Raw genomic sequence first — 42,730 nt, forward strand, 5'->3', positions numbered from 1 at the left:
CAAGGAATTCGAGCTGATCATGCCCGACCACCGCCTGCGCAATGCCATGCTGATTTATTCGCGCAACGTCGCCTTCGTCTCGCTGCTGATCTCGCTGTTCACCGCCATGCTGGTCTATGCCGCGATAGACCTGATCATGATCGGCCCGATCAGGACGATGACACGCTCGATGCTGTCCTTTTCCGAGGCTCCCGACGATCCCGGCCGCATCATTCACCCCGCCGCCCGGGCCGACGAGATCGGCGTCGCCGAACGCGAACTGTCGCAGATGCAGGAGCGGCTGCAGAAGATGCTGACCGAGCAGAAGCACCTGGCAGATCTCGGCCTGGCCGTGTCGAAGATCAACCACGACATGCGCAACATCCTCGCCTCGGCGCAGCTGATGTCGGACCGCCTGCGCCAGGTCAAGGACCCGACCGTGCAGGCCTTCGCGCCAAAACTGCTGCGCGCGCTCGACCGTGCGGTGTCCTATTCGGAGGGCGTGCTGGCCTATGGCCGCACCCAGGAGCCGCCGCCGTCGCGCCGCAGGCTGCGGCTGCGCCAGCTGGTCGAAGATGTCCAGGGTCTGCTCGACATCGAATGCGGCATCGAATTCGTCAACGCCGTCGACCCGGTGCTCGAGGTCGATGCCGATTCCGACCAGCTGTTCCGCGTGCTCACCAATCTCAGCCGCAACGCCGTGCAGGCGATGGCGGCGGACACCGAGAGCGCCGTGGTGCGCCGCCTGACCATATCGGCCGAGCGCATCGGCAGCGTCAGCCGCATCGTCGTCACCGACACCGGCCCCGGCCTGCCGCCAAAGGCGCGAGAAAACCTGTTCGCGGCATTTCGCGGCTCGGCCCGCAGCGGCGGCACCGGCCTTGGCCTGGCGATCGCCCATGAATTGATCCGCGCCCATGGCGGCACGGTGGAGCTGGTCGAATCGATCGGCGGGCGCACCACATTCGCGGTCACCATTCCCGACCAGCCGGTCCGGCTCGACCAGGCCCGCAACGGGCTGCGCCGCCCGGCGTAACGAACCGTTTCGTTACGGATCGTTTCAATTCGCAAAGGGTTGGTCCGAGACTACCAGCCATGGGCTCGGCCGCCGTGCAACGGCTCGTTTCGTTACGGACCGTTCCGATTGGCAAATGACCGATCCAAGACTCGGACCTGTCGGCTCGGCCGCCGCGTGACGCGGCCTTGCCTTCGCCGGCCGGCGCATGACGGCAGAGCATGACTGCAAAACTTTTGGCTAGGATCGGCTTGCTTTTCGCAAATTCAGTCGCTAGGGAACAGCTCACATCGCGGCCGGTCGCCAGGATCGGATCGCGGGGCTATGCCAAGCATGGCCTGTTGCGCGCCCGTAGCTCAGCTGGATAGAGCACCAGACTACGAATCTGGGGGTCAGGAGTTCGAATCTCTTCGGGCGCGCCACTCGTAATTCACTGATTTGACATGGGAGGTCTTCCAGGCCCAGAACAAAACCGGGTACATCAGTTCGCTGTTGCCCAGTCCGGCTATTCTCGCCTCGGCTTTCAAGGTCGCCAACGGGTGGAGAGCGGAAGTAGCAGGAATCTTATCTGTGCCGGGATTGAGGACAAAAACTGACATTCCATGATGCGCGTGGGCAGGATCCAAATTTCTGGAATCTTGCGGTTCTTCGCCGGGGCGCCGCCTCAGCTCGTACCAAACATTCGCGTCTCCCCGCGAAACGTCGCCTCAGTCATTCGTGCTCAGGATGATGCGAGCGTCGCCTCTGTTTGCGTACAATATACGAAAGAAATAAAAGCAGGCGGATGCGGCGGAAGGAATTCGTTCTGATGTTTCCATGCGAGACAGAGGGCGTATGTATCGAAGGGTTTCTGTTCTCGGCGTTCTTCGATACGGCCATTTGCAAATGTAAGCGAAATAACATGCGCGGTTGCATTCACAATAAGGGAGTCCGCTTTTGCAGCCGTTTGCGCTGTCAAAAGGAGAGCGAGAGCGATGATGAACCTGGTCCGTTTCATGTCAGCCTCCTGTCCAATCCAGCACCGCCAGGATCGCTTGGATGCGGCGGCCGAATGGGCTAGGCTAGGGAGCGCGCCATGAGGGTGAAATGTCCCGAAAGGCTCCTGAAATTGACCCGAAATCTGCCGAAACGATCACGTTTGGCGGTTTTGTTTTCCTGACCAAAAGCAACGAACTTCGAACGGTTGAAGGCAAAGCGGTCGATCTCCGCAGCCAGTCCGCCGAAGTGCTCTATGCGCTCGCGGCGCGACCGGGCGAGATTGTGTCCAAAGATGTGCTGATGCAGGCGGTTTGGCCCGATACCTTCGTAACCGACGACAGCCTTACCCAATGCATTGCCGATATTCGCCGCGCATTCGGGGACGACGGGCATGTGATCGTGGAAACCTTCCCCAAGCGAGGCTACCGGCTGAATGCCGATGCATCGGACGCGGCGGACCCAAACGCCGCAGCCGGCACGGAACGCGCCAGGACACGATTTTCGCAACGCGGCTTCATTCTTGCTGCACTCGTCCTCGTTGCGGCAGCGATCGGCGCGTATTTCGGCGCGGAAATATGGCGTGCCGCCCCGGTTCGTTCGAGGGACATGCCCAGGATTGCAATCCTTCCCTTCGACGACATGAGTACCGGCGCGGACGTGGGATATCTCAGCGATGCCGTCGCCGAGGGGATCATCACCGAGCTTGCGCGGAGCAAGACTTATGCCGTCATCGCCCGGAACTCGAGTTTCAGGTACCGCGACCAGCCGGTCGACGCCAGGCAGATTGGAGATGAACTCGGCGTCGACTACCTGCTCGAAGGCAGCCAGCAGAAGATCGGAGACCGGCTGAAAGTGACCGCACAATTGCTGAATGCGCATGACGGATCGCATCTCTGGGCCAACACCTACAACCGGGAGATTGGCGATCTTTTCGTCGTCCAGGAGGAGATCATCCGCACGCTTGCGGATCGGGTCGGACAGAGGATCCAGAGACCCTTGCCAAAGAGCGATGCCGCGCAGGTCAGCGCGCTCCGCTATTACCTGATGGGGAAGGTCGAGGTCAAAAAGGACTTCTCTGCTGCGGGGAACGCGTTGCTACGGCAGTTGAGCCTCAAAGCGCTCGAAGCGGATCCGAACGCCCAGTTCGGCTATATCGGGCTGGCCTGGTCCTATCGCAATGCCGCGGTGTTCGGGTGGCACGAGCAGGAGTATAACCGGGATGAGGTGTTGAAACGCGCCGCCGTGTACGCCGACAAGGCCATCCTGCTTGCTCCGGACGACGCCGAGACGCATAATGTCCGCTCCAGCATCCACACCGAAGCTGGCGAGATCGGGCAGGCCCTTGCCCGGTACGATCAGGCGATCGCCCTGAATCCCAGTGATTCGAATATCCTCGTCCACAGTACGGACGTGCTGCTCTATGTTGGCCGCACGGACGAAGCGATCGATCGGATCGAGCGGGCCAAGGGCATCGATCCTTTCCACCCTGACTGGTTCCACTGGCAGATGGGCTGGGCGCTCTGGGAAAAGAACGATTGCCGGGCAGCGCTGACGGCGATGCGGAAAATGTCCAGAATCCCGAGCGGCGCACACCGAATGCTTGCGGGGATCCACGCTTGTCTGGGAAACAAGCGGGAGGCAAAGGAAGCGCTAGGGGTTTTCCTCCAGAACTCGCCCGGCGAGTCCATCAGCAAACAACGCAGGGAGTGGGAGAAGATATGGACCGCGCCCGGAAGCCTCGACCGCTGGATCGAACACATGCGGTTCGCCGGGTTGCCGGAGTGAACGGCTGTCCGTGCGCGACCCCGCAGAAGACCGACTGGGCCGCTACGTTGAAGCCTTTGTGTCATGGGCGATGGTTGCCCTCAAAGTAGGATCATCCTTCGCAAGGAATATCGGGGGCGGAAGGTCGGCAATGCGGCCGCCTTGCGCCATAGTGCGCTCGCACCCGAACTTCTGGAACGAGTCGAAAACTGACAATCCGTCAAGGTAGGCTCCTGGCGCAAGGCGGACGCTGCTTCGGAAATTATATAGGCACTACAATAACATAGAGGTTCCCAGTTTCATCCTGTCCGGCGCGCCATCAATCCAATGCACGGCCCGCCTCAGGGGACCTCTCGGGCGCGGTGAGCTCACAGCCGTCCGACAATAACCGGCGCCGGTCGTCGGAAGGTCGCGAGACGTGAGCGCTACCATGCCAAAAAGGGGATCGTCAGCTAATGCTGCTCAGTCGGCCTGCTTGATCTCCAGGCCCGGTTCAGTCGGCGGAGCTGGCGTGCAATCCTGGCCAGTGCATTCCTGCACGGGATCTTTCGCCGGCGGGAGACAATTTTGGCCTTCACAATGAACGGGCGGCTGCGCTGCGGCTTTATTGTTCGGCGGCACAGGCCGATCCTCAGCGCGAACGGCCGGCATTCCAAGGTCGATCATGGCCGTGCACAAGAGCGCAATCCGAAGCAAATTCATTTTCGCCTCCACAACTGACGGCGAGACGCAGACTATACATTCGAACTGCGGCCAACATCCTGTCACCCGCGAACGGCGTTAACAGCGCGTTTCATTGCCGGTCGGAAGGGCGCATCAAGTGAGATCGAGCGTCGTCCTCTTCCTGCTAAAACAGCGCCAGAAACGGGGGCTTTCGGCCTGAGATGACTGAAGCCAACCTTCCGATTTTCGTGTACACCTGTTCGAAGGGTTCGAGTTGCGTTAGGGCTTTTGCATATTCGAGGTTTTTCAGTTCTTTCACGAGGGAACGTACATGACGGCATTCAACAGCGTCCGCTTCCGGATCAAGCCTGGTCATGAAGACGAGTTCGTCGAACTGTTCAGCAGCGCTCCGCGCAATTTCGAGGGATTACGAAAGATGGCTCTCGTCAAATCGGAAGATGGCGCCTTCTTCTCGATTGGAGAATGGGACACTTTCCAGCACATGGTCGATGCCCGGCCCAAAATGCTGGGCAATCTTGATCGGTTCCGGCATATGTTGCAGCAAATTGAGGGCGGACATACGGATGCTGTTTCCGGCGAGGCCGTCTTCGAAACGGGCGGCAGTTCGGTATAGGGTTCGCACTTCGAAAAGCTTATGCTGTGCGTCCCGGCTCCCTCACCTAAACCGCACATTTTCCCTGGAAAGCTCTGCCACCGACCTGCATCCCATCAGCCGCATGCCGCGTTCGATCTCGGTTCGCATCAAGCCGAGCGCCCGTTCGACGCCGGCCTGTCCGGCGGCTGCCAACGGGAACAGATAATACCGCCCGACGCCGACGGCCTTGGCGCCCAGCGACAGGGCTTTCAGCACATGCGTGCCGCGCTGGACGCCGCTGTCGATGATCACGTCTATCTTGTCGCCCACCGCGTCGACGATCTCGGACAGCTGGTCGAAGGGGCTGCGCGAGCCGTCCAGCTGCCTGCCGCCATGATTTGACAGAACGATGCCGCTGCAGCCGATGTCGACCGCCTTTCTGGCATCGGCGACGCTCATGATCCCCTTCAGGCAGAACTGTCCGTTCCAGAAGCGGACCATGTCTTCGACGTCCTTCCAATCCAGCGACGGGTCGAGGATCTCCGTGAAATAGCGGCTGATGGAAAGCGCTCCGCCGCCGAGATCGATATGGCCGTCCAACTGCGGCAGGCTGAACTTTTCGTGGGTCAAATAGTCGATGGCCCATCTCGGCTTGATCGCGAACTGCATCATGCCGCCGAGCGTAAGCCGAAAGGGGATGGAAAAGCCGGTCCGCAGGTCACGCTCGCGGTTGCCGCCGGTGACGCTGTCGACCGTCAGCATCATCACCTCGACGCCGGACGCCTTGGCGCGCTCCATCATGGCGTGGTTCAGGCCGCGATCCCTGTGGAAATAGAACTGATAGACCTGTGGCGTCCTGTGCTGGCGCACTTCCTCCAGGCTGACCGTGCCGAGCGACGAGACGCCGAACATCGTGCCGAACTTCTCCGCCGCCGCGGCGACGGCGCGCTCGCCGCTATGGTGAAACAGCCGCTGGAGAGCCGTCGGCGAACAATAGACCGGCATCGCCAGCTTCTGGCCCATGACGGTGACCGACATGTCGACCTGTCCAACGCCGGCAAGGACGTTGGGGACGAGATCGCAGTCCTCGAAAGCCGCCGTGTTGCGCCGCAGCGTCGTCTCGTCGTCCGCGCCGCCATCGATATAGTTGAAGATCGGGCCTGGCAGGCGCTGTTTTGCCAGCCGGCGGAAGTCCTGAAAATTGTAGCAGTTTTGCAATCGCATGAAATCAATCGGGTATATGCCGGGCCTGATGTCAAGCCTGTGCCATTGTCGATCGCCGGCGCTCAGCCCGCCACAGCGCCAACCGACTCCCGCTCCACCAGCGGGCATTCGAGCTTGGTTACGGGATAGCGGCTCCGGCCGCGACCGGGAGCAGCGGGGACTTCCAACTGCTCGATCGCCCATTGTCCCATCGCCATATGCGGCAGGATCGACGTCGTCAGCGGCGGGAACAGATGCCGCGCGATCTCCTCGTCGTCATAGCCGACCACCGAAATATCTCCGGGGATGTGCAGGCCGGCCTCCTTCAGCGCCTCGTAGCAGCCGATCGCGGTCCGGTCGTTCTGGCAGAAGATGGCGGTCGGCCGGTCCTTCAGCGCCAAGAGCTTGACGGTCGCGGCATAGCCGGCGCTCGCTGACCAATCGCCTTCGACGACCAGCGCCGGGTCGAACGGGATGTCGGCCGTCGCCAGCGCCCGGCGGTAACCTTTCAGCCGGTCCTGTGCCGCCTGCATCCAGGGCTCGCCGGTGATGGTGGCGATACGGCGATGGCCATAGCTGATCAGGTGCCGGGTCGAGCTCTGGCCGCCGGCGATCTCGCTCGGCACCACGGCGGGGAAGGCATAGTCGGCGGTGTAGCAGTTGAGCAGGATGACCGGAATGTCGAGGCCGTAGAGATAGTCCGGCGCGACGATCTCGCGGGTGAAGATGGTCATGTAGATCAGCGCCGAAATGCCCCGCTTGGTCAGTGCCGCAATGGCCCGGGGCTCCATCACCTCGTCGCCCATGGTCTGCGCCACCAACACTACATTGCCGGCGTTCCACGACGCTTGCCGCGCCCCTTCAATGGCGACGACCGCCTCCGGGCTGGTCGCCAACTGGTCGACGGCGAAGCCGATCACGCCATCCAGCCCGTCGAATGCGGCAACCGGGGCTCGCAAGGCAGAAAACACCGGCGGCGAATAGCCCAGCGTTCGCGCCGTCTCGATCACCCGCTCTCGGGTTTGCTGCGACAGCCTGATGCCCGGCGTGTTGTTGAGGACGAACGAGACCGTCGCCTGCGAACAGCCGGCGACCCTGGCGATGTCGGTCATGGTGACGCGGCCCTTGGGGTTTTTCCCGGACGGCTTGCGCCGCCTGGTACCCTCAAGGACGGGATCACGCAGTGGTTCGTTCATGTCGTTGGTACCTCGAATCTCGCGTTTATAGGGCGAAGCGCTACTAATAGATATAATCGACCCTTCTTGGGCGATGTAGTCCCCGGTTCAAAACGGTTGCGACTGGGGAGGCCTCTCTCCTTTGTGGCGAGAATCTCGACCAAACTAATACTCTTTACTAATATCCGGCATCCCTATAACGTCAATCCATCATGCCCGGACGACGTCGGACCGCGCATGTTCGGAACGCAGCCAGCCTGGTATCGGACGGTTCCCGTCAGCCGAAGCTTGCCTGCCGCTCCGGGAAATGTCAGACAAATCGGACTATTTACGAACGGCGAATGAGTCTCTAAAGTCGACGATCGCGGCTGGAATGGCGTCGTTCTTCGCTGCCGGAAACCCTTGAGGAGGAGGGCGTCCAAGCCGCGCCGGCACGTTCATCATCAGCGAAAATTACTGAGTCAACATGGGAGGTTGAATATGAAATCTGTGATACGAAATGCGTCCGTCGCCGCTGCGGCCCTGCTGCTCGGCCTGTCCGCCGGCGCAATTGCGCGGGCCGACGACAAGCCGACACTGGCCTTCGTCGTCAACGGCGCTTCCGATTTCTGGAAGGCGGCGGAAGCCGGCGTAAAGAAGGCTCAAGGCGAACTGCCCAACTACAAACTGGAACTCAAATATCCGGAGCAGTCCTCGGTCGCCATCCAGCAGCGCCTGATGGACGATCTGGTGACGGCCGGCGTGAAGGCGATCATGGTCTCGGCCGTCGATCCCAAGACGTCGACCGACGGGCTGAACAAGATCGCCTCGGAAACGGCGTTGTTCACCACCGACAGCGACGCGCCGCAGACCAAGCGTGTCGCCTATATCGGCTCGTCCAATGTCGATGCCGGCAAGCAGGCGGCGGAGATCGCCAAGAAGGCAATGCCTGACGGCGGCAAGTGCCTCGGCTTCGTCGGCCTGCTCGGCGCCGACAACGCCAAGGAGCGCATCCAGGGCATGAAGGAAGGTCTCGCCGGCACCAAGATCGAATTGGTCGACGTGCGTGGCGACGACATCGATCAGGCTCGCGCCAAGAAGAACGTCGAGGACGCGCTGGTCGCCAGCCCCGACGTCACCTGCATGGTCGGCTTCTATTCCTACAACACGCCGCGCATCTATGAAGCGCTGCGCGATGCCGGCAAGCTCGGCCAGATCACCGTCGTCGGCTTCGACGACGATCCGATCACACTGGGCGGCGTCAAGGAAGGCACCGTCGCCGCCACCGTCGTGCAGCAGCCCTTCGAATGGGCCTATCAGGGCATGAAGCTGATGGCTGCCTATCTCGAGGGCGACAAGTCGGGCATTCCCGCCGATGGCCTGATCATCATCCCGACCAAGATCATCGGCAAGGACGATGTCGACGCCTACGCCGCCAGCCTCAAGGCGATGTCTGGAAACTGAGCGAATTAGGTTGCGCCGGCTCAAGGTTCGCCTTGAGCCGGCGTTCTATTGACGGGCCTCGCGCGGCTCGTCAGTCTGAGGCCAAATGGCTCACCGGCTGCTGTCAGGCGTGATGAATTATTCCGACCCATCCATCGTTGCATCTGCGGACGCTCCGTTCCTGAGCCTCAACGGTGTGCGCAAGACCTATCCCGGCGTCGTTGCGCTGGACGGATTCTCGATGGAGGTCAGGCCCGGCGAGGTCATTGGCCTGGTCGGCGAAAACGGCGCCGGCAAATCGACGCTGATGAAGATCCTCGGTGGCGTGACCAGGCCGGACACCGGCACCATCACCGTCGATGGCGTCGCCCATGACGGGCTGACTGTCGAGGCCAGCATCGGCTCGGGCATCGCTTTCGTCCACCAGGAACTCAACCTGTTCGAAAACCTCGACGTGGCCGCCAATATCTTCTTCGGCCGCGAACCGCTGCGCGCCGGGCCGCTCAAGCTCGTCGACCGCGCCAGGCTGCGAGCGCAGGCGGCGCCGCTGCTCAAACGCGTGGGCGCCAATTTCTCGGCCGATACGCCGGTGTCGGCGCTGTCGCTGGCGCAGCAGCAAATGGTCGAGATCGCCAAGGCGCTGTCGATCAAGGCACGGTTGGTTATCCTCGACGAACCGACGTCCAGCCTGCCGATCGCCGAAACCGACAAGCTGCTCGGTGTCATCAAGGCGCTGAAGGCAGACGGCATCGGTGTCATTTTCATCTCGCACCGCCTTCACGAGGTCGAGCGCGTCGCCGATCGCGTCGTCGTGCTCAGGGACGGAATGCTCGCCGGAACCTTGCCGAAGAGCGCCATCAATCATGACCAGATGGTCAAGCTGATGATCGGCCGCATGCTGAAGGAGCGCGAGAAGGCCGCAGAATCGGCGCGCCCGCCGGGCTCCGTCGCGCTGTCGGTCAAGGCCATTCGCACCGCCGCCTATCCTGACCGGCCCGTCGACCTCGATGTGAGGCATGGCGAGATCCTCGGCCTGGCCGGCCTCGTCGGCTCCGGCCGGACGGAACTGGCGCGCGTGCTGTTCGGCATCGACAGGAGCTTTGGCGGCTCGTTCCAGCTTGACGGAAAAGACCTGGTTCTTGGTTCGGCCGCCGACGCAGTGGCCAACGGGATTTTCCTCGTCCCGGAAGACCGCAAGCTGACCGGCATCCTGCTCGACCTGTCGATTGCCCAGAACATCTCGCTGCCCAATCTGCCGGCGCATTCGCGGCGCTCGCTGGTCTCGGCCAGCGCCGAGACCGCCACCGCCGAGAAACAGAAGACCGATCTCGGCATCAGGGCGCCCTCCGTGCAGACGCGCACCGGCACGCTGTCGGGCGGCAACCAGCAAAAGGTCGTGCTGGCCAAATGGCTGGCGATGAAGCCGAAGGTGATGATCCTCGATGAGCCGACACGCGGTATCGATATAGGCGCCAAGGCCGAGATCTACGGGCTGATGCGGGCGCTGGCCGATGCCGGGGTCGCCGTGCTGATGATCTCCAGCGACATGGAGGAGGTGATCGGCGTTTCCGACCGCATTGCCGTCATGCATGAGGGCCAGATCTCCGGCATTCTCGACAAGGACCGGTTCAGCCAGGAAAACGTGCTGCTGCTGGCGGTCGGCAAGCAGCCGAAGTAATTCGCAGGCGTTGGGAGAAGACGATGAGCAAGAAAGATCTCGGCCTGCTGATCCTGATCCTGGTGGTCGGCGCGGTGGTGGCGATCATCAACCCGCGCTTCCTGCTGCCGATCAATCTCGCCAACACCTCGAACCTGATCGGGCTGTTCGGCATCCTGTCGATCGGCCAAGCCTTCGTCATCATCACCGGCGGCATCGAATTGTCGGTCGGCTCGGTGGTTGCGCTACTCGGTACGCTGTTCATCGATTTCATCGCCGTGCGGGAGATGGAGTGGCCTCTCGCCTTCGTGCTGATCATCGCGCTCGGCGCCACCATCGGCCTGATGCATGGCTGGCTGATCACCCGGCTGAAGTTGCAGCCGTTTGTCGTCACTCTCTGCGGCCTGCTGATCTATCGCGGCGTGGCGCGCTTCTACACTGCCGACGGCACCGCCGGCTTTGCCTTTGGGCAGAACTTCCCGGAACTCGAATTCCTGACGGCGGGGCGGTCCTGGGGCGTGCCGAACAGTTTCATCGCGCTGATCGTCATCGCCGTCGTCATGTGGGTGGTGCTGCACCGTTCGGTATTCGGGCGCTATCTCTACGCCATCGGCAAGAACGAGGAAGCGGCAAAATATTCCGGCATCCGCACCGGCCGCATCGTCATAGCCGCCTATGTCATCTGCGGCGTGCTGACGGCGCTGTCGGCTATCTATTTCGCCATGTACACACGCTCGATCTCGCCGGCGAGCCACGGCCAGTTCTACGAACTCTACGCCATCGCGGCAGCGGTGCTCGGCGGCTTCTCGCTGCGCGGCGGCGAAGGCTCGCTGATCGGCGTCCTGCTCGGCACGGTGCTGCTGCAGGAGCTGCAGAACCTCGTCAACCTGCTCGGCATCCCGTCCTCGCTCAACTTCGCCGTCATGGGCGGGGTGATCCTCATCGGCGTGCTGGTCGACCAGCAATGGGGCGTGTTCAGGGCGCGGCGGCGGATGCTGGAAGCTACCCGTAAGGGCGTGGCGGGTGCTGTCGCGGAATGACGCAAAAATAGCTGGATGAAATGCGCCGACTGCCATTGGCAGGCATCAAAAAGTTGGCCTGAGCTTCGCGACAGCAGTTCAGATTAATCTCCATTTGGAACGAAACCCGTATCGAAGCGTTTATTTAAGCTTTGCTATGCGGAGGCGTCCCATGCCCACGAATCCAGTAAGTACCGCAAAGGTCGGAACTCACCCTCTCCACCCGATGTTGATACCTTTTCCTGTCGCGTTTCTTGTCGGTGCCTTTGTCACCGACCTGGTTTTCTGGGGAACTGCCGATGCTTTCTGGGCACGGGCATCGATGTGGCTGATCGGGGCAGCCATCGTAATGGCCCTTCTCGCCGCGACAGCCGGTTTTATCGACTTCCTCAACGAGCCGCGCATTCGCGCCTTGTCGGACGCCTGGTATCACATGCTGGGCAACCTGACGGCGGTCGTTGTGGTACTGATCAATTTTTATCTTCGCTATGCCCAAGGCGCCGAAGCCGCGGTCCGACCATGGGGTGCGCTCTTGTCGTTCATAGTGGTCTGCATACTGCTGTTCACCGGCTGGAAGGGCTGGGAAATGGTGTATCGCCATCACGTTGCAGTTCTGGATACACCAGCGGATGCGCCAGTGAAGCCTTCGACAACCACTGCCACCGATACTCGTCACGCTGGTCGGGACCGGCACGCCGCATGAGGCCATAATCCCGAAAAGGGGGTACCGGCTTCCAAAGATATTGGTTAGACAAGTAGCGCCCATACCGAATGCATCGGATGGGCGCTACTTTAGATAAGGCCCGACATGTCGGAGAAGGCCATGGCCTTGCGCAGCACCTCGGCGAAGCGCTCGCCGGCGGCTTCACGAGGGCCGCTATTGTCGATCGAGGTGACACCCGGTCCGGACAGCGCCACATTGGCACTGCGCGCCAGCCGTGCCAGCACTTCGCCGCGCGACTCGCGACCGCGCAATGCCAGCCGCTCGGCCAGGATATCCGGTGTAGCCGTGATCTCGACGACAGCCAGATTGGCGTAGCGCTCCCGCAGCGCCGGGATGATCGCGCGCGAGACGTTGGCGATCGCGACACGGCCGTTGGAGACCGACCAGTCGACTTCGGCCGGGATGCCGTAGTGCAGGCCATGCGCCTCCCAGGAAATGGCGAAGGCGCCATCCGCTTCGGCCTCGACAAAGGCAGCATCGGCGAGCGTATCGTGATCCTCGGTGGCCGCATCGCTCGGCCGGGTGATCACCCGGCGCACGAACTCCAGCCGGCTCTCGCCGGCAAACACCGCGCGCGCATAGCCGATCACCGTGTCCTTGCCGGCACCGCTCGGCCCGACGACGGCGACGAAGACACCGTCGCGGATCGGAAATCCCGCGGCGGACAATTCACGCTCGACCGATGCCGACACCATCATGCGACCCGGCGTCCCTGCCGCCAGACCGTGCGGACGACCGGGACATGGTCGTCGACGCGCACGCGAACCAGATCGGCGCGCCGGCCGGGCTCGATGACACCGCGATCGGTGAGGCCGACCGCCTCGGCCGGGTTCTTCGAAACCATGGCCACAGCCTGCGGCAGCGAGATACCTTCGACCACGTCGCCGAGGAAGAAGGCCGACTGGATCAGGCTGAACGGAATGTAGTCCGATGACAGTATATCGAGCAGGCCGTCGCCGGCCAGCGTGCGGGCCGAGACATTGCCCGAATGCGAAGCGCCGCGCATGACGTTCGGCGCGCCCATCAATACGCCGAGCCCTGCCTTTTTCGAAGCCCTTGCTGCCTCCTCGGTGGTCGGGAACTCGGCGACGCGCACACCTTGCTCGATCGCTTCGTCGACATGGCCGACGGTCGCGTCGTCATGGCTGGCGAGCACGATGCCGCGCTCATGACAAGCCGCGGCGATGAAGCTGCGGTTCGGGCTCGAGTTCCTCGCCGATTCAGCCATCCGCTTTTCGCAGAATTTCTGGAAATCGCGATCCGTAAGCTTCAGCTTGCGCTGATAGTAGTAGGCGTAGGTCTCGAGATCGACGAATTGCCGCTGTCCCGGCGCATGGTCCATCAGCGACGCCAGCCTGACCCGCTCGTCACCGTCGAAATTGGCGAAGGCTGGAAGGCAGTCCGGCGCCGAAACCTCGCAGCGCAGATGGATGAAATGGTCGGCCCTGAGCCGGTCCTGCTGGACACTGTCCTCGATCGCGTCGGCCAGCTTGCGTATGTCGGCAGCCGTCAGGTCCGCATCCTCGTCCATGCCGACGCGCAAGGCGTCGAGCACGGTGGTGATGCCGGCGGTCGCCACCTGCGCGTCATGGGCGAGCACCGCGGCGATCGGGTTCCAGCGCACTTTCGGCCGTGGCGCGTAATGGCCTTCGAGATGATCGGTGTGGAGTTCGACCAGGCCAGGGATGATGAAGTCGCCGCCCATGTCCTCGCCGGTTCGGCCAGCGCCGGGAGCAATGTCGGCTATCACGCCGTCGCGCAGCACGATCGACCCTTGGACGATCTGGTCGGCTAGCACGATCCGGGCGTTGTCAAGAACAGTCTCGGCGGTCATTTCAAGCAGTCCTTGCAGGATTTTGCAGCCAACTGGACCAATTGGCGTCGCACAAACGCGGTTAGAGCAAATAGTCATTAGGCAGTTCTTCTGGCCGGGCGGCGCCCGAGCGCGTGATGGGACAGCACCATGAACGGCGCGCCAGGTTCAGTTTCCACAAACAGCGTCAGCGCGTCCACCGGCACCGGCCTTTGCAGCACGCCCGCAAACAGGCTGTCGATTGCTAAGCGAAGACGAGGGCTTTCCTGTGACGAGACCCGGCCGGACAGCGTCATGTGGAAGCGAAACGTCTCGAACACATAGGGATAACCCCATTGGCAGAGATTGCGGAACTCGTCGGGCTTCAGCGAATCGGGGCTGCGCCGTTCGATCTCGGCTTCCGTCAACGGCGCGCGAAAGCGGTCGAAGTCGCGCACCACATCATCGGCGAAGCGGTTGAGCGACGGCAGCGGTGCTTCCGGCACCAGCGCGAAGAAGCCGTCGATCTGGCTGACGACGAGGCGCGGGATCGTAACCACCGGCGTCGCCTCGGCAAAATCGTCGAGTGCCGCGCGAAGCGAGGTTTCCGTCTCATTGGAGGCCAGTCGAAAGGGCGCCTTCAGCGTCGCATGAAAGCCATAGCGGCGCGCCGAAGCGGTATGGAAGGCAACTTCTGCCGCCGACAACTCGCCTACTGCCTCGACCGGCTTTGTGGCGGCACCGAATGGGTCGCGGCCGAGCCAGTTGGCGGCGATCCGTGCCAGCGGTTCGTCCTGTCGGGGGGTGAAATAGATCGCGTAGCGCATCGAAAGTCCTTGTCAGCCCCGCTGCCATAGGTGATTTCCATGACGAATTGACGAAGCTTTGCGGCGTTTTCGGTAACAAAACCACACAGCCGGGTCGTTAGCCGACGATTTTTCGCTTGGACCAGCGGTTGGGGCGAAGGGAAGTGGTCAGGCCTTCATCAGCCATTCGTGCTCGGGCGCGTTGTGGAATTTCCACGTCCGCTTCGGTCCGGCCATGACGTTGAGATAATAGAGATCATAGCCGTGGCAGGCTGCGCAGGGGTGATAACCCCTGGGTACCAGCACGACGTCGCCGTCCTCGATAGCCATCGCCTCGTCGAGCGAACGAGCACCGCTCTGGTCGGCGTCGGTGTAGACGCGCTGGAAAGCAAAGCCCTGTGGCGGGTTGAGACGGTGGTAATAGGTCTCCTCCAGATAGGATTCAGCCGGCAGATTGTCCTGGTCGTGCTTGTGCGGCGGATAGCTCGATGTGTGGCCGCCGGGTGTGACGACCTCGACCACCAGCAAGGAATCGGCCGGCTTGCCTTCCGGCAGGATGTTGGTGACATAGCGCGTGTTGGTGCCTTTGCCGCGAACCTCCTGGCCGAGATCGTCGGGCCCGATGACACGGACCGGCAGACCGCCGCCCAGTCCTGGCGCCGAGCAGACGGCAAGTTCGAGATCGGTATCGGCGCTCACCGACCATTCCGACCCCTGCGGCACATAGACCGACCAAGGCTTGCCTTCGAACGGCGACATGCGTTCGCCCAGCAGGCCGAGATCCTTGCCGCCGGCTTTGGCCTTGCCCTTGCCGGTGACGAACACCAGGCAGACCTCACGATCCGCGGTTTGCCCGGAAGCGCTCTCGCCGGGCCTCAGCCGATGCAGATCGAAGCCGACATAGGTCCAGCCGGCGTTTTGCGGCGTCACATGAGCGACGCGGCCGTGGCCCTTATTGGCTTTGATGAGCAGCTTAGGCATGGTCATTCCTTCGGTTTGGCGTCCGCCGATGGCTTGTCCTCGTCAGCCGGCTTGTAGAGATAGAAGAATTGCCAGACAGCATAGCCGGCGAAGCCGAGCGCGATCACGCCCCAGAACGGCGTGCCGGTGGCGAATTCGATCACCGACCAGACCAGGCAGACCGCGACAACGGCAACGCGCCGCCACAGCGGCCGGAAAAACGGGTGCTCGGAGTCTTTCATCGGATCACCCCCGGCATCGGATCAGCCCTTCCTCGCGAGCCTCAAGCATTGGGAAAGCCTTGTGTCTCCACCGTATAGCCGGCCGCTGTCATCACCCGCATCAATTCCTTGTAGCCGACCTGCGCCATCTTGAGCGGCGGGTTCTTCTTCGGATCCTGCTCGGCCTCGACCACGAACCAGCCTTCATAGCCATGGTCGGCGAGCCTCTGGACGATGGCGCCAAAGTCCAGCGAGCCATCTCCCGGCACGGTGAAGGCACCAAGCGCCACCGCATCGAGAAAGGATTGCCTGCTACGATCCAGCTTGTTGATCACCTCCATGCGCACGTCTTTCACATGCACGTGGTTGATGCGCCGGTGGTGGTTATCAATAGCGCGCAGCACATCGCCCCCGGCAAAGGCCAGGTGACCCGCGTCGAGCAGCAATGGAATGCCTTCTCCCGAATAGCGCATGAAGGCGTCGAGCTCTGGCTCGGTCTCGACCACCGCTGCCATGTGATGGTGATAGGAGAGCGGCATGCCTTGCTCGGCACACCATTCGCCGAACTGCGTGAGCTGCTTCGCGTAGGCTTTCATCTCATCGTCCGAAAGCCTGGGCTTGCTGGCGAGGGGTTTCGAACGGTCGCCCTGGATGGAGCGGCCGACTTCGCCATAGACGATGCAGGGCGCATTCACCGCCTTGAACAGATCGATCATCGGCTGGATACGATCCTTGTTTTTCGCCATGTCTTCATTGACCAGCGTCCCCGAGAACCAGCCGCCGCAAAGGGTCACGTCGGCCTCTTTCAGGATCGGCAGCATGATTTGCGGATCGTTGGGAAAGCGGCGGCCCATTTCCATGCCGGTAAAGCCAGCCGAGCGCGACTGGCGCAGACACTCCTCCAGCGACACATCATCGCTGAGTTCGGCAAGATCGTCGTTCCACCATGCAATGGGGGACATGCCCAGTTTGGTTTTCAAGTCGTCACTCCAATTTCGGACATTTCGAGGCGCGTTCGCGGATGGCTCAAAGAACCCGCCCGCTCAGCGCTTCCTCGTATTTCTTGCGCGCCGCATTCACTTGCGGCCGTGCCGAGACTTCCGGCACTGCGACATCCCACCAGCTTCCACCCGCCTCGGTCGAAACCAGCGGGTCGGTGTCGATGACCAGCACAGTCGTTCGCGTGTTCTGCTTCGCTTGCGCCAGCGCCGTTTCCAGCCCGGCGATCGATGGCACTTTTTCGGCAATCGCACCCATGCTCGCAGCATGCGCGGCGAAGTCGATCTCGGGCAAGGTTTCGTGACGGGCGTCCTTCAGCAGATTGTTGAAGTTGGCGCCGCCGGTCGCCATCTGCAGCCGGTTGATGCAGCCATAGCCGCGGTTGTCGAGCAGCACGATGGTCAGCTTGAGGCCGAGCATCACAGAGGTCGCGATCTCGGAATTGAGCATCAGGTAGGAACCGTCGCCGATCATCACGACTACCTCTTCGTCCGGCTTGGCCATCTTGACGCCGAGTCCGCCGGCGATTTCATAGCCCATTGTCGAGAACCCGTATTCTGCGTGGTAGGAGCCGGGCGCGCCCGCCTGCCAGAGCTTGTGCAACTCGCCGGGCAAGCCGCCGGCGGCATGGAGCAGTACCACGCCGGAGCCCATGGCGCGCTGTACGGCGCCGATCACCTGCGCGTCGGACGGATAGGCGGCATTGGTCGACGCAGTCACCTTGCCCGCCTCCGCCTGCCACTCCTTTTTGCCCTTGATCGCATTGTCGGTCCAGGCGGCAGGCGCCTTCCAGCCCTTCAGCGCCTCGCCGAGTTCGGCGAGCCCTTCCGCCGCATCGGCGACCAGCGTCAGCGCCTGGTGCTTTCCGGCGTCGAAGGGCTGGACGTTGAGTCCGATAATGGTCCTGCCGGCATTCTTGAACAGTGCCCAGGAGCCGGTGGTGAAGTCCTGCAACCTGGTGCCGACGGCAAGCACGACGTCGGCCTCTTCGGCCAGCCTGTTGGCCGCCGAAGTGCCGGTGACGCCGACCGCCGCCATGTTCAGCGCATGATCGTCGCGCAGCGAGGATTTGCCGCCTTGCGTCTCGCAGACCGGAACGCCGGCGTCCTGCACCAGTCTGGCCAGTTCACCCGAGGCCTGCGAATAGAGTACGCCGCCGCCGGCAATCACCAATGGCTTCTTCGCCGCTTTAAGAGCCGCCACCGCGGCGGCCAGCTCCTGGCGATCCGGACGCGGTCGCCGCTGATGCCAGATTCGTTCGGCAAAGAAGCTCTCGGGGTAGTCATACGCTTCTGCCTGCACGTCCTGGCACAGCGCCAGCGTCACCGGGCCGCATTCGGCGGGATCGGTCAGCACCTGCATGGCGCGGTTGAGCGCCGGCATGATCTGCTCCGGCCGGGTGATGCGGTCGAAATAGCGCGACACCGGCCGGAGGCAGTCATTGACGGTCGCCGTGCCGTCGGAGAAATCCTCGGCCTGCTGCAGGACAGGGTCGGGAATGCGATTGGCAAAGACGTCGCCGGGCAGAAACAGGACAGGCAACCTGTTTACATGCGCAAGCGCCGCAGCGGTCACCATGTTGAGCGCGCCGGGGCCGATCGAACTGGTCGCAGCCATGAAGCGGCGGCGGAAATTGGCTTTGGCATAGGCGATCGCCGCATGCGCCATTGCCTGCTCGTTATGGGCACGGAAGGTCGGCAGCTCGTCGCGAACCTGGTACAGCGCCTCGCCGACGCCGGCGACATTGCCGTGGCCGAAGATCGCCCAGACGCCGCCGAAGATCGGCACCTTCTTCCCGTCCATCTCGGTCATCTGTCGAGCAAGAAAGCGGGTCAGAGCCTGCGCCATCGTCAGGCGGATTGTCTTGGTCATGTCGGTTCCTCCGCAGTCCTTATGCCGCGCCTTCTTATGCTGCTTTGCGGCCGCGCGCGGCAAGCCACGCCTCGGTCAGTCTCTCGAAGCGAGATGCCATGTCGGCAACCGCTTCATCGTCCGACATCTTGCCGGCAAGCCATTGTTCGGCCGCGTTGATGAAGATGGTGCGGCCGACGGCAAAGCCCTTGACGATGGGCGCCTTGGCGGTGGCGGCAAAGGCCGCTTCCAGCTCGTCCTGCGGCGCTTCCAAACCGAGCAGCACAATCCCGCGGCACCACGGATCGTTTTTCAGGATCACCGCCTCGATCTTTGCCCATGCGCCGTGCGATGCCTGCGGTTCGAGCTTCCACCAATCGGGCTTGATGCCGAGTGCGTAGAGTTCCTCGAGCGCGCGCGGGATGGTCATGTCGTCGAGCTTGCCATGCTTGCCGGCGATGATCTCCACCAGAAGTTCTCTGCCCACTTTCCGCGCGGCCTCGAACAAAGCGCGCAGTTTCTGCTGCTGTTCGGTCTTCAGCTCCGCCGGATCATCGGGATGATAGAAGCACAGGCACTTGATGCAGTGGTCGACCGGCCATTCGGTCAGTTGCGAACCAATGTCTTGCGAGAACTCGAAGCGAAGCGGCCGCGAACCCGGCAACTCGACCGGCCGGCCGAGCCAGGTGAAGGAATGGTGGGCGAATTCGAACATCGCCTCGCGTCCGTATTTTTCGTCGAGCAGCATGCCATAGCCGGCGCGGCCGGCCGCGACTTTGGCCGCAGCCTTGACAGTCAGCACCTTGAAAGCCGGGATCCGCGACGGATCGGCGCCGGCTTTTGCCGCGACGTCCTCCAACTGGACGCGGTGGTCGCAGGCGAACGCCATCAGCGAGGGGATGTCGCGCCGGCGCGTGGTCGCCCAATGGATGTGGTTGATCGCCTCGTCCTTGCGCAGCGCCAGGTGCTTGCTGCCGTTTTTCAGGAAGAACTGCAATTCCTCGAAGGTCGGGTATTCAGGTGCGCAGAGGAGCCGCGACACGGCAAATGCCCCGCAGGCATTGGCCCAGGTCGCCGCCGTCGCCAGGCTTTCCTCGCCGAGCCAGCCGCGCAGGAAGCCCGACATGAAGGCGTCGCCGGCGCCAAGCACATTGTAGACCTCGATAGGAAACCCCTTGCCGACGATACCGTCCTCGAGATCGTCACTGATCGGCCCGTCATAGACGATGCAGCCCATGGCGCCGCGCTTCAGCACGATGGTTGCCGCCGACAGCGAGCGGATGGTTTTCAGCGCGCTCAGGCAATCGTCTGCGCCCGACGCGATCATGATTTCCTCTTCGGTGCCGACGATGAGATCGCAGTCGGGCAGCACCGTCTTCAGCCGCGCCGACACGCGGTCGGATTTCACATAGCGCTCAAAGCCTTCGGCGTGGCCGGCGAGACCCCAGAGGTTGGGGCGGTAGTCGATGTCGAACACCACCTTGCCGCCATTGGCTTTCGTGACACGGATCGCCTTGCGCTGGGCGGCGTCGCTGTTGGGTCGTGAAAAATGCGTGCCGGTGACGACGATCGCGCGTGCCGAAGCGATGAACGCCTCATCGATGTCGTCTTCCGAAAGCGCCATGTCGGCGCAATCGCTGCGATAGAAGATCATCGGCGAGACGCCTTCATCCTCGACCGACAGCAGCACCAGGGCGGTCAGCCGCTCCGGATCGGCCTTGAGGCCTTGGACCGAAACGCCCTCGCGGGTCAGCTGCTCGCGGATGAAGCGGCCCATCTGCTCATTGCCGACGCGGGTGAGCAGCGCCGAGCGCAGGCCTAGTCTGGCAGTGCCGACTGCGATATTGGCCGGACAGCCGCCGACCGACTTGGCAAAGGAAGTAATGTCCTCAAGGCGCGAGCCGATCTGCTGGCCGTAGAGATCGACGGAAGCGCGGCCGATCGTGATGATGTCGAGCGGCGAATATTTCGCTTCCACGGCCTCGCCCATTCGAACCTCCCATCGGCTTTGTTGTCTTGGGTAACACGCGCGAGCGGCAGCGTGGCGCCGGCAATATGAAATAATAATTCCAATCCATAGTCAATATGGAACGAGCATTCCCAAGGCTGAAAAGTGCTGTGCAAGGCTCGCGCGTTCAGAAACTTTGAAGTCAGACGAACGTCAAGTGTCTACCACTGAGACCAGCTGATTCACCAAGGAAGTGGGCCATCATCGTTGAAGTACCCGGCGGTCGGGCCATCGGCGTCCAAGGTCGCCAGGTGAATGACGATCTCGGCCGCCTGCTGCACCGTACGGTGACCTTTATAGCCGTTGAGATCGGTGGCAGTGTAGCCAGGCGCGGCGGCGTTGACCTTGATGCCTTGCGGTGCGAGCTCCCTGGCGAAGGCCACCGTGATGGCGTTTAACGCTGTCTTGGAGCTGCCGTAGCCCATCATATTGACGGCGTGGTTCGCGGTGGCGGGATCCAGCGCCGGGCCGATGGAGCCGGTGGAGCTGCTCACCATCACGATCCGCGCAGCAGGTGCTGCCAGCAGCAGCGGCAGGAATGCCTGGGTCACGCGGATCGGGCCGAAGACATTGACGTCGTAGGTGGCCTGGATATCGGCGATCCGCTGCTGGCTCGGCGGCAGGTCGTAGTTGATGGCGACGCCGGCGTTGTTCACCAGCACGTCAAGGCGGGGGCTGGCCTGCCCGAACGCCTCGGCTGCCGCCTTCACACTGTCATCCCTCGTGACGTCCAGCTCAAGCCACTCCACGTCGTGGCCTTCGGCACGCAATGCCTGCGCCGCCGCCATGCCGCGTTCGGCGCTCCTGGCGCCGAGCCAGACCTTGAAGCCCATGGTCGCCATTCGCCGGGCGATTTCACGGCCTATACCCTTGTTGGCGCCGGTCACCAGCGCAGTTTTCGATGTCGTCATATCGTGTCTCCATGTTTGCTGTGGAAGACCCACAAATGGCGCGAGGCAGCGGGCTCCGCGCGCCGGAAACTCTCCAGCTCTTGCCTAATCCTCTCACGCTGTTGCGCGGCCGGTGCGAATGCGCGATGCTGGCGCAATGAGCGAGCCGCTGCAGGAGTTGATCGAAATCGCCGGCCGCCATGCGCGCGGGCGAAGAATAAGAACGGCGATTCCCCGCGTTTCGATCGGCCGCAGCGAAGTCGCGACGGCGCCATTGCCGGGTGTGTGGGGGTCGGAGGTCTTATTCGTATTGCAGGGCGCGAAGACGGTTCTGATCGGCGACCGGGCTCTTCGTTACGACCCGGCCAGCTATTTCATCTACACTGTCGAGACGCCCAGCATCAGCCAGATAGTCGAAGCGAGCGCCGCACGTCCTTATCTGGCCATTGGCTTGACCCTTGACCTGCAGGCTGTCGCCGCGCTCCTCGTTGAGCACGGGCCGGTCCTCGGCGGCGACAGGTTCTCCACCTCTCCCGTTGATGACGACCTGCTCGACGCGTTGCGTCGAATGCTGCGGCTACTTGACCGGCCAGCGGAGATTCCCGTGCTCGCGGCCATGCTCGAGCGGGAGATGCTGTTTCGGCTCCTGCAAGGCCCGCAAGGCGGAAAGCTTCGTGAACTTGCGCGCGCCGACGGCCATCTGTCCCGGATTGGCCAGGCGATCGCCCGGATCCGCTCGCATCCCCATCAGCCGGTCCGGGTCGGGGATCTGGCCGAAATCGCCCATATGAGTAGTGCTGCGTTCTATCGTCACTTCAAGGCGGCGACGGCCATGAGCCCAATCCAGTATCAAAAGCAAATCCGCTTGCTGGAAGCCCGCCATCTGCTGATTGCCCAGCCGGGCAACGTGGCGCGTGTCGCCTTCGCTGTCGGCTATGAGAGTGCTTCCCAGTTCAGCCGGGAGTATGCCCGCCAGTTCGGATCGCCGCCTGCCCGCGACGCAGCGCGGCTTTTGGCAGGAGGCGAAACGGCAATAGAGGTGCTCTAAGGCTTGCGCTTCCTGCCGCTGTCGCGCCGCTTCTCGCCGACGGCGACAGTCAGCGCCATGGCCAAGGCCATCGTCGCGGACAGCGAGCGGAAGCCGGCGAAATCGGCCTCGGCGACCTCGAACCAGACCCTGGCGAACTGGGCGAGCGGCGAAAAGGAGGAGTCGGTAATCGCCACGATCGGCACGCCTTGTTCCGAAATGACGCGCGCCTCCTCGATGGTGGCCGGGGCATAGGGTGAGAAGCTTATGGCGATGACGGCGTCCCTTGGAGAGGCAAAGCCGATCATCTCCGCATTGAGGCCGGCGGCCGATTCGATCAGCTGGTTGCGGATCTTGAGCTTGCCCAATGCGTAGGCGATGTAGGAGGCGACCGGGTAGGAGCGCCGCTTGGCCAGCACGTAAATGGTTTCGGCCTTGGCCAGCAAGGCGATTGCATCTTCGAAATGGTCTTCATTCAGCGTGCGCGAAATGTCGTTGAGCGAGGTGCTGGCTGCGGCAACAAAACCGTCGAAAATCGCGCGGTGGCCGGCGCCTTCCTCGGCCTTGGCGCGCAATGCCGCCAGCCTTTCATCGTAGGACGAGTTGCGCTCGCGCAGACGCTCGCGAAACACCAACTGCAGGCTGGTGAAACCATCAAAACCAAGCTGCTGGGCAAAGCGGATCAGCGTCGAAGGCTGGACACCGGCGGAAGCGGCGATGCTGGCGGCGGTGCCGAAGGCGATATCGTCTGGGTTGTCGAGCGCATAGGCGGCGATCTGGGCGATACGTTTCGGCAGGCTCTGGCGCCGCTCCAGGATCGTCGCCCGCAGCGTCTCGAAATCGCGCGGCACCCGTTCGTCCATCGTCGCTCCGCCCAGGCTCATCGTCTGGTTCCCTCTGTGCCCCATCATAGCGGGCCTGTGCAAGAACACCATAAAAAATGAGACAAGCGTTCCATCTGCAGACAAAATGGACTAATTCATCCACACAAACTTTGCACACAGGGAGGCAAGCGGATGGTCGGGGTAGGTCTTATCGGCACGGGCTTCATGGGCAAGTGCCACGCCATTGCCTGGAACGCGGTTGGTACCGTCTTTTCCGATGTGGACAAGCCAAGGCTGGTTCATCTGGGCGAGGTCAACGAGGACCTTGCCAAACGGCGTGCCAGCGAATTCGGCTTCGCCAAAGCCTCCGGTGACTGGCGCGCGGTGGTCGACGATCCCGACGTCGATGTCATCTCGCTGACCACGCCGAACCAGTTCCACCCGGAAATGGCCATCGCCATCCTCGAAGCTGGGAAGCATCTGTGGTGTGAAAAACCGATGGCGCCGAGTTTTGCGGAGGCGCAAGCAATGGCTGCGGCGGCCCAAAAGTCCGGCAAAGTCGCCGCGCTCGGCTATAACTACATCCAGAACCCCGCAATCCGCCATATCGGCGCGCTGCTCGACGAGAAGATCATCGGCGAGGTCAACCATCTGCGCATCGAGATGGACGAGGACTTCATGGCCGATCCGGAGGCGCTGTTCTTCTGGAAGCACGAGGCGGCGTCCGGTTACGGCGCGCTCGACGATTTCGCCGTGCATCCGCTTTCGCTCATCGCCGTGCTGTTCGGCCGCGTTGCCCGCGTCATGTGCGACATGGCCAAACCCTATGCCGAACGCCGCGTCGCCTCTGGCGGGCGCCGCGCGGTCGAAACCTACGACATCGCCAGTATCCTGATGCATCTCGAAAACGGCATCGCCGGGACGCTGCTGGTCAACCGTTCGGCCTGGGGCCGCAAAGGCCGGATCGCCATCCAGATTTTTGGCTCGAAGGGCTCGATCCTGTACGATCAGGAGCGGATGAATGAGTTCCAGCTCTATCTGACAGCCGACCGGCCGACCGAGCAAGGCTATCGCACCATCCTGGTGGCGCCGCACCACAAGCCCTACGACGCCTTCCTGCCGGCACCCGGCCACGGGCTTGGCTTCAACGACCTCAAGATCATCGAATGCAGGGAACTTTTGACGCGGCTGGCCGGCAAGCCGGCGCGCATCATCGACTTCGACGAAGGCTTGGAGATCGAGCGCACCGTGCACGCGATGGCCAGGTCGTTCAGTGAGAGCCGCTGGGAGGACGTGAGGTAGCCCCTCCCCCAGCATCCGCTTCACAGTGGCCGCTTCAGCCGCCTGCGGCTGAGGTGTCCGTTTCCCACCCGTTCACCCAGACCTGCCGCAAACCGTCGCCTTCACCCTTGAACCATAGTCCCGTCGCCTGGCAATCCTCGATCCGGTCGCTGCGGAAATTGCGGATTGCCTGGCGCAGCTCGCACCAGGCAACGATGTTGGCGGTTTCGGAGTAGTAGATGAGGGCGATCGGACAGATGATGCGCTCGGTGGCTCGGCCCAGTTCGTCGCGGTAGGAAAGGTCCAGCTTGGCCTCGTCGCGGATGGCACGGCGCACCAACGCCAGATCGACCGCGGAGGCCGATGGCGCGGCAAAACCCCATGCATGCAACTGATTGGCGTCGAGCGTTTGGCGCAAAGGCGGCGGCACCGCGCCGGCGATCTTGGCGCTGACGCGCTTGGCCGCCTGCTTGAGCTCGCTGTCGCCCGTGCGTTCGAGCAGCGCGAGAGACAGTACGATCGCCTCCATCTCCTCGATCGAAAACATCAACGGCGGCAAGTCGAAGCCAGGACGCAATATGTAGCCGATGCCGCGCCCGCCCTCGATCGGCACCCGCATCGCCTGCAGCGCGGCAATGTCGCGATAGACCGAGCGCACCGTCACCTCCAGCCGCTCGGCGATCATTGCCGCCGTCACCGGCTTCCTCGCCAGCCGCAGGATCTGGATGATCTCGAACAGACGCGACGCCTTGCGCATTCCCTCACTCGGCCCGAAGGCAACTGACAACACCTCGTCAGTTGGACTGACCTATAGGATCGCCTATCGGATTGAAAATCAACAAGTTCCTCTGCAGCTCGCCTGCATGAGGCGACAGGCAACTGACATGGACTACGCGGCAAACCTCTGGCTCTTCTTTGTCCTCCTTGTCGGCATCATCATCGTGCCCGGCATGGACATGCTTTTCGTGCTTGCCAATGCGCTGACCGGCGGCAGCAGCAGAGGGCTTGCGGCGACCGGCGGCATCATGCTGGGCGGCGTGGTGCATACGCTGAACGGCGCGCTCGGCGTCGGCCTGCTCATGCATTTCTTGCCGATCCTCTTCAATCCGCTGCTGATTGCCGGTGCCGCCTACATGGCCTTTATCGGCATCACGCTGATGCGCAGCTCCATCACCGTCGGCCATGACGGCCCTGCCGCCAGCCGCTCCGCATGGAAGGCCTTTCGCCAGGGGATCATGACCTGCCTGATCAATCCAAAGGCCTATCTCTTTGTTCTTGCCGTCTATCCGCAGTTTCTGAGGCCGGATTACGGCCCGATCTGGATGCAGGCGATCATCATGGGGCTGATGACGATCGCCACGCAGTTCGCTGTCTATGGCGGACTCGCGATTACCGCCGGTCGCAGCCGGGATCTGCTGGTCGCCAACCCAAGGGCAACCGCTCTTGCCGGCCGGGCGGCCGGACTGCTTCTCGTTGCGGTTTCGGCGCTCACCGTCTGGGAAGGCCTGAAGGCGGCGTGAATTCCGAGCCCGAAGGGCGCAACGTCCATGGCAGCGGCGCCGGCCGGGTCATGCGGCTCCCGCACGGCTTGATATCATGGCGCGTCGCACCGACCGGCGCCGCTCGACCGCGTCGGCAAGGCCGTAAAGCACCGTCTCGGTGGTTGCCCAGTCGATGCAGCCATCGGTGATGCTCTGGCCATAGACAAGCGGCTTGCCCGGCACGACATCCTGCCGGCCGGCGACAAGGTTGCTCTCGATCATAACGCCGATGATGCGCTCGTCGCCCGCCGCGACCTGGCACGCCACCTCGGCTGCCACCCCTGGCTGGTTTTCCGGCTTCTTGCTGCTGTTGGCGTGGCTGACATCGATCATCAGCCGCGGCGCCACGCCGATCCGGCCGAGTTCCGCGCAGGCAGCAGCAATGCTTGCCGCGTCATAATTCGGCACAATACCGCCGCGCAGAATGACGTGGCAGTCCTCGTTGCCGGCGGTCGTAGCGATGGCGCTGCGCCCACCTTTCGTCACCGCCATGAAATGATGCGGCTGGGCGGCGGATTTCACGGCTTCGGCGGCGATCCGCAAATTGCCGTCGGTGCCGTTCTTGAAGCCGACCGGGCAGGACAGGCCTGACGCCAGTTCGCGATGGATCTGGCTCTCGGTCGTGCGCGCGCCGATCGCTCCCCAGGCGACGAGGTCGGCAATATATTGCGGGGTGGCCATATCGAGGAATTCGGTGGCCGCTGGAAGGCCGAGATTGTTGACCGCGGAGAGCACGTTGCGGGCCATCCGTAACCCCTTGTCGATGTTGAAGCTGCCGTCGAGATCGGGATCGTTGATCAGGCCTTTCCAGCCGACCGTCGTGCGCGGCTTCTCGAAATACACCCGCATGACGATCTCCAGCCGGTCCGACAGGCTTTCGCGCAGCGTCGCCAGACGACTGGCATAGTCTACGGCAGCGGCCGGGTCGTGGATCGAACAGGGGCCGACGACAACCACCAGCCGGTCGTCGGCGCCGGTCAGCACGGCGTGGATCGCGTTGCGTGATGCGGCAACGGTGCGCGTCGCCGTCAGCGTGCGCGGTATCTCCCGCATCACCTCGTCCGGCGTGCTCAATTCCCTTATTTCTTTGACCCGAAGATCGTCTGTGGTCGTCAACACGGCTTTCTGCTCCTGTTTGTTTGGAGCATGATCCGAAAACCGGATGCCACTTTTCGGGATCATGCTTTAGGAGACCTGCCGGCAAACAAAAAAGCCGCCAGGTCTGGCGGCTGTTCGGATTTTTGATGCTGCAATCTTCAGATCGAGCGCAATCCTCCCGCCGCCAGCGAGCTGCTAAAGTACCAATACGTGGCGGTCAGGTTGATCATGCGGTTCATATAATCGATGCCGGGGCGCTTGTCACGTGGGTGATGAGGCGAAGCAGTGTCTCAGTTTGAAATGTGCTCCTGGCCTTGGGGAAACCAGATGCCACGCCGAAACCAGTTGACCACGCCCAGATTGGGTATGACGTGATTCTGGTCAAGGTCATTCATGTCCTTGATGATCTCGATGCCGACAACATTCTCGGCAGACCCAAAGGCAAGCGAAAAGAGTTGTAGCGCGTCGGCTTCCGATTGCGCGGTGACGCCAACCCCGAGGTGGCCGCTTACCTTGATCCAATAGGGATGCATCAGACGTGCTCTTGCCGCCCTAGCGGTTCGTCACGCTGACGCCCAAGGTTGAGATCGGCGCCGCGCAGCGGGGAGTCCAACAGGAACTTCGCAAGCGTACCCTTGCGTGCGGTCTTGCGCTGCCATTCCTCGGCCGAGACGACAACCACGATCGGTTTGCCGTTTCTGGTGATCGTCTGCGGCGCCGACTGCGCGCGCTCGATGACCTCTAAGAGCCGGGCTTTTGCCCCGGCGACCGTCCAATTGGTATTCTTAGGTGCAGGCGGCATCTTAATCCCGTGACTAGTCCGACTACGTTGACTATGTGGGAATGGCGATGCCGACGCAACAGACGCGGGGCCACTCAGCTGGCCTTACTCCGGCGACGCCCCCGCGATGCTCTGGTCGTAGTCGACCAGCGATCCGGTCATGACGCCGGACTGCGGGCTGATCATATAGCTGATCAACCTGGCAAGCTGTGCCGGTTTCACCAATTGACCCATCGGCTGTGCGGCCTCGGCCCTTTCCAGCCAGTCGTCCGGCGCGTCGTGCCATTTTTTCTGCACGGTCGCTTCGCCCTCGGTGTCCATCCAGCCGGGCAGCACCGCATTGCAGCGGATGCGATTGCCGCGATAGGCATTGGCGACATTCTTGGTCAGTGTCGCCAGCGCACCTTTGCTCGACGAATAGGGTGCCAGGAACGACTGGCCGCAATGCGCCGACATCGACAGCACGTTGACGATCGAGCCCGGTGCCTTGCGCGCCAGCAAATGCGCCACCACGCCCTGCATCAGGAAAAACGGGCCGCGCACATTGGTCTGGAATATCTGGTCGAAGAGATCCTCGGAGGTCTCGACCAGCGAGCCGCGAGCCGAGGTGGCAGCGGCGTTGACCAGCGCGTTGACGGTACCGAAATGGCCAATCGCCATTTCGACCGCACGCTTGCAGTCGGCCACCTCTGAGACGTCGGCGCTGATAAAGATGGCATCGACACCTGCCCGCTTGAGAGTGGCGACAGCTTTGTCGCCTTTCTCCTGCGAGCGGCCGATCAGCGCCAGCGCCCGGCAGCCCTCATCGGCCAGCGCTTCGGCGACGGCAAAGCCGATGCCTTGCGCGCCGCCGGTGACGATGGCGCGTGTTTCGGAATTGCGACCAGCTGAACCGTTCATCGCCTTGCTCCTGTGCTTGATAGTCAGATTGTTTTGTCGAGGCGGACGGTCTTGCCTTCCTTGGCCGATTTCAGCGCCGCATCTGCCAGCCTGAGCGCCACCAGGCCATCCTGGCCGCTCGGCGCCGCCTTCTTGCCCGACGTCGCTGCCGCGATGAAGGCGGCGATCTCGTTGGCATAGGCGTCGAGATAACGGGTCATGAAGAAATCGTGCAGCGGCGGCCGCGTATAACCTTTCTCGTTGGCCAGTTCGATAGACACCGGCCGCTGGTTTTCGGCCGCGATCATGCCTTTCGAGCCATGCACCTCGATGCGCTGGTCGTAGCCATAGGTGGCGCGGCGCGAGTTGGAGATGACGCATTGCTTGCCGGAGGCGGTCTCGAGAATGACGCTGACGCTGTCGAAGTCGCCGGCTTCGCCGATCTTCTTGTCGACCAGCACCGAAGCGTGCGCGCTGACCGCCACCGGCTCCTCGCCGAGCAGGAAGCGCGCCATATCGAAATCATGAATGGTCATGTCGCGGAAGATGCCGCCCGAGCGGCCGATATAGTCGAGCGGCGGCGGGCCGGGATCGCGCGAGGTGATCGTCACCATTTCGACGGTGCCGATGGCGCCGTCGTCGATCGCCTTGCGCACGGCGGCAAAATGCGGATCGAAGCGGCGGTTGAAGCCGACCATCAGGGTGGCGCCGGCCTTGTCGACGACGGCCAGGCAACGTTCCACTCTGGCGGCGTCGAGGTCGATCGGCTTCTCGCAGAAAATCGCTTTACCCGCTTTGGCGAAGCGCTCGATCAGATCGGCATGAGTGTCGGTCGGCGTGCAGATGACGACCGCATCGATATCGCCGGCCTTCTCGATGGCATCGATGCTGCGCACTTCGGCGCCATAGGCAGAGGCCAGATCGGTCGCCGCCTTCTCGAAGGCGTCGGCAACTGCAACCAGCCTGGCCTGCGGATTGGAACCAACGGCGCGAGCATGGACCTTGCCGATACGGCCGGCACCGAGAAGAGCAAAGCGAAGAGGCATGAAGAATTTTCCTTTGAGGATGGTTGGGAAGGGAAGGCGTGTCAGCGCCGGTGGCCTCGTTGCCGTTACGCCGCAAGCTCCGCCTGCCCGGTCTTGGCACCGGTGATGTAGGAGACGATATCGTTGCCGTCGGTGTCTTGCTTGCGCAAATTGGCGACGATGCGGCCGCGCCGGAAAACGACGATGCGGTCGACCAGGTCGAACACCTGGCGCATGTTGTGAGAGATCAGGATCAGCGGTTCGCCATTTTCCTTCAGCGTGCGGATGATGTTTTCGACCTGCATCGTCTCTTGCACGCCGAGTGCCGCGGTCGGCTCATCCATGATGATGAGCTTGGAAGCAAAGGTCGCGGTTCTGGCAATTGCCACGCACTGGCGCTGGCCGCCCGACATATGGCGGATGGTGTTGGAAAGATTGGGGATCTTGACCGCCGTGCGGACCAAGGCTGCCTCGGTCGCCTTGCGCATGAACTTGCGATCGAGGATCGAGAAGGGTCCTAGATTGAACAGCACCCGCTCGCGGCCGAGGAACAGGTTCGACGGCACGTCGAGGTCGTCGGCGAGCGCCAGGTTCTGGAACACCGTCTCGATGCCCGCCTCGCGGGCTTCGATCGGGCCGGCAAAATTCACTTCCTTGCCGTCGAACCACATCCTGCCGCTGGTGCGCTGCTCGACGCCGGTGATCTGGCGTACGAAGGTCGATTTGCCAGCGCCGTTGTCGCCCATGATAGCGACATGCTCGCCCTTGCGCAGCTCGAAGTTGGCACCCTCCAGCGCATGGACGCCGCCATAATACTTGGTCAGGTTTTCCGTCTTCAGGACGATGTCCGACATGGTCAAGCCCTCATTGCCCGCAGGCGTTGGCGCCACTGGTCGAGAACGACTGCGCCGACGATGATCACGCCTTTGACCATCTCCTGATAATAGGCGTCGAGGCGCAGAAAGGTGAAGCCGGAGATGATGACGCCGAAGATCAGCGAGCCGATCACCGTCCCGATAATCGAGCCGCGGCCGCCCGACAGCGAGACGCCGCCGATAACCGCCATGGCGATCGCGTCGAGTTCGTACATCACACCCATGCCGGCCTGGGCGGTGAGATTCTTCGAGCTCAGCACCACGGCGGCGAGCGCGGCGAGGACGCCGGCAATGACGTAGACGAGGATCTTGTGGTTGGCGATGTTGATGCCGGACATGCGCGCGGCGTCCTCATTGGAGCCGATTGCATAGCAGTGCTTGCCATATTTGGTGTAGCTCAGGATCAGCTGAAACAGCACCGCGAGCGATATGAAGATGATGACCGGCATCAGCCCCTTGCCGATGGCGGCGAAACTTTCGGTCGGAAACGAGATCGGCTGTCCCTTCGACCACCATTTGGCGATGCCGCGCGCGGTGACCATCATGCCGAGCGTGGCGATGAACGGCGGAATGCGGGTGTAGGCGATCAATGCACCGTTGACCAGGCCGGCCAGCAGTCCGCAGCCGATCGCGACCAGCACCGGCACGATCACCGGCAGGTCGGTCCAGCCCTGGGCGATGAACATCGCCTTGGGGTTCGGGTTGCCGTTGACGGTCGCCACCTGGGCGAAGCTCATGGCGATCATTGCCGTGGCGCCAACGATCGAACCTGAGGACAGGTCGATGCCGCCGGTAATGATCACCTGCGTCACGCCGATGGCAATGATGCCGACGATCGACACCTGCAGGATGATGATCTGCAGGCGCGCTTCGTTGAAGATCGCATCGATATTGTCGCGGGTATTGAACAGGAAGCTGTCGCCCAGGAAGACCCGGCCGATCAGCTCGAAAGCGCCGACCAGGATGACGAGCGCCAGGAAGACGTTGAATTCGGCCGGCCATGCGCGCCGCTTCGCATCATAGCTGAGGCCGCCGACGCCGTGAGATGTCTGTGCCAATCGTGCTTCCTCCGTCAGCCACAGTCTCTTTCGGCCGCTCTTCAGGCCGAGAGAGAAGGAGGAGCGGCGCTGGTGCGCCGCTCCGGTCCGCTGCCTCAGTTCTTCTTCAGGAACTTGTCGATATTCGCCGGCGTGACCAATTGGAACGGGATGTAGACCTTGTGCTCGACCTTTTCGCCCTTCGCCAGCTTGAGCGCCGCGTCAAGCGCGCCGGCGCCCTGGCCGGCCGCGTCCTGGAACACCGTCACATCGAGATCGCCCGCCTGCATCGCCGCAAGCGCGTCCTGGGTAGCGTCGACGCCGCCGACGACAACCGACTTCATGTCGATGTTGGCGGCCTTCATCGCCTGAATGGCGCCGATCGCGCTTTCGTCATTGTTGGCGATGACGCCGTCGAACGGCTTGCCGGTCGACAGCCAGTTGGTCATCAGGTTCTGCGCTTCTTCGCGCTTCCAGTTCGACGTCTGCTTATCGATGATCTTGATGAAGCTGCACTCCGGCGTGGCGATCACATCGTCAATGTCCTTGGTGCGCTGCACCGCTGCCTGGTTCGACAGTTCGCCCATGATCACATAGACGTTGGCTTCAGTCTTGCCGGCCTCCTTGAACAGGCGGCAGACCTCCTTGGTCTCGAGCGTGCCGGAATCGGCTTCGTTCGAGGCGACGAAGGCCTGGTTTTCGGGCAGCGTGTCGACGTTGACCGGCTCGCGATTGACATAGACCAGTGGAATCTTGGCGGCGGCGGCTGCGTCCGACATCGCCTGGGTAGCCGAGGTGTCGACCGGGTTGACGATGATGGCGTCGACGCCCGAGGCGGCGAAGTTCTTGATCTGGTCGAGTTGCTTGGCGACGTCGTTCTGCGCATCCTCCACCTGCAGTTCAACGCCGTCCATGCCCTTGGCCTGCTCGATCATGCCATTGCGCAGCACGGTGAGAAAATTGTCGTCGAACAACGCCATCGACACGCCGATCTTGGCAGCGAAGGCGGACGAACTCATCAGCGCCACGAACGCGACGCCCAACAGCAGTTTTTTCATTTTATTTCTCCTCCACATTGGTGTCCGGCTGCACCGATCTACCCGGAATCCCCGATCTCGCAGGGAATTCTCTCCCGATTGCCATTTTAGTTCCGGAGGCATTTGCCTGAAACAGATCTTCCGGAACGAAAGAACCAAAATGCTCAGTCGGTGAAATATTTATTCCATTTCGCGTGGGCGTCAAGCGAGATTTCGCCATGAAGGATGGATTTTCGGCATTTCAAGCGCATTTGGACGGACGCTCAGGCAAGCCAAGCCTGAAAGCGTTCTGATAGATTACATCATGTCTGCCGCCAATGACCGCGACGTCAGATGTTTTCCGGCAGATAGATGTCGAAGGGCAGAAAGGTCTGGCCCGGCGCATTCGCAGCGCCGCTCTCGATGGCATGCGCCATCAGCCCGACAAGCTCGCGGCAAAGCGCTGCCAGTGGCGTCGAGATCACCATCGTCAGAAAATTATCCGCCAGCGCCGAGCGGGAATCGGGCGTGATCTCGTTGCAGACGACCGCCGGCATCTCTGCCGGCTTTGCCTCCCTCAGCGCCGAGATCGCGCCTTCCATGCCGCCACCGGCGACATAGCAGCCGACGAGATCAGGGTGGCGGGCTAGAAGCTCGATCATTGCATCATGCGTGATCTGGTTTGCTTCCAGATTGACCAACGTCTCGAGCAGAGTGAATTCCGGCGCCTGCTCGCGAAAGAAGGAGCGAAAACCGATCTCGCGAAGCTCATGGCCATGGAAGCGATGGCTGCCGACGAAGAGGGCAACCTTGCCAGGCCTCTTCGCAGCCTTCGAGATCATCCAGGCGGCGGTGCGGCCGACCTTGCGATTGTCCAGGCCGACATAGCCCTCGCGAATACCGGACGCAAAGTCGGAAAGCAGGGAGAACACCGGCACGCCATTGGCTTTGAGAGCCTCGACGGCGACCGTCAGCGTCGGGTGATCAGGCCCGACCAGGGCGACGGCCCTGGATTTGGCGGCCAGCTTGCGCATCCGCTCGACGATCTCGTCCGGCGCCAGCGAGCCGGCGAAGTCGATGGTCGCCACGCCGCGAAAGCGCGGCGACTGCGATACCGCCAGTTCAAGCTCGCGGGCAAATTCGTTGTAGAAGACGTCCTCCCGCCGCAACAGCAGGAACCCGAGCCGATACTCCGGCAATTCATGGCGCATCCGCTGCTTGATCAGCCCGGCTGCGTGATAGCCAATGCTGGTCGCCGCTTCATAGACGCGGCGCGCGGTTTCCTCGCGCACCGGCAACCGGTTGTTCAGCACCCGGTCGACGGTGGCGACGCTGACCCCCGAAATGCGTGCCAGGTCGGTAATCGTCGGCCGTTTCGCCATCGCTGCCTCGCTCTATTGTCCTGCTTTTACACCATTATGATGGAAAATGATAGAAACTATCTTTGTGATATTGAGCCTATCAGGCTTCGGCGTTATTTGAATGCGGACCGACTATGATCGAGGCCTCCGCCATGGTGGATATTGGACTCCGAACCGGGAACACGATCGCCACAGCAGCGTCCCGGCGTGACTACAGCCTGATCGGCCGCGACGCGAAGCTCGCCATCGAGAACGGGCTGGCGGCGGCCGAGTGGTATCACACGCACGTGCCACGCAAGCAGATGAAGGAGCTGATGCAGCGCTCCGACGGCCCGGCGATCCGCGATACGGTCATCTGGCTCGGCGCCTTAATCCTGAGCGGAGCCGGCGGCGTCTGGTTCTGGGGCAGCTGGTGGTGCGTGCCGTTCTTCTTCGTCTACGGCGTCCTCTACGGCTCCTCCACCGATTCACGCTGCCACGAATGCGGCCACGGCACCGCCTTCAGGACGCAGTGGATGAACGACGTGGTCTATCAGATCGCCTGCTTCATGATCATGCGCAACCCGGTGACCTGGCGCTGGAGCCATACGCGCCACCATACCGATACCATCATCGTCGGCCGCGATCCGGAGATCTCGGTGATGCGTCCGCCCGATCTGCTGCGCGTCGTGCTCAACTTCGTCGGCATTCTCGACGCCTGGCATGCGATGAGGGACATGCTGCGCAATGCAGCCGGTATCGTCAGTCCGGCCGAAAGAACCTTCATTCCCGACCAGGAGCAGCCGAAGGCAATTGGCATTGCCCGCATCTGGACGACAGTCTATGCCGCGACCATCGTGCTGGCGCTCTACACGGGCTCGTTCCTGCCGCTGATGCTGGTCGGGCTGCCCAGGCTTTACGGCGCGTGGCACCATGTCATGGTCGGCCTGCTGCAGCATGGCGGCCTGGCTGAAAACGTCACCGATCACCGGCTCAACAGCCGCACCGTCTACATGAACCCGATAAGCCGCTTCATTTACTGGAACATGAACTACCACGTCGAGCATCACATGTTTCCCATGGTGCCCTATCATGCGCTGCCCAGGCTGCATGAGCTGATCAAGCACGATCTGCCGGCGCCGACACCGTCCATCCTGGCCGGCTACCGCGAGATGATACCGACCTTCCTGCGGCAGCTGCGCAATGAGGATTATTTCATCAAGCGCGAACTGCCGCCGACGGCGAGGCCCTATCGCGAGCACTTCCACAACGACAACGCTACCGCTGCGGTGGCTGCCGAATGACAAGGCCATGCCGAGGCACCAAAAATCGAGGGACCCGTAAATGAGCGACTGGGTCGAGGCCTGTGACGCCGAGGACATCGACGAAGAGGACGTGATGCGCTTCGACCATGGCGGCCGCACCTTTGCTATCTATCGCAGCCCCAACGACGAGTATTTCGCCACCGACGGGCTTTGCACGCATGAGAAGGTGCATCTGGCCGACGGGCTGGTCATGGACGACATCATCGAATGCCCGAAGCACAATGGCCGCTTCAACTACAAGACAGGGGCTGCCAGGGGCGCGCCTGTCTGCGTCGATCTAAGGACCTATCTGGTCAAAGTCGACGCCGGCAAAGTCCTTGTCCGGATCGGTTGATGATGACGAAGGGAATGGTCGTCATCGGCGCCGGCGAATGCGGCGGGCGCGCCGCCCTTGCGCTGCGCGAGCTCGGCTATGATGGCCCCGTAACCTTGGTCGGCGACGAGCCGCATCTTCCCTATGAGCGCCCGCCGCTGTCGAAAGACGCGATGGTCGCCGACGCGCCCCTGATCAAGGCGATCGCCAGCGACGCGATCCTGGCCGAGCGCTCTATCCGGCATATCCATTCGGTTCTGGCTGTGGCGATCGACCGCACGGCGCATGTCGTGCGCCTGTCCGACGGTTCCGCCCTGGCCTACGACAAGCTCCTGCTGGCGACCGGTTCGGTGCCGCGCAAACTGCCTATGCCGGGCCTTGGCGGGCGCTGCGTCTATCTGCGAACCTTCAACGATGCGCTGGCCATTCGTGCCCATCTCAACGCCGGCAATCGCATCGCCATAGTCGGCGGCGGCTTCATCGGGCTCGAGCTCGCCGCGGCGGCGCGCAGTCTGGGTGCCGCGGTCACCGTCATCGAGGCGCAGCCGCGCATTCTGATGCGCGGCGTGCCGGCCGAGATCGCGCAGGTCATCCATCAGGCGCATGAAGCCGAAGGCGTAAAAATCCTGTGCGGCGAGGGCATCGCGGCCATTGCCGATGACGGCGCCGACGTGCGAATCGCGCTTGCCGGTGGGCACGACATTGTCGCCGATCTTGCCGTGATCGGCATCGGCGCCGTGCCGGTGACCGGACTTGCCGCGGAGGCGGGGCTGACCATCGACAATGGTGTCGCCGTCGACGCCGAGCTTCGCACCAGCGACCGGCATATCTTTGCCGCAGGCGATTGCTGTTCGTTTCCGCTCGCCATCTATGGCGGCCGGCGCGTGCGGTTGGAAGCCTGGCGCAATGCGCAGGAGCAGGGCGCACTCGCCGCAAGGAACATGCTTGGCGCCGGCGAGGCGCATTCGGCGGTGCCTTGGTTCTGGTCGGATCAGTACGGATTGACCCTGCAGATCGCCGGCCTGTCGGACCAAGGCCGCAGCATCGTTCGCCGCGACGTTGGCGACGGCGCCTTCATCCTGTTTCATCTGGCCGAGGACGGCAGGCTGGTTGCGGCAAGCGGCATCGGCCCCGGCAACGCGGTCGCCCGCGACATAAGGCTGGCAGAGATGCTGATTGCAAAGCAGGCAAAGCCGGCGCCGGAAGCGCTAGGCTCGCAAACGGTCAAGCTGAAGTCGCTGCTGGCGGCGTGAGCTGAGGGCGTGGATAGTTGGCCGAACGCGTTTGGCTAAAACAGCGCTTTCAGCTCCGGCAGCTTGTCGTTGATCAGCCAGCCATAGTAATTTTCCTCAGGCAGTTTTTCCGGCTCGCCCGCAGCGCGGCGCTTGTCGTTCTCGGCCTTCAGCGCATAGGCGCGCTGTTCGGGGCTGCCGACATTGTAGAGCGTCGACGTGAGGCCGGGATTGCCTGAGATGTCGAAGCCGGCAATGCTTCTATAGGCGTCGATCGATTTCCGGATCGTTGCTGCGACATAAGGCAGTGTCAGGTCAGGATCCATGATGGTCTTGTAGACCGCGTTGGGGTCGCTGACGTCGAGTTCCGGCAGGCCGGAAACCTTGTGCACGAGGTCGCTCATTTCCAGCGCCGTCAACGGATTGAGCTGGCCAAGGCCAAAAGTCTGGCCGGCATAATAAGGTTGGAAGAAAGTGGCACCGAAGCGGTCGTCGGGGAAGCTCTCGCCGTTGACGGTCTTGCCGCGGAACGACCGGTTCCACACCTGCTCGCGGCACTCCCATAGGTCGTAGCTATCGGACGTCCCGGCGCATTTGGCGAATTGCGGCCGCTGCACGAAATCGGTGATGTCCTCGCCGTCATAGGCGAAGGAGAGCTTGCTCGATAAATACGAGATCGCCTTGACGTAGTAGGTCTGCAGCCGGTCGTAGGCATCGACATTGTAGGTGTGCTCGCCGACGATGGCGCCGACGATATGCATTGGGTCGATGCCATAGGCCGCGGCTGCCTGCTTGATCTTGCCGCGCAACTCGGCATCGTTCTGGAGCAGCGCAAAGACTTTGCGGTATTTCGCCTGGAAGGTGGTGTTGGTCGCCTGGGTGCGCCGGCTCGATGCGCCCGGTATGTCAGGCTGCTCGGTGTTGCGGTTGCCCGGCGGCACCATCGTTGCCGCTTGCGCGGCGAACATGGCTGTCGCCAGCGTCAGCCCCAAAATGACGAGGATCAGTTTTTTCATGCGCCACCGCCCAAATAATCGGCGGCAAACTAGGTAATGCTCCACCGGGAGTCGAGAGACGCCTGCACCGGACGGGACGAAAGCTTGCCGGATGCTTCCATTTGGCCACACCTCCGGAATGCCGGGCTGAATTTGACGGAGGCCGGGAGTAATTCCCCGGCCTCTTGGAGAATCAAGAGTCTCCTACAAGATGAAACGCGACAAGTCCGTGTTTCTGGAGAGGTCGCCGACATGCTTCTCGACATAGGCGGCATCGATTGTCACCGAGGTGCCGTTACGGTCCGGCGCGTCATAGGAGATGTCGTCCAGCACCCGTTCCATCACCGTCTGCAGCCGCCTGGCGCCGATATTCTCGACGCTGGCGTTAAGGTCGACGGCGATGCCGGCCAACGAATCGATCGCGTCATCGGTGAAGACCAGGTCGACGCCTTCGGTCTTCATCAGCGCGATATATTGCTTGATCAGGCTGGCTTCGGTCTCGGTGAGGATGCGGACGAAATCGTCCTTCTCCAGCGCCCGCAGCTCGACGCGGATCGGCAGGCGGCCCTGCAATTCCGGCAGCAGGTCGGAGGGCTTGGCGACGTGGAACGCGCCCGAGGCGATGAACAGGATATGGTCGGTCTTCACCGGTCCATATTTGGTCGCAACCGTGGTGCCTTCGACCAGCGGCAGCAGGTCTCGCTGCACACCTTCACGCGAAACACCAGCACCGATGCCGCCTTCGCGCGAGGCGATCTTGTCGATCTCGTCAAGGAAGACGATGCCGTCATTCTCGGTCGATTCGAGAGCCCTGCGCACCACTTCGTCCTGATCGAGCAGCTTGTCGGACTCGTCGCTGATCAACAGCCCGTAGGACTCCTTGACGGTCGTCTTGCGCAACTTGGTCTTCTTGCCGCCCATCGCCTTCGACAGCATGTCGTTGATGTTGAGCACGCCGATATTGGCGCCCGGCATGCCGGGGATCTCGAAGCCAGGCATGCCGCCATTGCCGGTATCGGCCACTTCGATCTCGATCTCCTTGTCGTCGAGCTCGCCGTCGCGCAGCTTCTTGCGGAAACTGTCGCGGGTGGCCGGGCTCGCCGTCTTGCCGACGAGCGCTTCGAGCACCCGTTCCTCGGCGTTGACGTGGGCACGCGCCTTGACGTCCTCGCGCATCTTCTCGCGCACCAGCCCGATGGCGATCTCGACCAGATCGCGGATGATCTGCTCGACGTCGCGGCCGACGTAACCGACCTCGGTGAACTTGGTGGCCTCGACCTTAACGAAAGGCGCACCGGCAAGGCGCGCCAGGCGGCGTGAAATCTCGGTCTTGCCGACACCGGTCGGGCCGATCATCAGGATATTCTTCGGCATCACCTCTTCGCGCATCTGGCCCTCGAGCTGCTGGCGGCGCCAACGGTTGCGCAAGGCAATCGCCACCGCACGCTTGGCATCTTTCTGGCCGATGATGAAGCGGTCGAGTTCCGAAACGATTTCGCGGGGAGAGAAGGTGCTCATATCACTAAATTCCACTTTGCCACTGCCGAATGGACTCGAATGGATGCAGCAGCATGATCACGTTGAGTGTCAGATTGTCCCGGATGAGATAGCCGACACCGAATTCGAAGATGAGGGCGAGGGTGACGATCACCCATATAGGAAGCCTTCGCGCCATGACAAACCCCAGCACCATGGCCAGCGTGTCCGACACCGAATTGACAATGCTGTCGCCATAATAATCGAGCGAGATCGTGCCGGCGCGGTAGCGGTCGATGATGAAAGGACTGTTCTCGAGCAGCTCCCAGCCGCCCTCGATGACGACCGCAAACGCCAGCCTGAGCCCGATCGGCGAGCGCGGGAAAAGGAACCACGCCAGCGCATAGAACAGGAAGCCGTGAATGATGTGCGAGAAGCTGTACCAGTCGGAAATATGCTGGGAATTCTCGGAGCTTTGCACGATGCCGTGCCACAGCTTGACATAGCCGCAGCTACAGATCGGCGTCCGCCCCATGCCGTAGAGGACCCCGGCCTGGAAGATGACCAGGCCGAGAACCAGCAGGAGCCCCATTCGCCAACTGTCTTCGTAGGCCGAGACGGTTTTGTCGCTGGATACGCTCATGCTGTTATTGCCCCTCTTCTGCGTCACCCTGTCCGGCATCACCCTCTGGGGCATCAATGGCCATCAGCACGGCATCGCCATATTCCGACTTCCTGCGATCGATAGCCGTAAAACCGGCCTTTTCATAGGCACGGATAGCCCGTGCATTGGCGGGGTCCGGGTCGATGATGACGCGCGGCGTACCTTCCTCGAAAAGCTGCTCGACGAACTGCCGGACGATCGCGGAGCCGTGGCCGACCCCGACAAGCTCGGGCACGCCGATCGACAGATCGATGCCGAGCGTGCCGAACGGCTGGTCGCTATAGGGATGGCCGTCCTCCAGATGCGGATCGTAGCTCTGCAAATAGCCGATGGGCTTTCCGTCCAGCTCGATGATCAGCGGCTCGACCGAAATGCTGTCGATATGCTCGCGGATCTCCGCAATCTCGGTCTCTGGGTCGTCCCACCACTCGGCGACATGCGGCTCGGCAAGCCAGCCGGCGATCATCGGCAGGTCCCTCTGGGTCACCGGCCGAAAACCATAGCGGAGGCTCCGCTCAGGCGGCATCGAGGGTTTCGACGACGAAGTTGTTGTTTGTGTAGACGCAAATGTCTGACGCGATCTGCATCGCCTTGCGGGCGATCTCCTCTGCGCCCTTGTCGCTGTCCATCAGCGCGCGTGCCGCTGCCAGCGCGTAATTGCCGCCGGAGCCGATGGCCATGACGCCAAATTCGGGCTCCAGCACGTCGCCGGTGCCGGTCAGCGCCAGCGACACCGACTTGTCGGCCACCAGCATCATCGCTTCCAGCCGCCGCAAATAGCGGTCGGTGCGCCAGTCCTTGGCAAGCTCGACGCAGGCGCGTGTCAGCTGGTCGGGATATTGTTCGAGCTTGGCTTCGAGCCGCTCGAGCAGAGTGAAGGCATCGGCGGTGGCGCCAGCGAAACCGGCGATGACGTTGCCGCCCTTGCCGATGCGGCGCACCTTCTTGGCGTTGCCTTTCATGATCGTCTGGCCGAGGCTGACCTGGCCGTCGCCGGCGATCACCACCTTGCCGCCCTTGCGCACGGTCAGGATGGTCGTGGCATGCATGGTCAGTTCATTCGACATTTCCTGCTCCGACAAGCACCGATCCCATCGAGGCGATCGGTGCGTTACGAGTGACTTGATCGGCCATATGTATGCATAGGCCGGACGATTGCAAACCGGCCATCCGCCGGGCCGGATAGTGCTCCGCAGCGGTAACTGGCAATCGCCGGATCATGCTGCTAGAAGGCTTTCGTTTTCAGGCCTGTGAACGCCTGACGTGCAAATCTGAAACAAGGATGAGGTCATGGCGCCCCGTTCCGCCGAGATAAGCCGCAAGACCAGGGAAACCGACATCTCCGTGTCGGTTCAAGTCGACGGCTCGGGCAAATCCGACATTTCGACGGGCGTCGGCTTCTTCGACCATATGCTGGACCAGTTGTCGCGCCATTCGCTGATCGACATGACCGTGAAGGCCAAGGGCGACCTGCATATAGACGACCACCACACCGTCGAGGATACGGGCATCGCGCTCGGCCAGGCGCTGGCCAAGGCATTGGGCGAGCGGCGCGGCATCATGCGCTACGCCACGATCGACCTCGCCATGGACGAGACACTGACGCGGGCGGCAATCGATGTCTCCGGCCGGCCTTTTCTGGTCTGGAATGTTTCGTTCTCGTCGCCGAAGATCGGTACGTTCGACACCGAGCTGGTGCGCGAATTCTTCCACGCGCTGGCGCAGAATGCCGGCATCACGCTGCATATCACCAATCATTACGGCGCCAACAACCACCACATCGCCGAGACCTGCTTCAAGGCCGTGGCGCGTGTGTTGCGTTCGGCACTTGAGCGCGACCTGCGCCAGCCGGACGCGGTTCCCTCCACCAAGGGATCCCTGAAAGGGTAACGCCATGGCCATCTATGTCGTGATGGAGCCGCCAGGCCGCGGTGAAAGCGTGGACACCACCTTTATCCGTGACGGCTTTGCCTGGCTCGGCTTCCTGGTGCCGCCGCTGTGGCTGGCCTGGCACCGGCTGTGGGTCGAGGCGGCATTGGCGTTTGTCGCCATGGGCCTGCTCTCGATACTGGGCGAAAGGCTGGACCTGGAAACAGCCGGCTCGCTTTTATCCTTCCTTGTCATGCTCTTTGTCGGGCTGGAGGGACAAGGCTTGCGAATTGCAGCCCTGCGCCGTCGCGGCTGGCATGAATGGGGCGTAGGAGAGGCCCCCCACGAAGCCCACCCCCCCCAACACCAATTTTTTTGATAACCGGGGGGGTTAGGGGGGCAAAAAACAGG

Annotated in this window: 42 protein-coding genes, 1 tRNA gene and 1 pseudogene (1 of these 44 running past the window's edge); 16 read left to right on the plus strand and 28 right to left on the minus strand. The window is 62.3% G+C overall.

Translation table 11 applies throughout. From position 1 onward, the window contains the following. A protein-coding gene (locus NKJ72_RS11115; protein WP_254815897.1) for an ATP-binding protein crosses the window boundary here: on the plus strand, positions 1-1,015 show its 3' portion. 473 nt of this gene lie to the left of the window's left edge; 1,015 of the gene's 1,488 nt are visible here — the last part of the coding sequence; its start codon lies off the left edge, out of view; the stop codon is at positions 1,013-1,015. A 324-nt stretch (positions 1,016-1,339) separates the two neighbouring features. Continuing rightward, positions 1,340-1,416 (plus strand) — tRNA-Arg (locus tag NKJ72_RS11120). A 299-nt stretch (positions 1,417-1,715) separates the two neighbouring features. Here NKJ72_RS11120 and NKJ72_RS11125 read toward each other — a convergent pair. Then, complete coding sequence (locus NKJ72_RS11125) at positions 1,716-1,991, minus strand: hypothetical protein (protein ID WP_352477054.1); 276 nt, start codon at positions 1,989-1,991, stop codon at positions 1,716-1,718. Positions 1,992-2,080: 89 nt separating this feature from the next. Here NKJ72_RS11125 and NKJ72_RS11130 point away from each other — a divergent pair, with 89 nt between their 5' ends. Together NKJ72_RS11130 and NKJ72_RS11135 are read left to right on the plus strand one after the other, a co-directional pair. Then, positions 2,081-3,757 (plus strand): winged helix-turn-helix domain-containing tetratricopeptide repeat protein, encoded by a 1,677-nt coding sequence (locus tag NKJ72_RS11130; RefSeq protein ID WP_352477056.1) that lies wholly within the window; start codon positions 2,081-2,083, stop codon positions 3,755-3,757. A 973-nt stretch (positions 3,758-4,730) separates the two neighbouring features. Further along, positions 4,731-5,033 (plus strand): antibiotic biosynthesis monooxygenase, encoded by a 303-nt coding sequence (locus tag NKJ72_RS11135; RefSeq protein WP_352477057.1) that lies wholly within the window; start codon positions 4,731-4,733, stop codon positions 5,031-5,033. Between the two features lie 42 nt (positions 5,034-5,075). Here NKJ72_RS11135 and NKJ72_RS11140 read toward each other — a convergent pair whose 3' ends face one another. After that, entirely contained in the window at positions 5,076-6,218 is a 1,143-nt protein-coding gene (locus NKJ72_RS11140) for an alpha-hydroxy acid oxidase (protein WP_352477058.1), read from the minus strand. A gap of 62 nt (positions 6,219-6,280) precedes the next feature. Beyond that, positions 6,281-7,309 (minus strand): LacI family DNA-binding transcriptional regulator, encoded by a 1,029-nt coding sequence (locus NKJ72_RS11145; RefSeq protein WP_502895627.1) that lies wholly within the window; start codon positions 7,307-7,309, stop codon positions 6,281-6,283. 543 nt (positions 7,310-7,852) lie between these two features. Between NKJ72_RS11145 and NKJ72_RS11150 the strand changes: the two genes are divergently transcribed. The 4 genes from NKJ72_RS11150 (at position 7,853) to NKJ72_RS11165 (ending at position 12,173) form a co-directional block, all read left to right on the plus strand. Continuing rightward, a complete protein-coding gene (locus tag NKJ72_RS11150) occupies positions 7,853-8,815 on the plus strand; it encodes a sugar-binding protein (RefSeq protein WP_352477060.1) in 963 nt (320 codons plus the stop codon). Positions 8,816-8,927: 112 nt separating this feature from the next. Next, complete coding sequence (locus NKJ72_RS11155; protein ID WP_352477104.1) at positions 8,928-10,472, plus strand: sugar ABC transporter ATP-binding protein; 1,545 nt, start codon at positions 8,928-8,930, stop codon at positions 10,470-10,472. Positions 10,473-10,495: 23 nt separating this feature from the next. Further along, entirely contained in the window at positions 10,496-11,491 is a 996-nt protein-coding gene (locus tag NKJ72_RS11160; RefSeq protein ID WP_352477061.1) for an ABC transporter permease, read from the plus strand. Between the two features lie 151 nt (positions 11,492-11,642). Beyond that, a complete protein-coding gene (locus NKJ72_RS11165) occupies positions 11,643-12,173 on the plus strand; it encodes a DUF2231 domain-containing protein (protein WP_352477062.1) in 531 nt (176 codons plus the stop codon). A gap of 89 nt (positions 12,174-12,262) precedes the next feature. Here the strand turns inward: NKJ72_RS11165 and phnN are convergent, their stop codons facing one another. From phnN to NKJ72_RS11210, 9 genes are all read right to left on the minus strand, one after another. Further along, positions 12,263-12,892: a phosphonate metabolism protein/1,5-bisphosphokinase (PRPP-forming) PhnN gene (gene phnN / locus NKJ72_RS11170; protein ID WP_352477063.1), complete on the minus strand. Its 630-nt coding sequence runs from the start codon at positions 12,890-12,892 to the stop codon at positions 12,263-12,265. After that, the gene (locus NKJ72_RS11175) at positions 12,889-14,028 is read right to left on the minus strand and encodes an alpha-D-ribose 1-methylphosphonate 5-triphosphate diphosphatase (protein ID WP_352477064.1); all 1,140 of its coding nucleotides are present in this window, start codon (positions 14,026-14,028) and stop codon (positions 12,889-12,891) included. Before NKJ72_RS11175 ends, phnN begins: the two co-directional genes overlap by 4 nt. Positions 14,029-14,105: 77 nt before the next feature. Further along, on the minus strand, positions 14,106-14,813 hold the full coding sequence (locus NKJ72_RS11180) for a DUF1045 domain-containing protein (RefSeq protein ID WP_352477065.1): 708 nt from the start codon (positions 14,811-14,813) through the stop codon (positions 14,106-14,108). Between the two features lie 147 nt (positions 14,814-14,960). Then, the gene (gene iolB, locus NKJ72_RS11185) at positions 14,961-15,773 is read right to left on the minus strand and encodes a 5-deoxy-glucuronate isomerase (RefSeq protein WP_352477066.1); all 813 of its coding nucleotides are present in this window, start codon (positions 15,771-15,773) and stop codon (positions 14,961-14,963) included. Positions 15,774-15,775: 2 nt separating this feature from the next. Further along, complete coding sequence (locus NKJ72_RS11190) at positions 15,776-15,994, minus strand: DUF3329 domain-containing protein (RefSeq protein WP_254815905.1); 219 nt, start codon at positions 15,992-15,994, stop codon at positions 15,776-15,778. 41 nt (positions 15,995-16,035) lie between these two features. Further along, a complete protein-coding gene (iolE, locus tag NKJ72_RS11195; protein WP_352477067.1) occupies positions 16,036-16,953 on the minus strand; it encodes a myo-inosose-2 dehydratase in 918 nt (305 codons plus the stop codon). 46 nt (positions 16,954-16,999) lie between these two features. Beyond that, a complete protein-coding gene (gene iolD / locus NKJ72_RS11200; protein ID WP_352477068.1) occupies positions 17,000-18,844 on the minus strand; it encodes a 3D-(3,5/4)-trihydroxycyclohexane-1,2-dione acylhydrolase (decyclizing) in 1,845 nt (614 codons plus the stop codon). A gap of 34 nt (positions 18,845-18,878) precedes the next feature. Continuing rightward, positions 18,879-20,813 (minus strand): bifunctional 5-dehydro-2-deoxygluconokinase/5-dehydro-2-deoxyphosphogluconate aldolase, encoded by a 1,935-nt coding sequence (locus NKJ72_RS11205; RefSeq protein WP_352477069.1) that lies wholly within the window; start codon positions 20,811-20,813, stop codon positions 18,879-18,881. Between the two features lie 200 nt (positions 20,814-21,013). Continuing rightward, positions 21,014-21,742: an SDR family oxidoreductase gene (locus tag NKJ72_RS11210; protein ID WP_352477070.1), complete on the minus strand. Its 729-nt coding sequence runs from the start codon at positions 21,740-21,742 to the stop codon at positions 21,014-21,016. A 136-nt stretch (positions 21,743-21,878) separates the two neighbouring features. Here NKJ72_RS11210 and NKJ72_RS11215 point away from each other — a divergent pair, with 136 nt between their 5' ends. Then, positions 21,879-22,769: an AraC family transcriptional regulator gene (locus NKJ72_RS11215; protein WP_352477071.1), complete on the plus strand. Its 891-nt coding sequence runs from the start codon at positions 21,879-21,881 to the stop codon at positions 22,767-22,769. On the opposite strand, the gene NKJ72_RS11220 is transcribed toward NKJ72_RS11215, so the two are convergent. Continuing rightward, positions 22,766-23,611: a MurR/RpiR family transcriptional regulator gene (locus NKJ72_RS11220; RefSeq protein WP_352477105.1), complete on the minus strand. Its 846-nt coding sequence runs from the start codon at positions 23,609-23,611 to the stop codon at positions 22,766-22,768. The two genes, NKJ72_RS11215 and NKJ72_RS11220, sit on opposite strands and share 4 nt — an antisense overlap. 153 nt (positions 23,612-23,764) lie before the next feature. On the opposite strand from NKJ72_RS11220, the gene NKJ72_RS11225 reads away from it, so the two are divergent. Then, the gene (locus NKJ72_RS11225) at positions 23,765-24,874 is read left to right on the plus strand and encodes a Gfo/Idh/MocA family protein (RefSeq protein ID WP_352477072.1); all 1,110 of its coding nucleotides are present in this window, start codon (positions 23,765-23,767) and stop codon (positions 24,872-24,874) included. Between the two features lie 34 nt (positions 24,875-24,908). Here the strand turns inward: NKJ72_RS11225 and NKJ72_RS11230 are convergent, their stop codons facing one another. Next, positions 24,909-25,610: a helix-turn-helix transcriptional regulator gene (locus NKJ72_RS11230; protein ID WP_254815912.1), complete on the minus strand. Its 702-nt coding sequence runs from the start codon at positions 25,608-25,610 to the stop codon at positions 24,909-24,911. Between the two features lie 127 nt (positions 25,611-25,737). On the opposite strand from NKJ72_RS11230, the gene NKJ72_RS11235 reads away from it, so the two are divergent. Beyond that, positions 25,738-26,373 (plus strand): LysE family translocator, encoded by a 636-nt coding sequence (locus NKJ72_RS11235; RefSeq protein WP_352477073.1) that lies wholly within the window; start codon positions 25,738-25,740, stop codon positions 26,371-26,373. A 48-nt stretch (positions 26,374-26,421) separates the two neighbouring features. On the opposite strand, the gene NKJ72_RS11240 is transcribed toward NKJ72_RS11235, so the two are convergent. From NKJ72_RS11240 to NKJ72_RS11280, 9 genes are all read right to left on the minus strand, one after another. Continuing rightward, positions 26,422-27,513: a 3-deoxy-7-phosphoheptulonate synthase gene (locus tag NKJ72_RS11240; protein ID WP_352477074.1), complete on the minus strand. Its 1,092-nt coding sequence runs from the start codon at positions 27,511-27,513 to the stop codon at positions 26,422-26,424. A gap of 269 nt (positions 27,514-27,782) precedes the next feature. Further along, entirely contained in the window at positions 27,783-28,025 is a 243-nt protein-coding gene (locus tag NKJ72_RS11245; RefSeq protein ID WP_352477075.1) for a hypothetical protein, read from the minus strand. Next, positions 28,025-28,294, minus strand: a complete 270-nt coding sequence (locus NKJ72_RS11250; RefSeq protein ID WP_352477076.1) for a type II toxin-antitoxin system prevent-host-death family antitoxin — start codon at positions 28,292-28,294, stop codon at positions 28,025-28,027. Before NKJ72_RS11250 ends, NKJ72_RS11245 begins: the two co-directional genes overlap by 1 nt. A gap of 84 nt (positions 28,295-28,378) precedes the next feature. Continuing rightward, positions 28,379-29,173: an SDR family oxidoreductase gene (locus NKJ72_RS11255; protein ID WP_352477077.1), complete on the minus strand. Its 795-nt coding sequence runs from the start codon at positions 29,171-29,173 to the stop codon at positions 28,379-28,381. 23 nt (positions 29,174-29,196) lie between these two features. After that, positions 29,197-30,198 (minus strand): inositol 2-dehydrogenase, encoded by a 1,002-nt coding sequence (gene iolG, locus NKJ72_RS11260; protein ID WP_254815917.1) that lies wholly within the window; start codon positions 30,196-30,198, stop codon positions 29,197-29,199. Positions 30,199-30,263: 65 nt separating this feature from the next. After that, a complete protein-coding gene (locus NKJ72_RS11265) occupies positions 30,264-31,031 on the minus strand; it encodes an ATP-binding cassette domain-containing protein (protein WP_254815918.1) in 768 nt (255 codons plus the stop codon). Between the two features lie 2 nt (positions 31,032-31,033). Further along, positions 31,034-32,110, minus strand: coding sequence for an ABC transporter permease (locus NKJ72_RS11270; protein WP_292655972.1), 1,077 nt, complete (start codon positions 32,108-32,110; stop codon positions 31,034-31,036). A gap of 95 nt (positions 32,111-32,205) precedes the next feature. Continuing rightward, positions 32,206-33,147, minus strand: a complete 942-nt coding sequence (locus NKJ72_RS11275; RefSeq protein ID WP_352477078.1) for a sugar ABC transporter substrate-binding protein — start codon at positions 33,145-33,147, stop codon at positions 32,206-32,208. A 308-nt stretch (positions 33,148-33,455) separates the two neighbouring features. Continuing rightward, a complete protein-coding gene (locus NKJ72_RS11280; protein WP_352477079.1) occupies positions 33,456-34,487 on the minus strand; it encodes a LacI family DNA-binding transcriptional regulator in 1,032 nt (343 codons plus the stop codon). Positions 34,488-34,618: 131 nt separating this feature from the next. Here NKJ72_RS11280 and NKJ72_RS11285 point away from each other — a divergent pair, with 131 nt between their 5' ends. Genes NKJ72_RS11285 through NKJ72_RS11295 form a run of 3 tightly spaced genes read left to right on the plus strand, consistent with a single transcriptional unit; the run spans position 34,619 to position 37,336 of the window. Next, complete coding sequence (locus tag NKJ72_RS11285; RefSeq protein WP_352477107.1) at positions 34,619-35,749, plus strand: fatty acid desaturase family protein; 1,131 nt, start codon at positions 34,619-34,621, stop codon at positions 35,747-35,749. Positions 35,750-35,789: 40 nt separating this feature from the next. Further along, positions 35,790-36,104, plus strand: a complete 315-nt coding sequence (locus tag NKJ72_RS11290) for a MocE family 2Fe-2S type ferredoxin (protein ID WP_352477080.1) — start codon at positions 35,790-35,792, stop codon at positions 36,102-36,104. Positions 36,105-36,106: 2 nt separating this feature from the next. Next, on the plus strand, positions 36,107-37,336 hold the full coding sequence (locus NKJ72_RS11295) for an NAD(P)/FAD-dependent oxidoreductase (RefSeq protein WP_352477108.1): 1,230 nt from the start codon (positions 36,107-36,109) through the stop codon (positions 37,334-37,336). Positions 37,337-37,371: 35 nt separating this feature from the next. On the opposite strand, the gene NKJ72_RS11300 is transcribed toward NKJ72_RS11295, so the two are convergent. The 5 genes from NKJ72_RS11300 to hslV all read right to left on the minus strand — a co-directional run bounded on the left by NKJ72_RS11300 (position 37,372) and on the right by hslV (position 41,517). Continuing rightward, positions 37,372-38,331 carry a DUF1402 family protein gene (locus tag NKJ72_RS11300; RefSeq protein ID WP_352477081.1) on the minus strand — a complete coding sequence of 320 codons (960 nt, stop codon included), beginning with the start codon at positions 38,329-38,331 and terminating at the stop codon, positions 37,372-37,374. A 183-nt stretch (positions 38,332-38,514) separates the two neighbouring features. Further along, complete coding sequence (hslU, locus tag NKJ72_RS11305; protein ID WP_352477083.1) at positions 38,515-39,828, minus strand: ATP-dependent protease ATPase subunit HslU; 1,314 nt, start codon at positions 39,826-39,828, stop codon at positions 38,515-38,517. Between the two features lie 4 nt (positions 39,829-39,832). Then, a complete protein-coding gene (locus tag NKJ72_RS11310) occupies positions 39,833-40,429 on the minus strand; it encodes a DUF2585 domain-containing protein (RefSeq protein ID WP_352477084.1) in 597 nt (198 codons plus the stop codon). 4 nt (positions 40,430-40,433) lie between these two features. Continuing rightward, positions 40,434-40,976, minus strand: coding sequence for a GNAT family N-acetyltransferase (locus NKJ72_RS11315; protein ID WP_352477085.1), 543 nt, complete (start codon positions 40,974-40,976; stop codon positions 40,434-40,436). Beyond that, positions 40,966-41,517, minus strand: coding sequence for an ATP-dependent protease subunit HslV (hslV, locus tag NKJ72_RS11320; protein ID WP_254815927.1), 552 nt, complete (start codon positions 41,515-41,517; stop codon positions 40,966-40,968). Before hslV ends, NKJ72_RS11315 begins: the two co-directional genes overlap by 11 nt. Positions 41,518-41,740: 223 nt before the next feature. Here hslV and hisB point away from each other — a divergent pair, with 223 nt between their 5' ends. Further along, positions 41,741-42,340: an imidazoleglycerol-phosphate dehydratase HisB gene (gene hisB / locus NKJ72_RS11325; RefSeq protein ID WP_352477086.1), complete on the plus strand. Its 600-nt coding sequence runs from the start codon at positions 41,741-41,743 to the stop codon at positions 42,338-42,340. Positions 42,341-42,344: 4 nt separating this feature from the next. Then, positions 42,345-42,659 (plus strand): annotated as a pseudogene (locus NKJ72_RS11330) (DUF2628 domain-containing protein); the annotation flags it as partial. Between the last annotated feature and the right edge of the window lie 71 nt (positions 42,660-42,730).

The organism is Mesorhizobium sp. M0045, assembly GCF_040323385.1.
Classification (GTDB): domain Bacteria; phylum Pseudomonadota; class Alphaproteobacteria; order Rhizobiales; family Rhizobiaceae; genus Mesorhizobium.

Coding starts and splice junctions, on each gene's coding strand:
- NKJ72_RS11125 (WP_352477054.1), bottom strand. CDS start 1,991: ATGAAACGGACCAGGTTCATCATCGCTCTCGCTCTCCTTTTGACAGCG.
- NKJ72_RS11130 (WP_352477056.1), top strand. CDS start 2,081: ATGTCCCGAAAGGCTCCTGAAATTGACCCGAAATCTGCCGAAACGATC.
- NKJ72_RS11135 (WP_352477057.1), top strand. CDS start 4,731: ATGACGGCATTCAACAGCGTCCGCTTCCGGATCAAGCCTGGTCATGAA.
- NKJ72_RS11140 (WP_352477058.1), bottom strand. CDS start 6,218: ATGCGATTGCAAAACTGCTACAATTTTCAGGACTTCCGCCGGCTGGCA.
- NKJ72_RS11145 (WP_502895627.1), bottom strand. CDS start 7,309: ATGACCGACATCGCCAGGGTCGCCGGCTGTTCGCAGGCGACGGTCTCG.
- NKJ72_RS11150 (WP_352477060.1), top strand. CDS start 7,853: ATGAAATCTGTGATACGAAATGCGTCCGTCGCCGCTGCGGCCCTGCTG.
- NKJ72_RS11155 (WP_352477104.1), top strand. CDS start 8,928: ATGAATTATTCCGACCCATCCATCGTTGCATCTGCGGACGCTCCGTTC.
- NKJ72_RS11160 (WP_352477061.1), top strand. CDS start 10,496: ATGAGCAAGAAAGATCTCGGCCTGCTGATCCTGATCCTGGTGGTCGGC.
- NKJ72_RS11165 (WP_352477062.1), top strand. CDS start 11,643: ATGCCCACGAATCCAGTAAGTACCGCAAAGGTCGGAACTCACCCTCTC.
- phnN (WP_352477063.1), bottom strand. CDS start 12,892: ATGATGGTGTCGGCATCGGTCGAGCGTGAATTGTCCGCCGCGGGATTT.
- NKJ72_RS11175 (WP_352477064.1), bottom strand. CDS start 14,028: ATGACCGCCGAGACTGTTCTTGACAACGCCCGGATCGTGCTAGCCGAC.
- NKJ72_RS11180 (WP_352477065.1), bottom strand. CDS start 14,813: ATGCGCTACGCGATCTATTTCACCCCCCGACAGGACGAACCGCTGGCA.
- iolB (WP_352477066.1), bottom strand. CDS start 15,773: ATGCCTAAGCTGCTCATCAAAGCCAATAAGGGCCACGGCCGCGTCGCT.
- NKJ72_RS11190 (WP_254815905.1), bottom strand. CDS start 15,994: ATGAAAGACTCCGAGCACCCGTTTTTCCGGCCGCTGTGGCGGCGCGTT.
- iolD (WP_352477068.1), bottom strand. CDS start 18,844: ATGACCAAGACAATCCGCCTGACGATGGCGCAGGCTCTGACCCGCTTT.
- NKJ72_RS11205 (WP_352477069.1), bottom strand. CDS start 20,813: ATGGGCGAGGCCGTGGAAGCGAAATATTCGCCGCTCGACATCATCACG.
- NKJ72_RS11210 (WP_352477070.1), bottom strand. CDS start 21,742: ATGACGACATCGAAAACTGCGCTGGTGACCGGCGCCAACAAGGGTATA.
- NKJ72_RS11215 (WP_352477071.1), top strand. CDS start 21,879: ATGAGCGAGCCGCTGCAGGAGTTGATCGAAATCGCCGGCCGCCATGCG.
- NKJ72_RS11220 (WP_352477105.1), bottom strand. CDS start 23,611: ATGGACGAACGGGTGCCGCGCGATTTCGAGACGCTGCGGGCGACGATC.
- NKJ72_RS11225 (WP_352477072.1), top strand. CDS start 23,765: ATGGTCGGGGTAGGTCTTATCGGCACGGGCTTCATGGGCAAGTGCCAC.
- NKJ72_RS11230 (WP_254815912.1), bottom strand. CDS start 25,610: ATGCGCAAGGCGTCGCGTCTGTTCGAGATCATCCAGATCCTGCGGCTG.
- NKJ72_RS11235 (WP_352477073.1), top strand. CDS start 25,738: ATGGACTACGCGGCAAACCTCTGGCTCTTCTTTGTCCTCCTTGTCGGC.
- NKJ72_RS11245 (WP_352477075.1), bottom strand. CDS start 28,025: ATGCATCCCTATTGGATCAAGGTAAGCGGCCACCTCGGGGTTGGCGTC.
- NKJ72_RS11250 (WP_352477076.1), bottom strand. CDS start 28,294: ATGCCGCCTGCACCTAAGAATACCAATTGGACGGTCGCCGGGGCAAAA.
- NKJ72_RS11255 (WP_352477077.1), bottom strand. CDS start 29,173: ATGAACGGTTCAGCTGGTCGCAATTCCGAAACACGCGCCATCGTCACC.
- iolG (WP_254815917.1), bottom strand. CDS start 30,198: ATGCCTCTTCGCTTTGCTCTTCTCGGTGCCGGCCGTATCGGCAAGGTC.
- NKJ72_RS11265 (WP_254815918.1), bottom strand. CDS start 31,031: ATGTCGGACATCGTCCTGAAGACGGAAAACCTGACCAAGTATTATGGC.
- NKJ72_RS11275 (WP_352477078.1), bottom strand. CDS start 33,147: ATGAAAAAACTGCTGTTGGGCGTCGCGTTCGTGGCGCTGATGAGTTCG.
- NKJ72_RS11280 (WP_352477079.1), bottom strand. CDS start 34,487: ATGGCGAAACGGCCGACGATTACCGACCTGGCACGCATTTCGGGGGTC.
- NKJ72_RS11285 (WP_352477107.1), top strand. CDS start 34,619: ATGGTGGATATTGGACTCCGAACCGGGAACACGATCGCCACAGCAGCG.
- NKJ72_RS11290 (WP_352477080.1), top strand. CDS start 35,790: ATGAGCGACTGGGTCGAGGCCTGTGACGCCGAGGACATCGACGAAGAG.
- NKJ72_RS11295 (WP_352477108.1), top strand. CDS start 36,107: ATGACGAAGGGAATGGTCGTCATCGGCGCCGGCGAATGCGGCGGGCGC.
- NKJ72_RS11300 (WP_352477081.1), bottom strand. CDS start 38,331: ATGAAAAAACTGATCCTCGTCATTTTGGGGCTGACGCTGGCGACAGCC.
- hslU (WP_352477083.1), bottom strand. CDS start 39,828: ATGAGCACCTTCTCTCCCCGCGAAATCGTTTCGGAACTCGACCGCTTC.
- NKJ72_RS11310 (WP_352477084.1), bottom strand. CDS start 40,429: ATGAGCGTATCCAGCGACAAAACCGTCTCGGCCTACGAAGACAGTTGG.
- NKJ72_RS11315 (WP_352477085.1), bottom strand. CDS start 40,976: ATGCCGCCTGAGCGGAGCCTCCGCTATGGTTTTCGGCCGGTGACCCAG.
- hslV (WP_254815927.1), bottom strand. CDS start 41,517: ATGTCGAATGAACTGACCATGCATGCCACGACCATCCTGACCGTGCGC.
- hisB (WP_352477086.1), top strand. CDS start 41,741: ATGGCGCCCCGTTCCGCCGAGATAAGCCGCAAGACCAGGGAAACCGAC.